Origin of the sequence: Saccharopolyspora shandongensis (assembly GCF_900106995.1) — a bacterium.
GTDB classification, from domain to species: Bacteria; Actinomycetota; Actinomycetes; order Mycobacteriales; family Pseudonocardiaceae; genus Saccharopolyspora; species Saccharopolyspora shandongensis.
In genome coordinates, this window is record NZ_FNOK01000061.1 from 1 (window position 1) to 57128 (window position 57128).

56 protein-coding genes and 1 pseudogene are annotated in these 57128 nt (G+C 69.7%); 35 read left to right on the top strand and 22 right to left on the bottom strand.

The features are described 5' to 3' along the window. On the bottom strand, nucleotides 1–783 hold a 783-nt coding region (locus tag BLW84_RS38585), incomplete at its 3' end, for a DUF222 domain-containing protein (protein WP_143061257.1). Nucleotides 784–1370: 587 nt separating this feature from the next. Between BLW84_RS38585 and BLW84_RS38590 the strand changes: the two genes are divergently transcribed. Next, nucleotides 1371–1823: a MaoC family dehydratase N-terminal domain-containing protein gene (locus BLW84_RS38590; protein WP_093276206.1), complete on the top strand. Its 453-nt coding sequence runs from the start codon at nucleotides 1371–1373 to the stop codon at nucleotides 1821–1823. On the opposite strand, the gene BLW84_RS38595 is transcribed toward BLW84_RS38590, so the two are convergent. Then, the gene (locus tag BLW84_RS38595; RefSeq protein ID WP_218157637.1) at nucleotides 1824–3161 is read right to left on the bottom strand and encodes a carboxypeptidase regulatory-like domain-containing protein; all 1338 of its coding nucleotides are present in this window, start codon (nucleotides 3159–3161) and stop codon (nucleotides 1824–1826) included. A gap of 212 nt (nucleotides 3162–3373) precedes the next feature. Here BLW84_RS38595 and BLW84_RS38600 point away from each other — a divergent pair, with 212 nt between their 5' ends. The 6 genes from BLW84_RS38600 to BLW84_RS38625 all read left to right on the top strand — a co-directional run bounded on the left by BLW84_RS38600 (nucleotide 3374) and on the right by BLW84_RS38625 (nucleotide 9529). After that, complete coding sequence (locus BLW84_RS38600; protein ID WP_093276208.1) at nucleotides 3374–4000, top strand: TetR/AcrR family transcriptional regulator; 627 nt, start codon at nucleotides 3374–3376, stop codon at nucleotides 3998–4000. A gap of 33 nt (nucleotides 4001–4033) precedes the next feature. Continuing rightward, complete coding sequence (locus BLW84_RS38605) at nucleotides 4034–4666, top strand: NUDIX hydrolase (protein WP_093276210.1); 633 nt, start codon at nucleotides 4034–4036, stop codon at nucleotides 4664–4666. Between the two features lie 58 nt (nucleotides 4667–4724). Further along, nucleotides 4725–5702, top strand: coding sequence for a DUF3048 domain-containing protein (locus tag BLW84_RS38610; protein ID WP_093276212.1), 978 nt, complete (start codon nucleotides 4725–4727; stop codon nucleotides 5700–5702). Nucleotides 5703–5707: 5 nt separating this feature from the next. Beyond that, nucleotides 5708–6808, top strand: coding sequence for a CapA family protein (locus BLW84_RS38615; RefSeq protein ID WP_093276214.1), 1101 nt, complete (start codon nucleotides 5708–5710; stop codon nucleotides 6806–6808). A gap of 91 nt (nucleotides 6809–6899) precedes the next feature. After that, nucleotides 6900–7352 (top strand): TSCPD domain-containing protein, encoded by a 453-nt coding sequence (locus tag BLW84_RS38620; RefSeq protein WP_093276216.1) that lies wholly within the window; start codon nucleotides 6900–6902, stop codon nucleotides 7350–7352. Nucleotides 7353–7459: 107 nt separating this feature from the next. Next, nucleotides 7460–9529 (top strand): M28 family peptidase, encoded by a 2070-nt coding sequence (locus BLW84_RS38625; protein WP_093276218.1) that lies wholly within the window; start codon nucleotides 7460–7462, stop codon nucleotides 9527–9529. An 80-nt stretch (nucleotides 9530–9609) separates the two neighbouring features. Here BLW84_RS38625 and mctP read toward each other — a convergent pair whose 3' ends face one another. Both mctP and BLW84_RS38635 read right to left on the bottom strand, forming a co-directional pair. Further along, nucleotides 9610–11283, bottom strand: a complete 1674-nt coding sequence (gene mctP / locus BLW84_RS38630) for a monocarboxylate uptake permease MctP (protein WP_093276220.1) — start codon at nucleotides 11281–11283, stop codon at nucleotides 9610–9612. Further along, nucleotides 11280–11567, bottom strand: coding sequence for a DUF3311 domain-containing protein (locus BLW84_RS38635; protein ID WP_218157638.1), 288 nt, complete (start codon nucleotides 11565–11567; stop codon nucleotides 11280–11282). The genes mctP and BLW84_RS38635 overlap by 4 nt, the downstream gene beginning before the upstream one ends. Before the next feature lie 253 nt (nucleotides 11568–11820). Here BLW84_RS38635 and BLW84_RS38640 point away from each other — a divergent pair, with 253 nt between their 5' ends. Genes BLW84_RS38640 through BLW84_RS38650 form a run of 3 tightly spaced genes read left to right on the top strand, consistent with a single transcriptional unit; the run spans nucleotide 11821 to nucleotide 14230 of the window. Continuing rightward, entirely contained in the window at nucleotides 11821–13326 is a 1506-nt protein-coding gene (locus BLW84_RS38640; RefSeq protein ID WP_177226930.1) for a sodium:solute symporter family protein, read from the top strand. Next, complete coding sequence (locus tag BLW84_RS38645; protein ID WP_218157639.1) at nucleotides 13323–13946, top strand: RNA polymerase sigma factor; 624 nt, start codon at nucleotides 13323–13325, stop codon at nucleotides 13944–13946. Before BLW84_RS38640 ends, BLW84_RS38645 begins: the two co-directional genes overlap by 4 nt. Then, a complete protein-coding gene (locus tag BLW84_RS38650) occupies nucleotides 13946–14230 on the top strand; it encodes a hypothetical protein (protein ID WP_177226931.1) in 285 nt (94 codons plus the stop codon). The genes BLW84_RS38645 and BLW84_RS38650 overlap by 1 nt, the downstream gene beginning before the upstream one ends. Nucleotides 14231–14290: 60 nt before the next feature. Here the strand turns inward: BLW84_RS38650 and BLW84_RS38655 are convergent, their stop codons facing one another. Then, nucleotides 14291–14815 carry a RidA family protein gene (locus BLW84_RS38655; protein ID WP_425441815.1) on the bottom strand — a complete coding sequence of 175 codons (525 nt, stop codon included), beginning with the start codon at nucleotides 14813–14815 and terminating at the stop codon, nucleotides 14291–14293. Between the two features lie 88 nt (nucleotides 14816–14903). After that, a complete protein-coding gene (locus BLW84_RS38660; RefSeq protein ID WP_143061258.1) occupies nucleotides 14904–16319 on the bottom strand; it encodes an aminotransferase class V-fold PLP-dependent enzyme in 1416 nt (471 codons plus the stop codon). 309 nt (nucleotides 16320–16628) lie between these two features. Between BLW84_RS38660 and BLW84_RS38665 the strand changes: the two genes are divergently transcribed. From BLW84_RS38665 to BLW84_RS38730, 14 genes are all read left to right on the top strand, one after another. Next, entirely contained in the window at nucleotides 16629–17114 is a 486-nt protein-coding gene (locus BLW84_RS38665) for an NUDIX domain-containing protein (protein ID WP_093276229.1), read from the top strand. Nucleotides 17115–17342: 228 nt separating this feature from the next. Then, nucleotides 17343–18164 carry a CoA transferase subunit A gene (locus BLW84_RS38670; protein WP_093276231.1) on the top strand — a complete coding sequence of 274 codons (822 nt, stop codon included), beginning with the start codon at nucleotides 17343–17345 and terminating at the stop codon, nucleotides 18162–18164. Further along, the gene (locus tag BLW84_RS38675; protein WP_093276233.1) at nucleotides 18161–18931 is read left to right on the top strand and encodes a CoA-transferase subunit beta; all 771 of its coding nucleotides are present in this window, start codon (nucleotides 18161–18163) and stop codon (nucleotides 18929–18931) included. Before BLW84_RS38670 ends, BLW84_RS38675 begins: the two co-directional genes overlap by 4 nt. Nucleotides 18932–19000: 69 nt before the next feature. Further along, nucleotides 19001–19753, top strand: a complete 753-nt coding sequence (pcaH, locus tag BLW84_RS38680; RefSeq protein WP_093276236.1) for a protocatechuate 3,4-dioxygenase subunit beta — start codon at nucleotides 19001–19003, stop codon at nucleotides 19751–19753. Beyond that, the gene (gene pcaG / locus BLW84_RS38685; RefSeq protein WP_093276240.1) at nucleotides 19753–20325 is read left to right on the top strand and encodes a protocatechuate 3,4-dioxygenase subunit alpha; all 573 of its coding nucleotides are present in this window, start codon (nucleotides 19753–19755) and stop codon (nucleotides 20323–20325) included. Before pcaH ends, pcaG begins: the two co-directional genes overlap by 1 nt. Then, on the top strand, nucleotides 20297–21655 hold the full coding sequence (gene pcaB, locus BLW84_RS38690) for a 3-carboxy-cis,cis-muconate cycloisomerase (protein WP_245761682.1): 1359 nt from the start codon (nucleotides 20297–20299) through the stop codon (nucleotides 21653–21655). Before pcaG ends, pcaB begins: the two co-directional genes overlap by 29 nt. Continuing rightward, the gene (gene pcaD / locus BLW84_RS38695; protein ID WP_093276242.1) at nucleotides 21652–22413 is read left to right on the top strand and encodes a 3-oxoadipate enol-lactonase; all 762 of its coding nucleotides are present in this window, start codon (nucleotides 21652–21654) and stop codon (nucleotides 22411–22413) included. Before pcaB ends, pcaD begins: the two co-directional genes overlap by 4 nt. Further along, a complete protein-coding gene (gene pcaC, locus BLW84_RS38700) occupies nucleotides 22413–22808 on the top strand; it encodes a 4-carboxymuconolactone decarboxylase (RefSeq protein WP_093276245.1) in 396 nt (131 codons plus the stop codon). The genes pcaD and pcaC overlap by 1 nt, the downstream gene beginning before the upstream one ends. Nucleotides 22809–22822: 14 nt before the next feature. Beyond that, a complete protein-coding gene (locus BLW84_RS38705) occupies nucleotides 22823–23623 on the top strand; it encodes an IclR family transcriptional regulator (RefSeq protein WP_093276247.1) in 801 nt (266 codons plus the stop codon). A gap of 263 nt (nucleotides 23624–23886) precedes the next feature. After that, the gene (locus BLW84_RS38710; protein ID WP_093276250.1) at nucleotides 23887–24621 is read left to right on the top strand and encodes a (Fe-S)-binding protein; all 735 of its coding nucleotides are present in this window, start codon (nucleotides 23887–23889) and stop codon (nucleotides 24619–24621) included. A gap of 17 nt (nucleotides 24622–24638) precedes the next feature. Then, complete coding sequence (locus BLW84_RS38715) at nucleotides 24639–26066, top strand: LutB/LldF family L-lactate oxidation iron-sulfur protein (RefSeq protein WP_093276321.1); 1428 nt, start codon at nucleotides 24639–24641, stop codon at nucleotides 26064–26066. Then, nucleotides 26063–26704, top strand: a complete 642-nt coding sequence (locus BLW84_RS38720) for a LutC/YkgG family protein (RefSeq protein WP_093276252.1) — start codon at nucleotides 26063–26065, stop codon at nucleotides 26702–26704. Before BLW84_RS38715 ends, BLW84_RS38720 begins: the two co-directional genes overlap by 4 nt. 76 nt (nucleotides 26705–26780) lie before the next feature. After that, the gene (locus BLW84_RS38725) at nucleotides 26781–27959 is read left to right on the top strand and encodes an acyl-CoA dehydrogenase family protein (RefSeq protein WP_093276254.1); all 1179 of its coding nucleotides are present in this window, start codon (nucleotides 26781–26783) and stop codon (nucleotides 27957–27959) included. Nucleotides 27960–28081: 122 nt separating this feature from the next. Then, on the top strand, nucleotides 28082–28294 hold the full coding sequence (locus BLW84_RS38730; protein ID WP_093276257.1) for a hypothetical protein: 213 nt from the start codon (nucleotides 28082–28084) through the stop codon (nucleotides 28292–28294). Between the two features lie 17 nt (nucleotides 28295–28311). Here BLW84_RS38730 and BLW84_RS38735 read toward each other — a convergent pair whose 3' ends face one another. From BLW84_RS38735 to BLW84_RS38745, 3 genes are read right to left on the bottom strand one after another with little or no spacing between them, the layout of a single operon-like run. Next, nucleotides 28312–28884, bottom strand: a complete 573-nt coding sequence (locus BLW84_RS38735) for a GNAT family N-acetyltransferase (protein ID WP_093276260.1) — start codon at nucleotides 28882–28884, stop codon at nucleotides 28312–28314. Next, complete coding sequence (locus BLW84_RS38740; RefSeq protein ID WP_093276262.1) at nucleotides 28874–30352, bottom strand: APC family permease; 1479 nt, start codon at nucleotides 30350–30352, stop codon at nucleotides 28874–28876. Before BLW84_RS38740 ends, BLW84_RS38735 begins: the two co-directional genes overlap by 11 nt. 19 nt (nucleotides 30353–30371) lie before the next feature. Beyond that, entirely contained in the window at nucleotides 30372–31070 is a 699-nt protein-coding gene (locus tag BLW84_RS38745) for a GPP34 family phosphoprotein (RefSeq protein ID WP_245761684.1), read from the bottom strand. Nucleotides 31071–31339: 269 nt separating this feature from the next. Here BLW84_RS38745 and BLW84_RS38750 point away from each other — a divergent pair, with 269 nt between their 5' ends. After that, a complete protein-coding gene (locus BLW84_RS38750; protein ID WP_093276265.1) occupies nucleotides 31340–33217 on the top strand; it encodes an ABC transporter ATP-binding protein in 1878 nt (625 codons plus the stop codon). A gap of 6 nt (nucleotides 33218–33223) precedes the next feature. On the opposite strand, the gene BLW84_RS38755 is transcribed toward BLW84_RS38750, so the two are convergent. Continuing rightward, nucleotides 33224–33715: a MarR family winged helix-turn-helix transcriptional regulator gene (locus BLW84_RS38755; RefSeq protein ID WP_093276269.1), complete on the bottom strand. Its 492-nt coding sequence runs from the start codon at nucleotides 33713–33715 to the stop codon at nucleotides 33224–33226. Between the two features lie 90 nt (nucleotides 33716–33805). Further along, nucleotides 33806–34795 carry a PHP domain-containing protein gene (locus BLW84_RS38760; RefSeq protein ID WP_093276277.1) on the bottom strand — a complete coding sequence of 330 codons (990 nt, stop codon included), beginning with the start codon at nucleotides 34793–34795 and terminating at the stop codon, nucleotides 33806–33808. A gap of 126 nt (nucleotides 34796–34921) precedes the next feature. Here BLW84_RS38760 and BLW84_RS38765 point away from each other — a divergent pair, with 126 nt between their 5' ends. Then, nucleotides 34922–35989 (top strand): tartrate dehydrogenase, encoded by a 1068-nt coding sequence (locus BLW84_RS38765; protein WP_093276279.1) that lies wholly within the window; start codon nucleotides 34922–34924, stop codon nucleotides 35987–35989. Between the two features lie 77 nt (nucleotides 35990–36066). Here the strand turns inward: BLW84_RS38765 and BLW84_RS38770 are convergent, their stop codons facing one another. The 8 genes from BLW84_RS38770 to BLW84_RS38805 form a co-directional block, all read right to left on the bottom strand. Further along, nucleotides 36067–37413: an amidase gene (locus BLW84_RS38770; protein ID WP_093276281.1), complete on the bottom strand. Its 1347-nt coding sequence runs from the start codon at nucleotides 37411–37413 to the stop codon at nucleotides 36067–36069. A gap of 85 nt (nucleotides 37414–37498) precedes the next feature. Further along, nucleotides 37499–39121 (bottom strand): thiol reductant ABC exporter subunit CydC, encoded by a 1623-nt coding sequence (cydC, locus tag BLW84_RS38775; RefSeq protein ID WP_093276283.1) that lies wholly within the window; start codon nucleotides 39119–39121, stop codon nucleotides 37499–37501. Further along, nucleotides 39118–40719, bottom strand: coding sequence for a thiol reductant ABC exporter subunit CydD (cydD, locus tag BLW84_RS38780; RefSeq protein WP_177226932.1), 1602 nt, complete (start codon nucleotides 40717–40719; stop codon nucleotides 39118–39120). The genes cydC and cydD overlap by 4 nt, the downstream gene beginning before the upstream one ends. After that, the gene (locus BLW84_RS38785; RefSeq protein ID WP_093276288.1) at nucleotides 40716–41492 is read right to left on the bottom strand and encodes a cytochrome d ubiquinol oxidase subunit II; all 777 of its coding nucleotides are present in this window, start codon (nucleotides 41490–41492) and stop codon (nucleotides 40716–40718) included. Before BLW84_RS38785 ends, cydD begins: the two co-directional genes overlap by 4 nt. Before the next feature lie 11 nt (nucleotides 41493–41503). Next, nucleotides 41504–42775 carry a cytochrome ubiquinol oxidase subunit I gene (locus BLW84_RS38790; protein WP_093276290.1) on the bottom strand — a complete coding sequence of 424 codons (1272 nt, stop codon included), beginning with the start codon at nucleotides 42773–42775 and terminating at the stop codon, nucleotides 41504–41506. Nucleotides 42776–42884: 109 nt separating this feature from the next. Continuing rightward, a complete protein-coding gene (locus BLW84_RS38795; protein WP_093276292.1) occupies nucleotides 42885–43550 on the bottom strand; it encodes a response regulator in 666 nt (221 codons plus the stop codon). After that, nucleotides 43547–44707 carry a sensor histidine kinase gene (locus tag BLW84_RS38800; protein WP_093276296.1) on the bottom strand — a complete coding sequence of 387 codons (1161 nt, stop codon included), beginning with the start codon at nucleotides 44705–44707 and terminating at the stop codon, nucleotides 43547–43549. The genes BLW84_RS38795 and BLW84_RS38800 overlap by 4 nt, the downstream gene beginning before the upstream one ends. Then, entirely contained in the window at nucleotides 44704–44886 is a 183-nt protein-coding gene (locus tag BLW84_RS38805) for an ABC transporter permease (RefSeq protein ID WP_245761685.1), read from the bottom strand. The genes BLW84_RS38800 and BLW84_RS38805 overlap by 4 nt, the downstream gene beginning before the upstream one ends. Before the next feature lie 370 nt (nucleotides 44887–45256). Here BLW84_RS38805 and BLW84_RS50535 point away from each other — a divergent pair, with 370 nt between their 5' ends. After that, nucleotides 45257–45538 (top strand): GntR family transcriptional regulator, encoded by a 282-nt coding sequence (locus BLW84_RS50535; RefSeq protein ID WP_177226933.1) that lies wholly within the window; start codon nucleotides 45257–45259, stop codon nucleotides 45536–45538. Nucleotides 45539–45560: 22 nt separating this feature from the next. On the opposite strand, the gene BLW84_RS38815 is transcribed toward BLW84_RS50535, so the two are convergent. Both BLW84_RS38815 and BLW84_RS38820 read right to left on the bottom strand, forming a co-directional pair. Further along, nucleotides 45561–46214, bottom strand: coding sequence for a GIY-YIG nuclease family protein (locus tag BLW84_RS38815; protein WP_093276299.1), 654 nt, complete (start codon nucleotides 46212–46214; stop codon nucleotides 45561–45563). Nucleotides 46215–46675: 461 nt separating this feature from the next. Beyond that, nucleotides 46676–46912, bottom strand: a complete 237-nt coding sequence (locus tag BLW84_RS38820) for a helix-turn-helix domain-containing protein (RefSeq protein WP_093276301.1) — start codon at nucleotides 46910–46912, stop codon at nucleotides 46676–46678. 112 nt (nucleotides 46913–47024) lie between these two features. Here BLW84_RS38820 and BLW84_RS46800 point away from each other — a divergent pair, with 112 nt between their 5' ends. The 4 genes from BLW84_RS46800 (at nucleotide 47025) to BLW84_RS38830 (ending at nucleotide 49809) form a co-directional block, all read left to right on the top strand. Beyond that, entirely contained in the window at nucleotides 47025–47477 is a 453-nt protein-coding gene (locus tag BLW84_RS46800) for a hypothetical protein (RefSeq protein WP_143061259.1), read from the top strand. Nucleotides 47478–48354: 877 nt separating this feature from the next. Continuing rightward, nucleotides 48355–48582: a hypothetical protein gene (locus BLW84_RS49570; protein WP_245761686.1), complete on the top strand. Its 228-nt coding sequence runs from the start codon at nucleotides 48355–48357 to the stop codon at nucleotides 48580–48582. Nucleotides 48583–48609: 27 nt separating this feature from the next. Continuing rightward, nucleotides 48610–49251, top strand: a complete 642-nt coding sequence (locus BLW84_RS38825) for a NucA/NucB deoxyribonuclease domain-containing protein (protein ID WP_245761687.1) — start codon at nucleotides 48610–48612, stop codon at nucleotides 49249–49251. Nucleotides 49252–49329: 78 nt separating this feature from the next. Further along, nucleotides 49330–49809 (top strand): hypothetical protein, encoded by a 480-nt coding sequence (locus BLW84_RS38830; RefSeq protein ID WP_093276303.1) that lies wholly within the window; start codon nucleotides 49330–49332, stop codon nucleotides 49807–49809. Between the two features lie 256 nt (nucleotides 49810–50065). Here BLW84_RS38830 and BLW84_RS38835 read toward each other — a convergent pair whose 3' ends face one another. Then, nucleotides 50066–51295: a hypothetical protein gene (locus tag BLW84_RS38835; protein ID WP_093276304.1), complete on the bottom strand. Its 1230-nt coding sequence runs from the start codon at nucleotides 51293–51295 to the stop codon at nucleotides 50066–50068. A gap of 185 nt (nucleotides 51296–51480) precedes the next feature. On the opposite strand from BLW84_RS38835, the pseudogene BLW84_RS38840 reads away from it, so the two are divergent. The 4 genes and pseudogenes from BLW84_RS38840 to BLW84_RS38855 form a co-directional block, all read left to right on the top strand. Next, a pseudogene (locus tag BLW84_RS38840) lies at nucleotides 51481–52044 on the top strand (IS30 family transposase); the annotation flags it as partial. A gap of 311 nt (nucleotides 52045–52355) precedes the next feature. Next, complete coding sequence (locus tag BLW84_RS38845) at nucleotides 52356–53615, top strand: metallophosphoesterase family protein (RefSeq protein WP_218157640.1); 1260 nt, start codon at nucleotides 52356–52358, stop codon at nucleotides 53613–53615. Continuing rightward, the gene (locus BLW84_RS38850; RefSeq protein ID WP_093276308.1) at nucleotides 53612–55942 is read left to right on the top strand and encodes an AAA family ATPase; all 2331 of its coding nucleotides are present in this window, start codon (nucleotides 53612–53614) and stop codon (nucleotides 55940–55942) included. Before BLW84_RS38845 ends, BLW84_RS38850 begins: the two co-directional genes overlap by 4 nt. A 29-nt stretch (nucleotides 55943–55971) precedes the next feature. Next, nucleotides 55972–57090, top strand: a complete 1119-nt coding sequence (locus tag BLW84_RS38855) for an ATP-binding protein (protein WP_093276309.1) — start codon at nucleotides 55972–55974, stop codon at nucleotides 57088–57090. The last annotated feature ends 38 nt before the right edge of the window (nucleotides 57091–57128 follow it).

Below are 57128 nucleotides of genomic sequence, written 5' to 3' on the forward strand. Positions count from 1 at the left end.
ACGCGGCATTCCGTCGTGATCCAGCGCTAGGTCCAGCAGCGCGGCGAAGCCGTCTGCGTTCCGCTGCCCCACAGTCCGGGGATCTTTCTCCCCGTCGATCTCGGGGCGAGGCGCAGCAAGGGGTTGCATGAGTGCGGCGAACTTCGCCCCGGTTTCGCGGTCCAGCTTGGCTTTGATGACAGTCATACCGTCCCGGGTGGTGCCGTAGTACAACTCCCGCGCTTCGTGCTGGGCTTCCTCATTGCGGTAGGCGCCGTCCTGATCGAGAAGGTAACGAATGCGTTCGGCGAGTTTCTCCAGCTCCCTCGGCGACATCGTCCGCGCATACCCGGCGAGAGTCGCCTCAACCTCGGCGACCTGGTGACAGCGGGCGTACTCGGGCAAACGCCGGATTCCGTTGACGATGACACGCGCATGCTCCAGCCCGATCGCACCCTCAGACAAAGCGGCGGCAGTGTCGGGCATGTCGGGCGGCATCGTCTCGCCATACAAACTCCGCCGGTCCTCAACGCTACGGGCCACTGTCACGCGGGTTTTCGCGTCACGCGGATCGATGTTGAGCAGCCCCTGCAGCCAGACCTGCAACGATCGGGCGGTGGTGTCGGTGTGGATGGCGCGGTGGTCGGCTTCGGCGATGCACTGCAACTGTTCCCACAGCAGCACCCGCATCTCCTTCTCCAACCCCCGAATACGGGCCGCGAGTTCGGCGTCGGTGCATGACACCACCGACCACGGACCAGCAAGGTCCCCGGTCGAGTCTTGGGTGTTCAGTAGCGGTGGCATGCCACAATTGTCCCGCACTCGAACTTGTGTTCGCACTGTTTTTATGGTCGCTTGATCAGGTGAAACACCCCACCCAAGACTGCAAATACCGTCCCATGCCAGGGAAAAGGGTCACGACACGCCGAAGGCGACCCCATCCACCACCAAACCCAGCACCACCATCGACCACGCGCACGGCACCCGACGACCAGAGGTCAATTCCCAACGAAATCGCGCCCTCACCACGCGACCCGACCCCGCCAACGGATCAACCCGAAACGGAACCCCCACCAGCCCCAGCCAACCCGAAAACCTCACCCGGCGACGAAAGCCGCGAACGAGCCATCCCACTCCGGGCCATCCCCGCGATACAAAGCCGAACCGGGGCTGCGCTCCGGATGTCAAGCCTGAAACCCCGAAGGGGCGGCCGCAAGGCCGGGCTTGACCTCCGGAACGCAGCCCCCACAATCCACCAATCGCGGGGATGGCCCCAAAGGCACGCCGAACCTCCAAAGGCCCCAACCCCAACCAAAACCCCAAACCCACCCCACCACCACCAAACCCCCGTACGATCCGAACCACCCCCACCCAGCAAAGGACGCCCAAAGATGGCGATCGATCCAGCGGTGATCGGCAAGCCCCTCCCGGAGATCAGGACGGAAATAGAGCCGGGCCGCCTCCAACAGTTCGCCACAGCGATAGGCGAAACGAACCCCATCTACACCAACCGGTCGGCGGCCCGAGAAGCCGGACACCCAGACCTCCCGGTACCGCCGACGTTCCTCTTCGGCCTAACCCTGCAAGGGTCGGATTCCTTCGGCTTCATCGCCGATCTCGGCATAGATCTGCGCCACGTCCTCCACGGCGAGCAGGGCTTCACCTACCACTCCACAGCCCACGCCGGCGACACCCTGGTACTGCGCCCGGTGATCACCGACGTCTACGCCAAGAAGAACGGCCAACTGGAGTTCGTGGTCCGCGAGACCGCGGTGACCCGAGACGACGGCAGCGCCGTGGCGGACCTCAAGGAGGTCCTGATCGTCCGCCACCCGCAGGACTGATCAGAGCACCCCGGCCATCCGATGCTGCCGGGCGTCCGGTTCCAGGACGAAGTCGTAACCAGCGATGCGTCCCGGCCGCACCGCGACCCGGTCCACCGCCGGTCGCATGCCCGACGCGGAGACGACCACCGTGACGTACTGCCGAGGCAGGTCGTGCACCTCGTACTCGCCCGAGTTCGAGGTCACCAGGTGCGCCAGCTGGCCGCCGGTCGGGTCGGTGACGGTCACGATGGCGCCGGGCACCGGCTCGCCGCCGGCGGCCCGCACGGTGCCGGCCAGGGTGTGGTGGTGCTTGGGCCGGGGCGCCTCGATCGCCGGGTCGACCACGACTTCGCTGTCGTCCTCGTGTTCGTAGGTGCCCGCAGTGGTCACCGCTTCCGGATCCGCGGCCTTCTTCCGCTTCATGCGCAGCTGGTTGAACACCACCAGCAGGACGCCCAGCGCGCACCAGGCGACCAGGCCGAGGACGGCGGGCAGGGCTCCCGCGCCGTTGAAGTACAGGACGCCGCGCATCGAGTCCACGGCCTGCCCGAGCGGCAGGAACCGGTGCAGCGCCTGGAAGAACACCGGCACCAGTTCCTTCGGGATGGCGCCGCTGCTGGAGGGCATGCTCAGCAGCACGAACAGCCCCATGGCCACGCCGGGGATGAACTGCTTCACGAACGGCACGAGCCCGAACGTCGTCCACGCGACCGCCTGGGTGAGCAGGAAGCCGATCAGCATCAGGACAGGCTCGTTGTAGATCACGTCCATCGACAGCGCGGCGAAGTAGCACACCACGGAGGCGAACGCGCCGACCCCGGCCAGCGCCAGCAGCTTCTGCCGGGTGGTCAGCGCGGCGCGCAGCAGCATCATCACCGTGATGTAGGGCGGGATGTTCATCGCCAGCAGGATGTAGAAGAGGCCGGTGCCCATGACGTCGCCGGGCGCGGCCGCGGCGAGGTCGACGAGCGCCAAGTGGTGGCCGCCTGCCGTGGCGATCGGGGTGAACACCTGCTGCAGCACCATCATCAGCGCCGAGCCGTTGGCCTTCGCGTAGAACAGCTGCCCGTCGGCGGGGTCGTAGGCGGCGACGGCCTGGCGCTGCAGGATCGCGTCGCGCGCGCCCTGCTCGTCGGGTACCGCGGTGACATCGATGCCGCCGGGCATCGCCTGGGCGAAGGCGGCGTCGAGGTGCTGCGCCGCCTGGTCGCCGACGATCGCCACCGGCATGTTGTGCGGCGCCGGGGCGTGGAAGGGCAGCAGGTAGCACACCATGAATCCGACGATGAAGAACATCGGGAACCACAGCGCCGATGCCAGGGTGCGCACCAGTGAGCTCGGCTGTGCCTCGGTCAAGAAGCCTCCTCACGACGGGACGGGGGTGCGGCGCTGCACTGGTTCGGATCGCCCGGCTGGGAGCGAGAACTACCCCATTGACGGTTAGCGACACTAACTTATTTCTGCAGTCTGTGCAAAAATGCACGGGTGCAACATCGGTTTGTCGGAGATGCCGGAAACCGGGCACTAGGCTGAGACGGCCGCCCCGACGAGAGAAACGGACGCCCCCGATGGCCAGGACGACGGCCGCGAGCAGCGCGGATGCCGAGCAGGCGTGCGGGCTGCGCGAACGCAAGAAGCGGGCGACCCGGCAGGCCTTGCAGCAGGCTGCCGTCCGGCTGTTCCTGGACCGCGACATGGACGCGGTCACCGTCGAGGACATCTGCGCTCGCGCCGAGGTCTCGCCGCGCACCTTCTTCAACTACTTCACCGCGAAGGAAGAAGTGCTGGTGCCCTGGGATCCGGAGAGCGTCGCGAGCACCGCGCGCCGAATCCTGGCCCAGCCCGCCGAGCGCTCGCCGCTGCGGGTGGCGCACGTCGCGCTCGGCGAGGCGATCGACGCCGCGATGGCCGCGCCCATCTGGCGCGACCAGGCGCGGCTGCTGCGCGACCACCCCGAGGCGCTGCGCCGGATCGTGCTCGCCTCGCGCGCCCTGGAGGCCGCGCTCGCCGACGGCCTCGCGCAGCGGCTCGGCCGGGACCGCGCGGACCGGTACGTTCGGCTGCTGGCGGCCACCGCGATCACGGCGATGCGCAGCTCGATCCAGTCCTGGCACGAGGCCGACCCGGACACCGACCTGCACGACTTCCTGGACGAGGCCTTCGACCTGCTGGGCCGCGGCCTGCCACCCGGCTGACCGGTCCCCCGACGCCCGATCGAAAGGACCGCGATGGCCGACGAACTCGCCTCCCTCCCGCAGCAACCGGACGACGCGCGCCGACGGATAGCGGCCCGCCTGGCCCGATTCCGCGCCAGGCGAATCCCGCTGCAGGGCCGCCGGGCCGCAGCGGTCGCCATCACGCTGGCCAGCGACGGCGGCGAGCTGGGCGTCTGGCTGACCCGCCGGGCCGCGACGCTGCGCGCGCACGCCGGCCAGTTCGCGCTGCCCGGCGGGCGGCTCGATCCCGGCGAGGACGCACAGCAGGCCGCGCTGCGCGAACTGAGCGAGGAGCTCGGCGTGGCCGCGCGGGAGCAGGACGTGCTCGGGCGGCTCGACGACTACGCGACGCGCTCCGGTTATGTCATTTCGCCGATCGTGTTGTGGATCGGCGCCGCGCCGGAGCTGTCGCCGAACCCGGACGAGGTCGCACGGGTCGACCTGGTGACGCTGTCTGAGCTGGACGTCGCGCCCCGGTTCGTGGCCATCGCTGAGTCCGACCGGCCGGTCATCCAGCTGCCGCTGCTGGACACCCTCGTGCACGCCCCCACGGCGGCGGTCCTGCACCAGTTCCGCGAGGTCGTGCTGCACGGCCGGGACACCCGCGTCGCCGACCTGGAGCAACCGGTCTTCGCCTGGCGCTGACCCGCTTCCGCGCCCTGCGGGCGTAGCCTGGATCGCGGAGGGATTGCCGGGAGAAACGATGCGACGCGGGCGCATGCGCACGCTGTTCGCAGCGGCGCTGATCCTGCTCGCGGTGTTCGGCACGGCCGCCTGCGGCCTGTTCTCGACGCCGCGCGCCGGGTCCCCTGCGCCGCCGGAACAGCAGCCCGCCACCAGCGGCACCGCCCCGCCGTCCGCCGGGATCCCGTCGCCGGGCCCGCCGGTGCTCGCGGTGAAGATCGACAACGTGGCTGATGCCCGGCCACCGGTCGGCATCGGCGCCGCCGACGTGATCTACGTCGAGCCGGTCGAGGGCGGCTACAGCCGCCTGCTGGCGATCTTCGCCTCGCACCAGCCGCCGACGATCGGGCCGGTGCGCAGCGCGCGGGAGACCGACGCCGTGCTGCTCCCCCAGTTCGGCCACCCGACGCTCGCGTACTCCGGTGCGGCTCCCGAACTGCTGCCGCTCATCGCGGCGGCCCCGGTGACCGACGCCTCCGATGGGCACCAGCCTGCCGCCTACAGCCGCGACGAGTCGCGCACCGCCCCGCACAACCTGTTCCTCGACCCGGCGAAGCTGCCGCCCGGCGCGCCCTGGCCGGGCCAGAACCGGATAGTCGCAGGGCCGACCCCCGGCGGCGGCACGCCGACGGACCACTACGAGGTCACCTTCCCCGCCGCCACCGTCGGCTTCCAGTGGTCCGCCGCGGAGCACCGGTGGCTGGCCTCGATGGACGGGGCGCCGTTCGCGTCGGTCGACGGCGGGCGGCTCGGCCCGCCGACGGTGGTGATCGAGCGGGTCAAGGTCCGCGAGTCGGCGATCCGCGACGCCGCGGGCAACCCGTCCCCGATCGCCGAAACGGTCGGCAGCGGCGCGGTCTCGGTGCTCCGCGACGGGCGGTCGTTCGAGGGCACCTGGTCCCGACCCGCCCCCGATGCCGCGGCCACCTACACCGGCCCGTCGGGTGAGCCGCTGCTGCCCGCGCCCGGCCAGGTATGGATCGTGCTGACGCCGTGAGCGGGATGGAACCGATCCGGCTCTTCCTGTGCGGCGACGTGATGCCAGGTCGCGGCGTCGACCAGATCCTGCCGCACCCCGGCGATCCGGGCCTGCACGAGGCGTACCTGCACGACGCGCGCAGCTACGTCGCGGCGGCCGAGGCGCGCAACGGCCCGATCAACAGCCCGGTCGGCTTCGCATGGCCCTGGGGCGGCGCGCTGAGCGCACTCGACGTCGCCGCGCCCGACGTGCGGGTGATCAACCTGGAATCCAGCATCACCCGCAACGACGAGTTCGCCCTGGACAAGGGCGTGCACTACCGGATGAACCCGGCGAACGTGGGCTGCCTGACCGCCGGGCATCCGGACGTCTGCAGCCTCGCCAACAACCACGTCCTGGACTTCGGCCGCCGGGGGCTCGACGACACGCTCGACGCGTTGTCCCGGGCGGGCCTGCGCTGGGTGGGCGCCGGGCACGATGCCGTGGAGGCGCACCGGCCGGCGGTGGTCGGCACGCCGCGCGGCCGGGTCGTGGTCTTCGGCTACGGCGCCGCGTCCAGCGGTATCCCGGCGAGCTGGGCGGCGACCGCGAAGCGGTCCGGCGTCAACTTCCTGCCGGACCTCTCCGACCGCCGCGCGGCCGAGATCGCCGGCGAGATCCGTGAGCGGACCCGGCCCGGCGACGTCGTGGTCGTCTCGCTGCACTGGGGCACCAACTGGCAGTACCGCGTCGGGGCCGACCAGGTCCGCTTCGCGCACCAGCTGATCGACGGCGGGGTGCACGTGGTGCACGGGCATTCCTCGCACCACCCGCGGCCGATCGAGATCTACCGCAACCGGCTCGTGCTCTACGGCTGCGGCGACTTCATCGACGACTACGAGGGCATCCCGGGCTACGAGCAGTACCGCGACGACCTGCGCCTGCTGTTCTTCGCGTCGCTGGACGCGGGCGGCGAACTCGTCGACCTGCGCATGCTCCCGATGCAGGCCAGGCAGATGCGCCTGCACCCCGCGTCGGCCGCCGACGCCGACTGGCTCCGCGCCACCCTGGCCCGGATCAGCGCCGCGTTCGGCACCGATGTGGTGCTGTCGAACGGGACGCTGCGCGCGCGGCGCCGGGCGTGAAGCGGCCGCCCGGGCGCGGCGCCGCCGCAGCGCTGCGGTACCGTCCCGCATTGTCCATATAGGACGACCCTGCGAAGGAGCAACCCCTGGCATGGCCCGCACCGACGCCCCGGCGCGCCGCAGGCGCCGGGTCATCCGGATGGAGCAGAGCGCTGCCCGGCAGCACCCGCCGCGCCGCCGCCGCGGCTACACCCTCCGGTTCGACATCGGCGGCGTCACGGGCCACCTGACCACCAACGCCTACCCGGACGGCAAGCTCGGCGAGGTGTGGGTGAGCGTTGACCAGCAGGGCAGCCCGCTCAGCGGCTTCCTGGACAGCCTGTTCGCCGCCGTCTCGCTGGGCCTGCAGCACGGCGTGCCGCTGGAGACCTACGTGGCGAAGTACGCCGGCGCGCAGTTCGATCCGCGCGGCCCGGTGTCCGATCCGGACATCGGCTTCGCCCACTCCCTCCCGGACTACGTCTTCCGCCGCCTGGCCCTGGACTACTTGGACGCCGCGACGTGCACCCGACTCGGCATCGCCGGTGGCCCGACCGAGGAGTAACCCGGGCAAACGAGTGGTGATCGTTGTGCGGTTCGGTTAGCCCTTTGTACCTTTCGTCTTGCTAACCGAATCTTGCTCGCTGCATGCCACGGCATTCAGGAGGTCGGATGTCCCCGCACGCACCGCTCCGGCGCCGCAGGTGGTTCTTCGGTTCGGCGGCGTTGGCCACGGCACTCGTAGCCGGGCTGACCGCGCAGACCTCGCCCGCGACCGCGCAGGGCGAACCCGGCGACCTTCGGTCCTGGGAGCGGGCGCTGCAGCGGGAGGTCGATGCCGACAGCGCGGCACGGATGAGCGAAGCGATGTCGACCTACCCCGGCCGGGTCGGCACCGAAGGCGCCGAGCGCCGGGCGAACTACTCGGTGGACCAGCTGACCGGGTGGGGCCTGAACGCGAGGCTGGAGAGCTACAGCGTCTACGCCTCGGTGCCTCAGCACATCGCGGTGACCATGACCGGCCCGCAGCGGCGGGAGCTGGAGGTGAAGGAACCTCCTTACCCGTGGCACGAGAACTTCGAGGACGTGGTCGTCGGCTACAACGCCTATTCGCCTGCCGGACAAGCCACTTCGGACGTCGTCTACGTCAACTACGGCCTGCCGGACGACTACGCGCGGCTCGCCGAGATGGGCGTCGACGTCCGGGGCAAGATCGTGCTGGCCCGCTACGGGCAGAGCTTCCGCGGGGTGAAGTCGAAGGTCGCCGAAGAGCACGGCGCCGCGGGCGTGATCCTGTACTCCGACCCCGCGGATGACGGCTTCACCCAGGGCGAGGTCTACCCGAACGGCCCGTGGCGCAACGCCGACGGCATCCAGCGCGGCAGCGTGCAGTACATCTTCCAGTACCCGGGCGACCCGCTCACGCCGGGACGGCCGTCCACACAGGACACGCCGCGCCTCGATCCGTCGGACGCGGAGAACATGACGAGCGTGCCGACCACGCCGATCTCCTACGGCCAGGCCCAGCACCTGCTGGCCGCGCTGCAAGGCCCGGAGGCGCCGGCGGAATGGCAGGGCGGCCTCGACCTGACCTACCGGGTGGGCCCCGGGCCGACCCGCGTCGACCTCGACCTGGACATCGACTACCGGCAGATCCCGGTCAACGACGTGATCGTCGAGATCCCCGGCTCGAAGCACCCGGAGCAGAAGGTGGTCCTGGGGGCGCACTACGACTCCTGGACCTACGGCACCAAGGACGACGTGTCGGGGTGGACGACGCTGATGGAAACGGCCCGGGCGCTGGCCGAACTGCGCGACCGCGGCTGGCAACCGGAGCGGACCATCGTGCTGGCCGGCTGGGACGGCGAGGAGTACGGGCTGCTCGGCGCGACCGAATGGGTCGAACAGCACCGCGCCGACCTGCTGGAGAACGCCCTGGTGTACCTGAACATGGACGGCGCGGGAGGCGGCAAGAACTTCTCCGCCGGCTCGGTTCCCGCGCTCGACGGCGTGCTGGCCGACATCGCCAAGGACGTCCGCGATCCCGAGCACGGCACGCTGTACCGGAACTGGCAGCAGGCATCGGGCGAGCAGAACCCGGTGCCGGAGCGACTGGGCAGCGGCTCGGACTACACGCCGTTCCTGGACCACCTCGGCATCGCCTCGGCCGAGTTCGGCACGTCGACGCCGAGCGGCGAGTACCACAGCGCCTACGACGACCTGCGCATGATGCGCGAGTTCCTCGACCCGGGTTACCGGTACCACGAGGCTTCCGCCGCGTACGCGGGCACATTCGCGTTGCGCATGGCCGGTTCGGACATCGCGCCGATGCGCTACTCCGACTACGCGACGGCGGTCGAGGGCCACCTGCGGGCTCTGGACGAGAAGCAGGCCGACGGCCGGGTCGTCGACCTCTCCCCCGCCTACGCCGCGGCGCGGGAATGGCACGCGGCGGCCAAACGACTGGAGGGTGAAGCTCGCGGCGAGCGCGCCGACGCCATCAACGACGCGCTGATCGCCCAGGAACGCGCATTGACCCAGCAGGAAGGTCTGCCGGGCCGGGACTGGTACAAGCACATGGTCTACGCGCCGGGCCTGTACACCGGTTACGCGGTCCAGCCGCTGTCGGCGATCGACGACGCGATCATCGGCGCGGACCCGGCGACGGCCGAGAAGTACCGCGACCTGCTGGTGGATTCACTGCACAAGGCCACCGAAGCGGCCCGAGGAGCCGTGGCGTAGCGGTTCGACCCGGCGGCCCACCTTCCCAAGGGGAGGCGGGCCGCCGGCGATCGATCCACGAAGGACATCCGCGCCGGGCACTAGCTGTTGCGCAACGAGGTCGACTCCCCTCCTTCCGCGGTGAGGGCTCGTAGCGCTGTCGGTGATTTCCGGGCGCGCGGGTCCCCCGCATCCGCGAAGTAGTCGGCGGGAACCGTCTCGTCCCGCCCGCCGGGCGCCTTGACCACCCTGAACACGAGGGTCAGCACGACGGCGACGACGGCGTTGATGACGAAGGCGGTGAGGGCGATGTAGCCCAGCTCGCCGAGGCCTTCGATCGACGCGACGGACCCAGCGAAATGCGGCGTGGTCGGCGTCGATACGTTGTACGCCTTGATGGTGCCGTAGGCCATGCCCACCCCCCAGCCGATGAGCAGCGCCCACCGGTGGAACCAGCGGGTGTAGAGGCTGAACACGACGGCCGGGAAGGTCTGGAGGATCCAGATCCCGCCCAGGAGCTGGAAGTTGATCGCGTTCTGCTTGTCGAGCAGCAGCACGAAGACCAACGCGAACGCCTTGACCAGCAGCGAGGCGATTTTGGACACGCGCGCCTCCTGCTCGGCGGTGACGTTGGGCCGGAACCACTCCCGGTAGATGTTGCGGGTGAACGTGTTCGCCGCCGCGATCGACATGATCGCCGCAGGCACCAGCGCTCCGATGGCCACCGCTGCGAACGCGACACCCGCGAACCAGGCCGGGAAGGCGTCCTCGAACAACTGCGGGATGACCAGTTGGGCGTTGGGCTTGCCGTCGAGCCCGACCGGTTTGGTCCCGGCGGCGATGGCCACCCAGCCGAGCAGCGCGAGCAAGCCGAGGACGAAGGAGTACGCGGGCAGGATCGCCGCGTTGCGCCGGATCGTGTTGCGGCTGTTCGCGGACAGCGTCGCCGTGATCGAATGCGGATACATGAACAGCGCCATCGCCGACCCCAGCGCGAGCGTCGCGTACGGCCAGAACTGCGCTGCGCCCGGGATGAAAACGCCAGCGGGCTTGCCGGTCGCCGCAGCTGGCGCGGCCATCTTCGCCTCCGCGGAACCGAAGATGTGCTCCCAGCCGCCGAACCTGGCCGGCAGGTAGATCACCGCGACGATGATGACGACGTAGATCAGGACGTCCTTCACGAACGCGATCACCGCCGGGGCCCGCAGACCCGACGTGTAGGTGTACAGCGCGAGGATGAGGAACGCCGCGAACAGCGGGGCGTCCTTGGCCAGCCAGTTCCCGGACCCGCCGACACCGACGACTTCGAGCACGGCCTGGATGCCCACCAGTTGCAGCGCGATGTAAGGCATCGTGGCGATGAAGCCCGTCGCGGCGATAGCGAGCGAAAGTGCCCGCGAACCGTGCCGGCCGCGGACGAAGTCCGCCGGCGTGACGTAGCCGTGCCGATGGCTCACCGACCAGAGCCGTGCCATGAAGACGAAGATGATCGGGTACAGCACGATCGTGTAAGGCACGGCGAAGAAGCCGCTCACCGCACCCGCGCCGTACATCGCCGCCGGCACCGCGATGAACGTGTACGCCGTATAGAGGTCGCCGCCCAGCAGAAACCACGTCACCCAGGTGCCGAAGGACCGCCCGCCCAGCCCCCACTCGTCGAGACTGTCCATGCTCGCCGGACGCCGCCACCGCGACGCCCAGAAACCCAGCACCGCCACCACTGCGAACAACAGGACCAGCACCGCGAGTGCGATCCCGTTCAGACCCGGGTTCAACGCTCCACCTCCCCCTCGCCGGCCCCGGCACCGTCCTCAGAGATCGGACGGTGCGGGCGCGCCTTCAGCACGAGGCGGTACGCCGCGTACGTCATCGCCGAGCAGAGGAAGACCCACAGGAACTGGTACCAGATGAAGAACGGGAACCCACCGATCACCGGTTCCTTCCGCGCGTAGCTGCCGACCCAGAGCAGCCCCACCAACGGGAGCAACAGAAGAACTCCGGCCAGCACGAGAAGTTTGCGGTTCGCCGGCGGCGCGCCGGTCCTAGTGGTCTGGTCCACATTGACCTCCAGTCCTGGGAATTCGCTTCCGGACGATCTCGTCGATTGGCGCACAAGCGGAATCGGCCCACCGGTGGCGCCGTCACACCCACCTCGGGTGGTTGCCCAGCCCCCTTCCATGCCGGTGATCGCTGTGGTGGACTGTCGCCTGCTTCGTTCCGCGCTCTTTGGTTGCTCGCCCTTCAGTTGCGCAGTGCGCCGATTCGGTTTACCGGCCAGATCGCCTGCGACCACTGTCGATCAAGGAGGCCAGATGAACGGAACCACCACGGTCGTCGCCGTCGGCGTCGTGACCGCCGCCTCGACCTTGGCCATGCTGCGCCCCCGCACCGGCCCGCCCTCTTCGACCGCCACGGGGACAGATCTGGAGCAGTGGGCGCTTGCGGGACGCTCGCACGGCCCGCTGATGCTGTGGTGCGTTCTCGGCGGGACGATCTACACGGCTTACACGTTCCTCGCCGTGCCCGGGGTGGTCTTCAGCTCGGGTGGTATAGGCCTCTATGCGTTGGTGTACACGACGATCGTGTACCCGCTCGTGCTCGTCGTGCTGCCGCGGCTGGCGGAAACCGCTCGCCGGCACGGCTACGTCAGCGCCGTGGATTTCATCCGCGGTACCTACCGCTCCCCCGGCCTGGCGCTTGCGGTGGCTCTGACCGGGATCCTCGCGACGATGCCGTACATCGCCTTGCAGCTGATCGGGATCCAGGCGGTTCTCGCGGTCGTCGGCATCGATCCGGGTGGCCTCGTCGGCGATCTCGCCCTGACCGTCGTGTTCGCGGTGCTCGCCGCCTCGACGTACCGCCACGGGCTCAGCGCGCCGAGCGCCGTGGCCGTCCTCAAAGCCGCCCTCGTCGTCGGATCCGCGATCGTGCTGGTCCTGCTCGTGTCGGGCCGCACCGACTGGGCCGACCTGTGGCCGGCCGCGGAGTCGGCGCTGCGGTCCCGTGGCCTCGAAGCGACCCTGAACCCGGAGAACGCGATGGCCTACGGGAGCCTCGCACTCGGGTCGGCGCTTGCCCTGTTCGCCTTTCCGCACGTGCTCATGGTGACCTTCTCCGGGCGGACCAAACGCGTTGTGGCACAGACCATTCCGGCCTTGCTGGGCTGGACCTTGGTGCTCGGTGTCTTCGCGGTGATGGGAGCGGCGGCCATCGCCATCGGCGTCGCTCCTCCACCGGGCCGCGCCGACCAGGCTGTCGCATTGCTCATCCAGCAGGTGGCGCCACCGTGGCTCGCGGGCGGTCTCCTCGGATCCCTCGTCGTCGCCGCACTCGTCCCCGCCGCGGTGATGTCGATCGGCGCGGCAACGCTCTTCGCCCGCAACGTCTACGTCGAGTATCTCAACCCGGCCGCCACGAGCGAGCAGGAGGCCTGCGTTGCCCGGTCGATGTCGTTGCTGGTCAAGGTGGGCGCGCTCGCGTTCGCCCTAGGATTCCACAACACCAACGCGATACAGCTGCACCTCCTCGGCGCCGTCTGGGTGCTCCAGACGTTGCCCGCGCTGCTGCTCGGCCTGCTACCGGCCGCACCCGGCCGCACGGCGCTGCTCGCCGGGTGGCTCACGGGCATGCTCGGCGGAACGGCGATGGTGACCTGGGGTCATTTCGCACCGACGGTCACCGTCCACTTCGGAGATCTGCACCTGACGTTGTTCGCCGGTTTGCTTGCTCTCGCCGCCAATCTCGCGGTCGTCGGCGCCGTTCAGGCGGCGACCCGGTTGCTCGCCAAGGTGCCCGAGCAGAGAAGGGCGCTGATGTGACCGCCCGCAAGAGCGTTTCCGCCGACCTGCCCGGCTCCGGCACCGAGCCGGCGGTCGCGCCGCCCGCGCGTGACCCCGGCGTACCCGAACCACGCAACACCGGCCTGAACGACCTCGAGCGCGAGGCCGCGATGGCCGCGCTCTTCGATTCCCACCACACCCAGCTGCTCCGGCTGGCCCTGCTGCTCGGAGCCGAGCACGACGCCGAGGACCTGGTCTCCGAGGCGTTCTGCGAACTGCACCGCCGGTGGCGGCGGCTGCACTCACCCGAGTCCGCGCCGGCGTACCTGCGCTCGACCGTCTGCAACCTAGCCCGGATGCGGATCCGGCACCTGCAGGTGCGCCGCCGGCATGCCCAGTTCGAAGCCGACGGCTTCGGCGAGCGGACGATGGAATCCGCCGAGTCGTCGGTGCTCCTCCGGGAGGACCAGCGCCAGGTCATCGCCGCGCTCCAGACCCTCTCCGGGCGGCAGCGGGAGGCTCTGGTGCTGCGGTACTGGATGGGGTTGAAGGAGTCCGACATCGCCGAGTCGATGGGGATCAGCGTCGGCGCCGTCAAGTCGCACATCTTCCGTGGCATGTCGGCGCTGGCTATGCGGATCGAGGGTGGGAGGCGGTGATGCTGGAGGACGCCGAGGCCCGCGTGCGGGACTCGCTCGAGGCACTCGCGGCCCAGGCCACCTCGTCCCCGAACGCCTACGTGAAGGCGAAGCGCGAGTGGCAGCGGCGCGACCGCCGTCGGCGCCTGATCACGCTGGCGATCGCCGCGGTCCTGGTGGCGGCCGCCGACGTCGTCGGGCTCTGGGCGCTGCACGTTCACGACAGCCCGCCCCCGGCTCCGTACGTCCCAGGGCCGCCGGGCCTTTCGACTCGGGATCTGCACGACGTCGTCATCGTGCCCTGACAGTCCGATGTGGGAGGGCGACCTCGCGGTATCCCTCCCACATCGGGTGCGGCAGCCCGGTCAGCGAACCGCGATGGCGGAGATCTCCAACTTCGCACCGCGGGACAGCTGCGCCACCTCGACGGTCGCGCGGACCGGCGACCGCTGCGCGAAGAACTCGGCGTAGGTGGCGTTGAAGGCGGCGAAGTCGTCGAGGTCGGTCAGGTAGACCGTGGTGCTGACGACGTCGCCGAGAGACATGTCCGCGGCTTCGAGAACCGCCTCCAGGTTCCGGAGGACCTGCCGGGTCTGGTCCTGAATCGTCGCTCCTTCGGGGATCTGGTTCGTCTTCGGGTCGAGGGGCAGTTGCCCGGACAGGTAGACGTGGTTGCCGACGGCGATCCCCTGCGAGTACGGGCCGATCGCCGCGGGCGCATCGGGAGAGGTGATCACCCGGTGCGCGTTCCCGCTCTCGTCGCCCGCGCTGGCGGGCATCGTCTGGGAACCGATCCCGAGGCCGATGACCCCGGCCATGGCGGCGATCACGGCCGGGCGGGTGAGCCGGCGGAGCCGGTTGCGCGCTGGGGACGATTGTTGGCGTCGCATCGGAACCTCTCTTCTCGCATCCGGTTGATTCCGGCGGAACAGCAGGGGTTTGGGCGCGGGGGATCCCCCGCACCCCTGGCGGATCGGGTCAGGCCATTGCGCCGGACAGCTTCCACATCGCGTCCACGACGCGTTCGACGTCGTCGTTCTGGTGGAAGAGGTGCGTGGAGATCCGCACCGGGTACGGGTGGCGCGTCATGCCGATCACCGGGAAGTCGGTGTTGCGGATGACGATTCCGTACTGCTCCTTTAGCCGGGCCACGAACGCTCCGGACTTGTCCTTGTCGTACACGTCCTGCGAGTTCCGGAAAGGGTTGAAGCAGGTGAGCGCGCACGCCAGGCGGGGATCGTCCTTCGGCGAGTACAGCGCCTGCGCGCCCCACCGCTCGGCGACGAGTTCCTTGAGATAACCGGAAAGCCCGAGCACGTAGTCCTGGATGCGCTGCCGGCCGACGCGGTCCCACACCTCGCACGCGTTGCGCACCCCGGCCATGATCGCCATGCTGCCGTTGCCGATCGACTGCAGGTACTCGGCGATGTCGTAGCTCTCCACCGGCCCGCTCGACCGCGGCGGCAGCCCCCCGGCCTCGGGGTAGCTGCTGGAAACCACCGGCCAGAACTCGGGCAACGGGTTCGGGTTGTACTGCGGCAGCACCTTGTTTCGGATGTACAGCACGCCGGTGCCGCCCGGCCCGCACTGCCACTTCGCCGCCGATCCGGCGAGGAAGTCCACGCCGAGTTCGTGGAAGTCGTACGCCATCATCCCCGGGATGTGCGCGCCGTCCACAACGGTCGTCAATCCGTGCAACTGCGCGAGCTTGGCGAGCATCGGGATCGGCAGCATGGTGCCGGTCTTGTAGGTCGGCGCGGAGAAGAGCAGCACTTTCGTCTTGGCGGTGATGACCTTTCCGAACAGCGCCACGTAGTCCTCGGCGCGCTGATCGTTGCCGACGGGGAGTTCGACGCGCTTGAGCACCACGCCGTGCCGGTCGCGGGCGATTGCCATCGGCACGTTCCCGCCGGGATGCTCGTGGTTGGTGGTCAGGATCTCGTCTCCCGCCCGAAGGCCCAGCCCTGCGATGATCTTGGACATCCCGTCGCTGGTGTTGTGCGAGATCACCAGCTCATCGGGATCGCAGCCGTACCCGCGCGCGGCGACGGCGCGCACGTCGGCGAAGTCGCTGTACGCCGACAACGCGCCGATCGCGACCTCCCGATGCACCCGGTCGACGGTGTCGACGACCTCGATGGGCGGCGAGCCGACGGTTCCCACGTTCATGAACAGGACCTTCTTGTCGAGCATGAACAGGCGCTCGACCTCGCGCCAGTAGTTGCCGTCCGACGGCGGTGGTAATGCCGCCGCCAGCGGAGCGGCCGGCGCGGCGCCGACCGGGGATGCCAGTGCCACCCCGGAAAGGCCGGCCAATGCGGCACCGGTTCCGGCGAAGCGGAGAAAACCTCGCCGGGAGAGATCCGGCGCGAGCTTGCTGTCTCTTCTCGACACTGCCGTGTCCCTTCTTGCCGTTCGCCCTGGTGGTTACGCCCCATCGGTTGCCGATCAGAACGTTGCGGTTTACGCCTTTCCTGCCGGAAAAGGGATTTCGCGGCTCTGATCCGGTTCAGCGGGGACCGGCCGTAAACCGGCGGCGACGTCAGGGCAACATGGCTGCGGAGGGGTCTGCGGACCGTCGCGTTCCTCGGGCGAGGAGCCCGGCGTGGCATTGCAATCGACAGCGGCGCGGCGATCGGGGGATTCGGCGTCCTCCTCGGTTAGGGTGACCCTTTTCCGGCTTCGTGGAAGGGACCCGCAGCGATGCCCAAGTTCACCTGGCACACCAGCGCCGTGCCCGAGGGCCTGCCGGTGCGGCAGGTGTACGGGTTCCTCTTCGTCCCGGACGGCCGGTTGCTCATCCGCCTCGACGGCAGCAAGCACTCGCTGCCCGGCGGCCGCCCGGAGCCCGGCGAGGTCGAGTACGTCGACATCCTGCGGCGGGAGACCATGGAAGAGGTCACCGTCGACATCGGCGAGCCGCACTACCTCGGGTACCAGTGCGTGGACGACGGCATCTCGCCGTACGCGCAGGTGCGGATGGCCGCGCTGATCACCACCGTGCACCCGCCGGAGCCGGACCCGGACAGCGGCCGGACCTACCGGCGGCTGCTGGTCCACCCGGGCAAGGCCGGCGACCTCCTCTCCTGGGGCGAGACCGGCTACCTCCAGGCGACCGCCGCCGCCGAAGCAGCGGTCGACGTCTTCGCCCTGCCCGGCGACGACCTGCCGGAGACCGGCTACCTCTGACGTGACCGCGCCCTGAGCGCGCAGCCGCCCCAGGCCGCCTTGGCGGCACTCGCAGCCTCGGAACTCCCGGTCGGCTGATCTCTTCTCGACACCAGGTCCCCGCATGCCCGCGAATGGCCCCGGAGCTGGCGAAACCGGTTGTTCTTCCCTTGACCTGGTTCTGCGCGCTGCCGTAGTGTTCGCAGAAAGCACAGACGTTCACTATGCGCACAGCAAGGAGTGGTCGGGGTGGCTCGCATCCTGCAGCTCGACGAGGCCATCGCGGAGCTCGTCCACGACGGCGACACGGTGGCCCTGGAGGGCTTCACCCACCTGATCCCGGTCGCGGCCGGGCACGAGATCATCCGGCAGCGCCGCAGGGACCTGACGCTGGTCCGGATGACGCCCGACATCGTCTACGACCAGCTGATCGGGGCGGGCTGCGCGCGGAAGCTGATCTTCTCCTGGGGCGGCAACCCCGGCGTCGGCTCGCTGCACCGCTTCCGCGACGCCATCCAGAACTCCTGGCCGGTGCCGCTGGAGATCGAGGAGCACAGCCACGCCGGCATGGCAAACCGCTACGCCGCCGGCGCCTCCGGGCTGCCCTTCGCCGTGCTGCGCGGCTACGCGGGCACCGACCTGCCGGCGCAGACCGACACCATCAAGATGATCGAGTGCCCCTTCACCGGCGAGCGGCTGGCCGCCGTCCCGGCGATCAACCCGGACGTCGGCATCATCCACGCGCAGCAGGCCGACCGGGCCGGCAACGTGCAGATGTGGGGCATCACCGGAGTGCAGAAGGAGACCGTGCTGGCCTCGAAGCGCTCCCTGGTCACCGTCGAGGAGATCGTCGACGAGCTGACCCCGCGACCCGGCGCCGTGGTGCTGCCGCAGTGGGTCGTCACCGCCGTCGCGGAGGCGCCCGGCGGCGCCGCCCCGTCCTACGCGCAGGGCTACTACGAGCGCGACAACGCCTACTACCAGCAGTGGGACCCGATCGGCCGGGACCGCGAGAAGTTCGAGAACTGGCTGGCGACCGAGGTCCTCAGCACCGAGAGGAGTGCCCGATGAGCTCCGCCGAATTCACCTCCGACGAGATGATGACCGTCGGCGCCGCCCGCTCCCTGCACGACGGCGTGGCGTGCTTCGTCGGCATCGGCCTCCCCAGCACCGCCGCGAACCTCGCGCGCCGCACGCACGCCCCGAACCTGGTGCTGATCTACGAGTCGGGCACGCTCGGCGCCAAGCCCGACCGGCTGCCGCTGTCCATCGGCGACGGCGTACTGGCCGACACCGCCGACTCGGTGATCGGCGTGCCGGAGATCTTCAACTACTGGCTGCAGCCCGGCCGCATCGACACCGGCTTCCTCGGCGGCGCGCAGGTGGACCGCTTCGGCAACATCAACACCACCGTGATCGGCGGCGACTACGCCAACCCGAAGGTCCGGCTGCCCGGCGCCGGTGGCGCGCCCGAGATCGCCGCGTCCTGCCGCGAGGTGCTCATCGTGATGCGGATGAGCCCGCGCAGCTTCGTGGAGAAGCTCGACTTCGTCACCTCCGTCGGCTACGGCACCGGCAAGGGCGACCGGGAGAAGCTCGGCCTGCGCGGCCGCGGCCCGGTCAAGGTGATCACCGACCTGGGCGTGCTGGAGCCGGATCCGGAGACCTGCGAGCTCACCCTCACCCAACTCAGCCCCGGCGCGACGGTCGAGCAGGCCCGGGAAGCGGTGGGCTGGCCGCTGAAGGTCGTCGACGAACCGACCGTGCTGCAGGCGCCGACCGAGACCGAGCTGACGGTGCTGCGGGAGCTCAAGGCGACGATCGGCGGCGCGAAATGACCGACGTGCACGGCCCGGGACTGGCAGTCGTCCTGCCCGCCTGACAGCTTGGACGCAAGAGGAGCTGCGATGACCACACACGAGACCCGGTCGCCGGCCGGGCTGATCCTGCCGGAGTACGGCAAGGACGACCAGTCCCACCCGGCGCTGAACACCCCCGAGTACCGCTCGTCCGCGCTGCGCTACCCGAAGCAGCCGCTGCAGTACCTGCCCCAGTACCTCACCGAAATCACCGGGCCGGTGCTCGGGCAGGACCGCTGCGGCGAGCGCGACCACGACCTGACCGTGCAGCACGACGACGAGCCGCTGGGCGAACGCATCATCGTCAGCGGCCGCGTGCTGGACTCCGGCGGCAAGCCCGTGCCGAACACGCTGGTCGAGATCTGGCAGGCCAACTCCGCCGGCCGCTACCGGCACCAGGGCGACCGGCACCCGGCGCCGCTGGACCCGAACTTCTCCGGCACCGGCCGGTGCATGACCGACGCCGACGGCAACTACCGGTTCATCACCATCAAGCCCGGCGCCTACCCGTGGCGCAACCACGACAACGCGTGGCGCCCGGCGCACATCCACTTCTCGCTGTTCGGGCAGGCGTTCACCCAGCGCCTGATCACCCAGATGTACTTCCCCGGCGATCCGCTGTTCTACCAGGACCCGATCTTCAACTCGGTGCGCGACGAGCAGGCCCGGGAACGGATGATCTCCCGCTTCGACCTCGACACGACCGTGCCGGAGTGGGCGCTGAGCTACAAGTTCGACATCGTGCTGCGCGGCCCGGCGAGCTCGGTGTTCGAGGACGAGGAAGAGGAGGACGACGACTGATGGCTGCCCCCAAGCCCCCTGCCACCACGCCGTCGCAGACGGTCGGCCCGTTCTACGCCCTGCCCGGCGGCATCCTCTGGGACGGCGGTCAGGAGGCCGTCGCCGCCGAGCACCCGGGCGCGTTCGTGCTGCACGGGCGGCTCACCGACGGCAACGGCGATCCCATCCCGGACGGCGTGGTCGAGATCTGGCAGGCCGACGAGCGCGGCCGGTTCGACCACCCCGACGACCCGCGCCCGGAGTCCTCCTCGTGGCAGGGCTTCGGCCGGTGCCCGACCGACGCCGACGGCGGATTCTGGTTCCGCACCGTGAAACCGGGCCCGCTGCCCACACCGGACGGCGCGACCGAGGCGCCGCACCTCGACGTCACCGTGCTGGCCCGCGGCATGCTCAACCGAGTGGTCACCCGCGTCTACTTCCCGGACGAGGAGCAGGCCAACGCCGCCGACCCGGTGTTGTCTGCAGTGGACGCGGCGCGCCGCGGCACGCTGGTCGCGGCGGCCGATGACCGCGGCTACCGCTTCGACATCCGGATCCAGGGCGATGGCGAAACAGTCTTCTTCGCGGTCTGACGACCTGTTCGGGCCGATGTTCGGCACGCCGGCGGCGGCCGAGCGGACCAGCGGTTCCGCCTGGCTGCAGGCGATGCTGCGCTTCGAGGCGGCGTTGGCTTCGGCGCAGGCCGAGGCCGGCGTCATCCCGGTTTCGGCCGCCGAGGAGATCGCCCGGCACTGCCGGGTCGAGCTGTTCGACGTCGGCTCGATCGCCGAGCGCGCGGTGTCGTCGGCGACGCCGGTGATCGCGCTAGTGCGCGACCTGACCACGCTGGTGGGCGCCGAGGCGAAGCCCCACGTGCACCGCGGGGCGACCAGCCAGGACGTGATCGACACCGCCGCCATGCTGGTGACGCGCGACGTCCTGGACCTGGTCATCGCGGATCTGCGCGCCGCGGCGGGCGAATGCGCGAGGCTCGCCGAACGGCACCGGCACACCGTGATGATCGCCCGCTCGCTGCTGCAGCAGGCGTTGCCGACGACGTTCGGCTGCCGCTGCGCCGGCTGGCTCACCGCGCTCGACGAGGCCGTCACAGCGCTCAGCCGCATCCGCGACGAGCGGCTCGCAGTCCAGCTCGGCGGCGCCGCGGGCACGCTCGCCTCGCTCGGCACCGACGGCGTCCGGGTCGTCGGGCTGCTCGCCGCCGAACTCCGGCTGGCCGAACCCGTCGTGCCGTGGCACACCGACCGGACCCGGGTCGCCGAACTGGCCGGGGCGCTGGGCGCCGCGGCCGGGGTCCTCGGCAAGCTCGCCCTGGACGTCGAGCTGCACGCGCAGACCGAGGTCGGCGAGCTCGCCGAAGGCAAGGCGGGCGGATCCTCCGCCATGCCGCACAAGCAGAATCCCGTGTCGGCGGTGCTGATCACCGCCGCGACCCGGCGGGCGCCCGGCCTGGTGGCGACCCTGCTGTCGGCGATGCCGCAGGAGTACGAGCGCGCCGCCGGCGCCTGGCAGTCCGAGTGGGAGCCGCTGACCGAACTGCTGCGCCTGGTCGCCGCGGCGGCCGCGCAGGCCCGGCGGCTGCTGGCGGAACTGCGCGTGCACCCCGAGAAGATGGCCGCCAACCTCGCCCTCACCGGCGGTCTGGTGATGGCCGAAAGCGCGGCCGGGCCGCTGATGGCCGGACTCGGTCGCACCGAGGCCCAAGACCTCGTCGCCCAGCTGTGCCGCCGCGCGGTGCAGGAGGGCACGACGCTGCGCGCGGAACTGCTGGCAGATCCGCAGGTTAAAGCGGTGCTTTCGGAGGCCGAAGTGGTCGCGGCCACCGAGCCCGCCGACTACCTCGGCTCCGCCCCCGCCTTCATCGACCGCGCCCTGGCCGCACACGCCGAATTGGAGAACCCGTGAACGTGAACTACGAGCTGACCGGACCCGACGGCGCGCCGGTCGTCGTGCTGTCCAACTCGCTGGGCACCGACCTGTCGCTGTGGGACGAGCAGGTTCCCGCGCTCGCGCGGGAGTTCCAGGTGCTGCGCTACGACCAGCGCGGGCACGGCGGCACCGCGGGCAAGCCCGGGCCGTACACGCTCAAGCAGCTCGGCGGCGACGTGCTGGCGCTGCTGGACACCCTCGGCGTCCGCCGGGCGCACTTCGCCGGGGTCTCGCTGGGCGGCATGACCGGCATGTGGCTGGCCGAGCACGCGCCGGAGCGCATCGACCGGCTCGCGCTGATCTGCACCTCCGCCGACCTGGGCCCCGCGTCGATGTGGCAGGACCGCGCCGCGGTGGTGCGGGAGAAGGGCACGCAGGCGATGGTCGAGCCGTCGCTGCCGAGGTGGTTCACCCCGGCCCTGGCCGAGCGGGCGGACGTCGTCGAGAAGTTCGGCGGCATGCTCGCCGCGGCCGACGACGAGGGCTACGCGGGCTGCTGCGAAGCGATCGCCGGCATGGACCTGCTGCCTAAGCTCGGCGAGATCACCGCGCCGACGCTGGTGATCGCGGGCGCCGAGGACGCGGCAACTCCCCCGGCGCACGCGGAGCAGATCGCCGCGGCCGTCGCGGGCGCCCGCCTGGAGGTGCTGTCCCCGGCGGCGCACCTGGCCAACGCCGAACAGCCCGAGGCCGTCAACCGGCTGCTGCTGGACCACTTCACGAGGAGCCTGTGATGCCCGACCGCCTCAACGACGAAACCCGGCGCGACCAGGGGATGCAGGTGCGCCGGCAGGTCCTCGGCGACGAGCACGTGGACCGGGCGAACACCAAGATCACCCCGTTCACCGAGGGCTTCCAGGACTTCATCACCCGCTACGCGTGGGGCGAGCTGTGGAGCGGCGACGGCGTCGACCGGCAGACCCGCAGCATGCTGACCCTGGCGATCCTGGCGGCGATGGGCTGCGAGGACGAGTTCGCGATGCACGTGAAGGCCGCCCGCCGCAACGGCGTCCCGCCGGAGCACATCCGGGAGGTGCTCATGCACGTCGCGATCTACGCCGGAGTGCCCCGCGCGAACAGCGCTTTCGCGATCGCCAATACGATCCTCGGCGACGAGCAGTCCGACTGAAGCAGGAGAACGCCATGGAACCCGTGTCCGACACGAGCGGCGGTTACGTCCAGTCGCTGGCGCGCGGGCTCCTGGTGATCCGCGCTTTCAACGAGTCCAGCCCGGAGATGACGCTGTCGGAGGTCGCCCGCGCGACCGACATGTCGCGCGCGGCGGCCCGCCGGTTCCTGCACACCCTGGTGCACCTCGGTTACGTGTGGACCGACGGCCGGGTATTCGCGCTCACCCCGCGCGTGCTGGAGCTGGGCTTCGCCTACCTGTCCAGCGTGTCGCTGCCCGAGATCGCCCAGCCGTACCTGGAGCGGCTGGTGGCCGAGGTGCACGAGTCGGCGTCGGTGTCGGTGCTGGACGGCCCGGACATCGTCTACGTCGCCCGCGTCCCCACCTCGCGGATCATGACGGTGTCGATCAACATCGGCACCCGGTTCCCCGCCTACGCGACGTCGATGGGCCGGGTGCTGCTCGCCGACCTCGCCCCCGCCGAGCTGAACGCCTACCTGTCCGAAGTGGACCTTGAGCCGCTGGGCCCGCACACGATCACGACCCCGGCGGCGTTCGAAGAGGAACTGGCCCGCATCCGCGAGCAGGGCTGGGCGCTGGTGGACCAGGAGCTCGAAGCGGGCCTGCGCTCGATCGCGGCGCCGATCCGGGACCGGGCGAACAAGGTGGTGGCGGCGGTGAACATCTCCTCGCACGCCTCCCGCACCAGCCCGGAAGAAGCGCGCGAGAACCTCCTGCCGCCGCTGCAGGCGACGGCGGCCCGGATCAGCGCCGACCTCGCGGTCGCCCCGCAGTCCCGCGCGGTTTCGCGCTGAGGTTCCGGCCTCAGCGCAGGTCCAGGGCCCAGCCGTCCCGGTAGAAGCCGCGGATTAGGCGGCCGGCCTCGGCCTACCCGCCCTTGCCTCGGCGATACACCTACTCACCACGCTTGCGCCGGCCTACCTGATGAACCAATCCGGGCCAGAACACCAGCGGCACCTTCATTGCGCGTTGTGCGTCCTCGTCTTCCTGCAGTCCAACGTCCTGTCGTGGATGCTTCCACGGTGAACTGACTCGAATCGAGTGGAGTGATGCTGGTATGAGGGTGGCGTTGTTCGCTACCTGCCTCGGGGATGCGATGTTCCCGGCGGCGCCCAAAGCGACGGTGCAGATCCTGGAGCGGCTCGGCTGCGAGGTCGAGTTCCCGGCCGCGCAGACCTGCTGCGGGCAGATGCACACCAACACCGGCTACCGCAAGCAGGCCGTCTCCTCGGTGCGGACCTTCGTCGACGCGTTCGCCGACTACGACGCCGTGGTCGCCCCGTCCGGGTCGTGCGTGGCGTCCGTGCGCCACCAGCACGCGATGGTCGCCGAGGGCGACAGGCGGCTCAGCCGCGCCGTCGCGCGCATCGCTCCGCAGGTCCACGAGCTGTCGGAGTTCCTCGTCGACGTGCTCGGCGTGACCGACGTCGGGGCGTACTTCCCGCACCGGGTGACCTACCACCCCACCTGCCACTCCGCCCGGCTGCTGCGGGTCGGCGACAGGCCGCTGCGGCTGCTGCGCGCGGTGCGGTCGCTGGAGCTCGCCGAGCTCCCGGCCGCCGAGCAGTGCTGCGGGTTCGGCGGCACCTTCGCGCTGAAGAACCCGGACGTGTCGGTGGCGATGGGCGCGGACAAGGCGCGCCACGTCCGCGAGACCGATGCGGAGGTGCTCTGCGCCGGAGACTCCTCGTGCCTGATGCACATCGGCGGGCTGCTGTCCCGGCAGCGTTCCGGGATCCGGGTGATGCACCTGGCCGAGATTCTGGCCTCGACGGAAGGGATTGACCGGTGACCGGCACCTACCTGGGCATGCCAGCGTTCCCGCAGGCGGCGAAGCGGGAGCTGGCCAACTCGCAGCTGCGGCACAACCTGGCGAACGCGACCTCGACGATCCGGCAGAAGCGCGCGAGCGTCGTCGGCGAGCTCGACGACTGGGCTCAGCTGCGCGAGGCCGGCGCGGCCATCAAGACGCACACACTGTCCAACCTGGACAACTACCTGGAGCAGTTCGAGGCGGCGGTGACCGCGGTGGGCGGCACCGTGCACTGGGCGCGCGACGCCACCGAGGCCAACCGGATCGTCGTGGACCTGGTACGGGCCACCGGCGAGCGGGAGGTGGTCAAGGTCAAGTCGATGGCCACCCAGGAGATCGAGCTCAACGAAGCCCTGGCCGACGCCGGGATCGATGCCTGGGAAACCGACCTGGCGGAGCTGATCGTCCAGCTCGGGCACGACACCCCGAGCCACATCCTGGTGCCCGCCATCCACCGCAACCGCGCCGAGATCCGCGAGATCTTCCAGCGCGAGATGGGCAAGGTCGGCGCGCCCGCGCCCGCGGACCTCACCGACGAGCCCGCCCGGCTGGCCGAGGCCGCCCGGCGGCACCTGCGGGAGAAGTTCCTGCGCGCCAAGGTCGCCGTCTCCGGCGCGAACTTCGCGGTGGCCGAGACGGGCACGCTGGTGGTCGTGGAGTCCGAGGGCAACGGCCGGATGTGCCTGACCCTGCCGGAGACGCTGATCAGCGTGGTCGGCATCGAGAAGCTGGTGCCGCGCTGGCAGGACCTGGAGGTGTTCCTGCAGCTTCTGCCGCGCTCCAGCACCGGCGAGCGGATGAACCCCTACACCTCGACCTGGACCGGCGTCACCGCCGGGGACGGGCCGCAGTCGTTCCACGTGGTGCTGCTGGACAACGGCCGCACCAACGCGCTCGCCGACGAGGTCGGCCGCCAGGCGCTGCGCTGCATCCGCTGCTCGGCCTGCCTGAACGTGTGCCCGGTGTACGAGCGCACCGGCGGCCACGCCTACGGCTCGGTGTACCCGGGCCCGATCGGCGCGGTGCTGACGCCGCAGCTGCGCGGGACGGTGTCCGAAGTGGACAAATCGCTGCCGTACGCGTCGTCGTTGTGCGGCGCCTGCTACGACGTCTGCCCGGTCGCGATCGACATCCCCGACCTGCTGGTGCACCTGCGCACCCGGGTCGTCGAGGAGCACAACTGGCGGTCCAAGCCGATGGACGCCCTGATGGGCCTGGCGTCCTGGGTGTTCGGCGACTCGAAGCGGCTGGCCGCGGCCGAGAAGGTGGCGGCGCTGAGCCGCCGGGTCATCGGGCGCAAGGGCACCATCGGCCGGTTGCCCCCGCCGCTGTCGCGCTGGACCGATGCGCGGGACGCGCCGGCCCCGGCCGAGGAATCCTTCCGCTCCTGGTGGGAGCGCAACCGAGGAGGGGAATCGCGATGAGTGCGGGGAATTCGGCGCGCGAGGCGATCCTGGGCCGGGTGCGCTCGGCGCTGGCACAGACCGAGCGGGTTCCGGTGTCGAGCATTCCGCGCGACTACCGGACCGAACGCCCGACGGCGGATCTGGTGGGCCTGTTCTGCGAGCGGGTCGCGGACTACCGGGCGACGGTGGAGCGGGTCGAGCCGGGCGAGCTGCCCGCCGCGATCGTGGCCGCCGCGCGCGCCGCAGGTGCCCGCCGAGTACTCGCCCCAGCCGGGGTACCACAGCAGTGGTACGAGGCGCTGAGCTCGGAATTCGGCCAGGTGGACGACGGAACGGACATCGACACGGCGGGACTGGAGCGCGTCGACGCGGTGATCACCACGGCCGTGGTGGGCATCGCCGAGACCGGCACCATCGTGCTCGATCACGGCCCCGGTCAGGGCCGCCGGGCGGTGACGCTGGTGCCGGACGTGCACATCTGCGTCGTCCGGGAATCCCAGGTCGCCGACGACGTCCCGGCCGCGCTGCGCCGGCTGGACCCGGCGCGGCCGATGACGTTCATCAGCGGCCCGTCGGCGACCAGCGACATCGAGCTCAACCGGGTCGAGGGCGTGCACGGCCCCCGGACGCTCCACGTCCTGGTCGCCCCGGGCTGAGATCGTCCCCCGGACCGGGCCGCACGACCGGGTGACACACTGATCATCGAGGTCAGTGTGATTCTGGAGGTCGACCATGGGGACCGGCGCGCGGGCGGATCTCGTCGAGCGGGCGGCGACACTGCGGCCGCTGCTGGAACAGCATCGGGCCGAAGGCGAGCAGGAGCGGCGGCTCTCCGACGAGTCGATCGCCGCGCTCGACGAGGCGGGCCTGTTCCGCGCCTGGGTGCCACGCCGGTTCGGCGGCCTGGAAACCGACCTGCGCACCATCATGGACGCCACCGCCGAGGTCACCCGGGGCGACGCGGCCGCGGGCTGGCTGGTACTGATCCTCGGCTGCGGCGACTGGCTGACCGGCCTCTTCCCCGACCGGGCGCAGGAAGAGGTCTTCGGCGCCGACCCGGACACCAAGGTGTGCCAGGTGCTCACGCCGAAGGCGTCCGCCGAGCGCGTCGACGGGGGCTGGCAGGTCAGCGGCAGCTGGGCGCCGGCCTCCGGCTGCCTGCACGCCGGCTGGGCCATGCTCGGCATGTCGTTGCCCGCGCACGGCGACGAGCCGGCGGACGCCGCGTTCGGGCTGGTCCCGATGAGCGAGCTGCACATCAAGGACACCTGGTTCACCCTCGGCATGCGCGGAACCGGCAGCAACCTGCTGATCGGCGAGAACGTGTTCGTCCCCGACCACCGGCTGCTGCGCCGGGGCCCGGCGATGCGAGGCGTGTTCCCGCGCCGCAGCAACGATTCCGCGCGCTACCGAACCGCCGTGGTCCCGACGCTGGCGACGTTCCTGATCGCCCCGCTGCTCGCCATGGCCGAAGAAGCGCTGGAGCACGTGCTTTCGCAGGCCGGCCGCAAGGGCATCGCGTTCACCAGCTACCAGCGGCAGCGCGATTCGACCGCGTTCCAGCTGGCCGTGGCGGAGGCGTCGACGAAGATCGACGTCGCCCGGCTGATCGCGGACCGGTCGGCGGCGGTGGTCGACGGTCACGCGCGGTCCGGTACTCACCCGGGCTACCTGGAGCGGGCCCGGCTGCGGCAGCATTCCAGCCATGCGGTCCAGCAGTGCCGCGAAGCCGTCGACGTGCTCGTCTCCGCCTACGGCGCGTCGGCACTGTCCGAATCGGACCCGCTGCACGCGATCCTGCGCGACGTCCAGACGGCCGCCCGGCACGCGCTCGCACACCCGGCCAGCAACGCGGAGGTGTTCGGCCGCGCACTCCTCGACGTCGAGCCCAACATCACCGAGATGATCTGACGGCTGGCCCGCCGGCCACACGATCCAGTGATAGCAGGAACCTGGATCCGGGCATCCTGGTCGAAGCGGTGTCGTCGCCGATGCGGCGCCGGCAGTGCTGGTCGGGAAGAAGGGAGCTTCGCGTGGCAGAGATCAGGGTCCGGCTGCGCGGTGGGCCGGAGGACGGTCACGAGGTCGCCGTCTCCGCGGACGTGTCGGGCAAACCGGTACCGCGCATCACGTTCCCCGCGCGGACTCGCAATTCCCAGGCCGTGCCGCCGCTGCTGATCTACGAGCGCGCCAGGAAGCGACCGGACGGCACCTGGGAATTCGACTTCGTCGGCGCGGAGACCTGAGGAGCGGCGGTTTCCGTTCAGGAGCGTCGGCTCGCGGGGCGCCACATCGGGTAGAGGCTGGGGCCATCGGGGAGGACGATCGGGTCGCCGTGGTCCTGGAAGCCCAGGCGCAGGTAGAGGTTCCGGCTCCGGGCGCTGCTGGCCTCCAGGTACGACGGCGTCCCCTCCGCGTCCCACCGGCCGAGGGCGCCGCGGAGCTCCCGGCCTCCGACGCCGGTGCCCTGCACCGCCGGGTCGACGCCGATCAGGGCCAGGTACTCGTGGGGATCGCGCGGGTGTCGTTCCGCGCTCAGGGCGCCGAACTCGCGGAACCGGTGCGCGCGGTCCCCGGCCAGGTCGAGCAGGCGCTGGGAGCCCGCGTCGTCGAGCATGCTCGGCGGCCCGGTGCGCGCCGCGAGCCAGACCTGCACCGCGAGGCCGTCCGCGCCGCTGATCACCCGCCCGGCCGCGCCGGCCTGCGCGAGGACCATGACGAACCACTCGCGATACACGTGGTGCCGGTGCTCCGGGTCCGGCAGCAGCCACCGGGCGAACGCGTCGTCGGCGAAGGCCCGCAGCAGCGTGCGCACCCGTATGTCCTCAGTGGACATCCGCGGGCTCCGCGCCGGCCTGGACGGTGGTGGCGCGGGCGCCCATCCCGATCCGCGCGTAGGTCTCCGGCCGGAACCGCTTCAGCACTGCGCCCCAGCCCGCGCCGAGCGCCAGCACGACCACGAAGCCCAGCGGCAGCGCCCACGCGGCCGGGTCGCCGTCGGGTACGCCGAGCACAGTGCCGAACGACGTCACCGTCAGGACCAGCACGACCGCGAGCACCGCGGCGGCCAGCGCAGGCGCGACGGCGGTCCGCCACCGGCCGTGCCCGTGGTCGCGTTCGCGGATGAAGTAACCGACGACGGCGATCGAGGTCAGCAGCACCAGCGTCAGGACGCCGAGCGCGCCCACCGAGGCGCCCCAGAAGAACAGGTAGGTGATCGGGTCCAACCCGGTGACCGCCACCAGCGCCACCACGACGGCCACGATCGCGGTGGTGGTCAGCGAGCCCGCCGCCGGGGCCGAGGTGCGGGAGCTGGTCGTCCCCCACCAGCGCAGGCCGATGCCTTCCCGGCCCAGCGCGAAGAAGTAGCGGGCGCAGACGTGGTGGAACGACAGCGTCGCGGCGAACAAGCTCGTCACGTACAGCGCCGAGCCGATGGTCACCAGCGCGCCCGGCAGTCGCTGCCCGGCGAGCACGAAGAGCAGTTCCGTGGAATGGGTCTCGGCCTGCGAGACGATGGCGTCCGGCCCGGTGGCCACCGTCATCGCCCAGGTCGACAGCGAGTAGAGACCACCGATGACGACCAGCGAGATGTAGGTCGCGTAGATCACCGTGCGCGGGTTCTTCGCCTCCTCGGCGAGCACCGTGGAGTTCTCGAACCCGATGAATCCGGTGAAGGCGATCACCAGGATCACTCCGGCCGCGCTGGTCATCAGCTGAGCCGGGTTGAGGGTGTCCAGCACTACGCCGGCGTCCGACGGCGCGGACACGAACGCCGCATCGTAGACCAGGATGATCGCCACCTCGGCGAGCAGCAGCACGCCCAGCACCCGCCCGTTGACGTCGATGCGCAGCACGCCGAGCACCGCGATCAGCGCCAGGCCGGCGGCCGAGAGCACCCACCACGACACCTCGACACCGCTGATCTGCTGCACGAATGCGGCCGCGCCGACGCCGAAACCGCCGAGCAGGCTGGCCAGGATCATCAGGTAGGAGACGAGCGCGAGGCCGCCGGCCGCGGTGCCGGCCACCCGGCTGAGCCCCTTGGCCACGTAGGCGTAGAACGCGCCGGCGTTCTCCACGTGCTGCGACATCGTGACGTAGCCGATCGCGAACAGCCCGAGGATCAGCGCGATCGCCAGGTAGCCCAGCGGGATCCCGGTCACCCCGGACACCGCGAACCCGCTGACCGCACCGCCGCCGACCACCGTTTCCGGGGCCGCTGCGGCGACGGTGAAGAACACGATCGACGTCACGCCCAGCCGGGCGCGGGCCAGGGCTGCGGAGACTTTGGACGGTGGCAACGCTCGCTCCTCTGCGCTCTCAGTGCTTCGGGGTTATCGCGGACTGGCCGCGGGCGGCGCCCACCTCGCTCACGAGGGTCCGCAGCGGGCCCGGGATGCGCGGCTCCCAGGACTCCATCCGGTACTCGCCCTGCCGGGTGACGTGCTTGGGGAGCCGGATCTGGCGCAGCACGCCGGTTTCCCGCAGCAGCAGCGCCAGGGTGATCTCGGCGAGCCGGGCCGGGATGGTGATCATGCCGCTGCCACTGGCCGTTTCGGCACCGGTGAACAGCGTCTCCAGGTCCACCTCCGGGTTGCGCACGCCGTCGTCGGCGAGCCGCCAGGCCGCGGCCGACCCACCGCGCCAGCCGCCGGACACCGGCACCTCCCGGAGCACGTCGGTGATGGTCAGCCGGGCGCGCACCTTCTCGGTGGCGGCTTGGCTCAAGTACTCCAGCCACGTCCGCACGTCGTGGCCGGTCTCCTCGCGGATCTCCCGCAGGATCGCCCAGGACAGGAAGTCCGGGCAGCGGCCCTTGCCGCTGGGCCGGACGCTGGGGGTCACCGTGACCTCCTCTTCCAGGATCAGCTCGGCCAGCAGCCCGGCGGCGCAGCCGAGCGCCACCAGCGAGCCGTCGATCCTGGGCGAAAGGCGCTGCTCCCCGGTGTGCGCGGCGAGGAAGAACCGGTCCGCCACGCGCAGCGGGATGCGCGCGGGTTCCTGCCCGGAAACCGTCAACGCCCACCCCCGGCCGAAGTGCTGATCAACACGCGGTCGCTCCCGTCCGACGCAGCGGCCTACCGGTCAATCCCCCGAGTTCGGACCGTGTCCGAGCCAGCGCACAGAGTAACGTACGTGAAGCATTGTTCAAGATAGCCGTCCAGCACGACGCCGACCGACGCGCCCGCGCGGGAATCGACGCTCGTCCCGCGGCGTTGACTTCGACTTAACTCGAAGTTTCAGGATGGTGCTCGACCGCGTCGGACCGCTTGAATAGGACTGCGAACATGACGGTGACATGGGAGACGATGCGCTCCTTCGCCAGTGACGAATCCGTGACCCGGCAACGCCTCTCGCCCGGGCTGGCCCGGCGCATCTTCCGCTACGCCCGGCCCTACTCCCGCGACATCATCCCCTTCCTGGGGCTGGTGGCGTTCGCCGCGGTGCTCGGCATCGTCAACCCGCTGCTGTTCAAGGCGATCATCGACGACGGGATCGTGCCGCAGGACATGGGGGTTGTCGTCTGGCTGGCGGTGGCCGTCGCCGGCGTCGCGCTCCTGGAGGCCGCGACGTCGCTGATGCAGCGCTGGTACTCCGCGCGGCTCGGCGAGGGACTGATCTACGACCTGCGCTCGGAGGTCTTCGACCACGTGCAGCGGATGCCGGTGGCGTTCTTCGTGCGGGCGCAGACCGGGGCGCTGGTCAGCCGGCTCAACAACGACGTCATCGGCGCGCAGCGGGCGCTGACCAGCACGCTGTCGTCGGTGGTGTCCAACGTGCTGAGCCTGGTGCTGGTGCTGGCCACCATGTTCACCCTGTCCTGGCAGATCACCCTGATCGCGCTGGCGATGCTGCCGCTGTTCCTGCTGCCGGTGCGGTGGATCGGGCGACGGCTGCAGCGGGTCACCCGGGAGCAGATGAAGGTGGACGCCGAGATGAGCTCGCTGATGACCGAGCGCTTCGGCGTCGCCGGGGCGATGCTGGCCAAGCTCTACGGCCGCGCCGACGAGGAGTCCGAGCGGTTCTCGCGGCGGGCGGCGCGGGTGCGCGACATGGGCGTGGTGTCGGCGATGTACAGCCGGGTGTTCTTCGTCGCGCTGACGCTGCTGGCGTCGCTGGCCACCGCGGTGGTCTACGGGCTCGGCGGCGGGCTGGTGCTCACCGGGGCCTTCGAGCTGGGCACCCTGGTGGCGCTGGCGACGCTGCTCAGCCGCCTGTACGGGCCGCTGACCGCGCTGTCCAACGTGCACGTCGACGTGATGACCGCGCTGGTCAGCTTCGACCGCGTCTTCGAGGTGCTGGACCTGCGGCCGATGATCCAGGAGAAGCCGGACGCGAAGCCGCTGCCCGCCGGGGCGGCCGACGTCGAGTTCGACGCGGTGTCGTTCCGCTACCCGGCGTCCAGCGAGGTTTCGCTGGCGTCGCTGGAATCGGTGGCGCGGCAGGACAACGCGCCCGCGCACGACGTGCTGCACGACATCTCGTTCCGCGCCGCGCCGGGCCAGACGATCGCGCTGGTCGGCCACTCCGGCGCGGGCAAGACGACCATCACCAACCTGGCCGGGCGGCTCTACGACGCGGATTCCGGGGCGGTGCGCATCGGCGGCGTGGACGTCCGCGACGCGACGCTGGCCTCGCTGTACTCGACGGTCGGCGTGGTCACCCAGGACTCGCACCTGTTCCACGACTCGATCCGCGCCAACCTCACCTTCGCCCGGCCCGACGCGACCGACGAGGAGCTGACCGAGGCCCTGCGGACGGCGCAGCTCGGACACCTCGTCGCGTCGCTGCCGGACGGGCTGGACACGGTGGTCGGCGACCGCGGGTACCGGCTCTCCGGCGGGGAGAAGCAGCGGCTGGCGATCGCCCGGCTACTGCTGAAGGCGCCGCCGATCGTCGTGCTGGACGAGGCGACCGCGCACCTGGACTCGGAATCCGAGGCGGCGGTGCAGCAGGCGCTGAAGACCGCGTTGTCCGGGCGAACGGCGCTGGTCATCGCGCACCGGCTGGCCACGATCCGGGAAGCGGACCGGATCCTGGTGGTCTCCGGCGGGCGCATCGCGGAGGAGGGCACGCACGCCGAGCTGCTTGCCCGCGGCGGCCTGTACACCGAGCTCTACCGCACCCAGTTCGCGCAGCAGGACGATGCCGACGAGGCGGCGTGAGGGTTTTCAGTCCCGCTTCGGCGGGGCGGTGGTGAGGTTCCCCTCGGGGTCCAGGTGCGCGAGCATGGCGGCGCAGAGCTCGTCGAGCTGGCGCACCTGGGCCTCGGAGAGGCCGTCGAAGATCAGGTCGCGGACCTTCTCCACGTGGCCGGGGGCCGAGGCGACGAGCTTCTCGTAGCCTGCTTCGGTGAGCTCCGCGACGTTGCCGCGACCGTCGGAGCACGCGCGCTGCCTGCGCACCCAGCCCTGCTGCTCCAGGCGGGCGACCACGTGCGACACCCGGGACGGCGAGGCGTTGGACCGGGCCGCGAGTTCGCTCATCCGCAGCGCGCGTTCCGGGTGCTCGCTGAGCATCGCCAGCACCCAGTAGCCGAAGTGGGTCAGGCCCGCGTCCCGTTGCAGCTGGTTGTCCAGCGCGGCCGGGACGACGGTCATCAGGGCGGCGAACTTCCGCCAGGCGCACTGCTGGGTGTCGGTCAGCCATCGGGTTTCGGTCACCCGATCAGCATACCCGGGCAGTATTTGAACATTCAAATACTATGTGTGATCAGCGGCGGAGCGATCGGTGAAGATCACAATCGGCTCGGCTCACCGCCGGGCCAGCAGGTCATCGGCCGGGAGCGCGTTGATCACGCGGTCGGCGGGCACCTCGCACTCCTCGGCCCGCGCGCATCCGTAGGCCAACCAGTCGAGCTGACCTGGGGCGTGCGCGTCGGAGTCGATGCTGAACTCGCAGCCGATGTCGCGGGCGAGCCGGATCAGCTCGCGCGGCGGGTCCAGCCGGTCCGGCCGGGAGTTGATCTCGACCGCGACGCCGTTGTCCCGGCACGCCTCGAACACCGCCACCGCGTCGAAGGTGGACTGCGGCCGCTTCCGGTCGCCGATCAGCCGCCCGGTGCAGTGTCCCAGCACGTCCACGTGCGGGTTGGCCACCGCCGCGCACATCCGCCGCGTCATGGCCGGCGCGGCCATCCGCAGGTCGGAGTGCACGCTGGCCACCACGACGTCCAGCTCGGCGAGCAGGTCCTCGTCCTGGTCCAGCGCGCCGGCCGACAGGATGTCGACCTCGATGCCGGTGAGGATGCGGAACGGCGCGAGGCGCTCGTTCAGCCCGGCGACCACCTCCAACTGCTCGCGCAGCCGCTCGGCGGACAGGCCGCGGGCCACGGTCAGCCGGGGCGAGTGGTCGGTGAGCACCATCCACTCGTGCCCGAGCTCCCGGGCGGTGACGGCCATCTCGGCGATCGGGCTGCCGCCGTCGGACCAGTCGGAATGGGTGTGGCAGTCGCCGCGCAGCGCCGCCCGCAGTCGCCGCCCGTGCTCCGGAACGTCCACTTCGGACCGCAGGCGCGCCAGGTAGTCCGGGATCTCGCCGCGGTGCGCGGCCTCGATGACGGCGGCGGTGGTCCTGCCGATGCCCTCCAGCGCGGTCAGCCGCCCGGACGCCACCCGCTTGTCCAGGTCCGGGAGGTCGTCGACGACCGCGGCGGCGCGCCGGAACGCCCGCACCCGGTAGGTCGGCGCGCCCTCGCGCTCCAGCCAGAACGCGATTTCGCGCAACGCCCGTGTCGCATCCACGCCGTCCTTGGTAGCCGCTGCCGGGCCGGCGCGCCACCGGCGATTCGTCCCGGGGTCTTGGCCGCGGGCGGGGCCGCGGCGTTAGATGGCGACCGGAACGGTTCTCCGAGAGGCGCGAGGTGCAGATTGCAGCAGTACGAAGTGGCCGTGCTGCCCGGTGACGGGATCGGCAACGAGGTCATGCCGGAAGCGTTGCGGGTGCTCGAGGTGATCGGGGCGAAGTACGGGGTGCGGTTCGGCTTCCGGCACTTCGACTGGAGCTGCGAGACCTACCGCAGCACCGGCCGAATGATGCCCGCAGACGGGCTGGACCGGCTGCGCGACCACGACTCGATCCTGCTCGGCGCGGTCGGCTGGCCCGGCGTGCCCGACCACATCTCGCTGTGGGGGCTGCTGCTGCCGATCCGCCGGGAGTTCGACCAGTACGTCAACCTGCGCCCGGTGCGGCTGCTGCCGGGCGTGACGCCGCCGGTACGCGACAAGGAGCCCGGCGACATCGACTTCTGGGTGGTCCGGGAGAACACCGAGGGCGAGTACTCCCAGCTCGGCGGGCGGCAGGGCGAGGGCACCCCGAACGAGATGGTGCTGCAGACCGCCGCGTTCACCAGGCGCGGCACCGACCGCATCATGCGCTACGCCTTCGAACTGGCCCGCAAGCTCGGCAAGCCGCACGTCACCTCGGCGACGAAGTCCAACGGCATCTACTACTCGATGCCGTACTGGGACGAGCGGTTCGCGGCCATCTCCGCCGAATACCCGGACATCACCGTGGACCAGGACCACATCGACATCCTGTGCGCGCGGTTCGTGATGACGCCGGAACGCTTCGACGTGGTGGTCGCCAGCAACCTCTTCGGCGACATCCTCTCCGACCTCGGGCCCGGCGTGACCGGCACGATCGGGGTCGCGCCGTCGGGCAACATCAACCCGGAACGCGACTACCCGTCGACGTTCGAGCCGGTGCACGGCTCGGCGCCGGACATCGCGGGCCGGGGCATCGCCAACCCGATCGGCCAGATCTGGTCCGCGGCGATGATGCTGGACCACCTCGGCCTGCCGGAGGCCGGGGCCGACGTGGTCCGCGCGATCGAGCAGGTCCTGACCGACGCGTCGGCGCCGCGCACCCCGGACCTCGGCGGCAAGGCGACCACCGAGGACCTCGGCAAGGCCGTCGCGGCCGCTGTGCAGGGCTGACCGGCCGGTGCCGGTTTCGCGAGAGATCGACGTTCACCCCGGTGACCGCCGGTTGCTCGCGAAACCGCGCCCGGCGGTCATGGCGCGGCGTCGGCGATCCGGGCCGCGACGGCCAGCAGCAGGTCTTCGCGTCCGGGCCGGCAGGCCAGCTGGACGCCGACCGGGAGGTCGCCGATGGTGCCGGCCGGGACCGAGACCGCCGGGATGCCCGCCACGTTCCACGTCTTGGTCAGCGATACCAGGGCACCGCGGACCGTCGCGGCGGCGCCGTCGATCTCGATCTCGCGCCGGCCGATGGCGGGCGCGACCATGCAGGTCGTCGCCAGTGCCAGCAGGTCGACCCGGGTGAGCAGGCCGTCGATCTCGGCGCGCCACCGGTCGCGGGCCACGAGTGCCCGCACGTGCTGCCAGCCCGCCGTTTTCGCGGCTTCTTCCAGCCGTCCCAGGACGTCCGGCGTGAACAGCTGCGGGTTCTGCGCCACGCGCTCGGCGTGGATCGCGTACGCCTCGCTGTTCTGGATGCCTGCGAAGGCCTCGTGCAGGACGGCGGGGTCGCGCAGTTCGACGTCCCGCACCGCGAGGCCTTCGAGGTCCAGGGCAGTGCGGGCGATCCGCGCGACGTCCGGGTCGGTGGGGTGCAGCGTGCCCGGGTCGATCCAGCCGATGCTCGCGGTCTCCCCCGCTTCGCGGCTGACGGTGTCGCGCAGCCCGGCCAGCACCCGGTAGCCGGTCCGGCAGTCCTGCGGGCTCCTGGCCAGCACGCCGACGTGGTCCAGCGACTGCGACAGCGGGAACACGCCGCCGGCCGGGATCGCGTTGAACGCCGGTTTGAAGCCCACCACCCCGCACATCGCCGCCGGGATGCGCACCGAGCCGCCGGTGTCGGTGCCCAGCGCCAGCGGCACCATCCCGGCCGCGACCGCGGCCCCGCTGCCGCCGCTGGACCCGCCCGTGACCCGGCTCGGGTCGTGCGGGTTGCGGGACGGCCCCTGGTGCGAGCTGTCGCCGGTCGGGCCGAACGCGAACTCGTGCGTCGTGGTCTTGCCGACCAGCACCGCGCCGCCGTCGCGCAGCCGCGTCACGCACTCGGCATCCGATGTGGACACGTTGGTCGCGAAGTGCGCGGATCCCATGGTCGTGGGCAGGTCGGCGACGTCGATGATGTCCTTCACCGCGACCGGAATCCCGTGCAGCGGTCCCCGGTCGCGGCCTTCGGCCAGCTCGGCGTCGGCCTTCTCGGCGGCCTTCAGCGCGCCGTCGCGGTCGACGGTCACGAAGGCGTTGAGCTCGCCGTCGAGTTCTTCGATGGAAGCCAGGGCGGCCCGGGCCAGTTCGACCGCGGTCACCTCGGCGGCGCGCAGTTGTGCGGCGAGCCCGCCGATCGTGCGGTCGGCGAAGAAGCCCGCTGGGCGTTGCTGGGTCAACGCGGCTGCACCTCACTTCCCGGCGTTCCGGTGAACGATCATCCTGCGTCGCGGCGGCGATTCAGTCAACGCTTCAACCAAACGATCACCGGGCGCCGACGAGCAGCTCCGCCTCCCAGAGATCGAGGTAGGGGCCGGGGGCCGCCACCAGTTCGTCGTGCGGGCCGCGTTGCACGATCCGGCCGCGATCCAGGACCAGCACCTCGTCGAACTCCGGCAGGCAGGCCAGCCGGTGCGTGACGACGACCGTCGTTCGGCCGGATCGCGCGCCCAGCACACCGGTGAGCAGTTCGTCGGCCAGCCTGGTCTCCAGGGATTCGCCCGGTTCGTCCAGGAGCAGCACCGGCGGGTCGGCCAGCAGTGCCCGGGCCAGCAGCAGGCGCTGCCGTTGGCCGCCCGAGATGTCCTGGCCGCTCTCGCCGACGAGCGTGTCGAAGCCCGCAGGCAGGCCGCGGATCCAGTCGAGCAGCCCGGCCTGCTCCGAGGCGCGCGCCAGCTGCTCATCGGTGGCATCCGGTGCGGCCAGCCGCAGGTTCTCCCGGATGGTGGTGTCGAAGACGTGCGCGTCCTGGGTCACCGCACGGGTTTCCGGGCGCTCGACCTGCCCGGTCGACGGCTCGACCAACCCGGCCATGACGCCGAGCGCGGTGCTCTTGCCTGCCCCGCTGGCGCCGACGATCGCGACCGTCCGGCCCGGCTCGATGACCAGGTCGATGCCGCGCAGCGCCGGAGCCGCGTAGTGCACCGACACGTCATGGAGGGCGAGCCGTCCCGCGTTCGCCTGCGGATCCGGCTTCGGCGCGACGGTCAGCAGCTCGGCGACCCGACGCAACGCCGGACGGTGTTCGGCGTACTTGCGCGCGGCTTCGACGAGCGGCATTACCGGCTCGAATGCCGCCAGCGCCAGGAATCCCACCACCGCGGCCGTGACCTGCTGGCGACCGTCGAGCACCGCGAGCCACGTCGCGCCTACCGCCGTCAGGCCCTGGACCGCGATCCCGGCCGCCGTCAGGAAACCGGCCGCCCGGGCGGAAGCCCGCTCGCGGCGGACGATCCGCGCGGTGTGCTCCCCGGCTCGGGCCGTTGCCCCGGCGGTGGCGTTGAACGCGGCCAGTTCCCTTGCGCCGTCGACGAGATCCGCACTGGCCACCGCGAGCAGCGCACGATCCTCCGCTGCCGCAGCCAGATTCCGGCCCGACATCGGCGCCGCGACCAGCGGCAGCACCACACCGGCCAGCAGCAGGCCCGCGACCAGCACCGCCCCGGCCGCCGGGACGACCGCGAGGCACACCAGCGCCGACGAGACGCCCACGACGAGCGCTATCGCCGCCGGTGACAGGCAGCGCAGCAGCAACTCTTGCACGCTGTCCACGTCGGCGATCAGGCGAGTCAGCGCGTCGCCGTCGCGCAACGGCGGTCGCCCGAGCCTCGACCGGAACACCTTCGGCCGGAGCTCGGCGACCACGCGCAGCGCGGCGTCGTGCCCGGCGAGCCGCTCCAGGTAGCGGAACGTGCCGCGTGCCAGGGCGCAGGCTCGGACGCCGACGATCGCCAGGCTCAGCGCGGACAGCGCGGGCTGCTCCGCGGCGCGGGTGATCAGCCAGGCCGCCAACGCCATCAGGGCCACGGCGCTGAGTTCGGCCACCATTCCGCACGCCACCGCGGCGAGCAGCCGCGGGGCGCGGAAGAGCCGCAGCATCGCGATCATGCCGCCACCTCCGCCGGGGATTCGACGACGCCGCCGCGAATCCGGATGACCCGGTCGGCCGTCGCGAGCAGGGCGGGGCGGTGCGCGACGACGATGGCCGTGCGGCAGCTGAGCACCGTCGCCGCCGATGCCGCCAAGGCCGACTCGCTGTGCAGGTCCAGCCGCGCCGTGGGCTCGTCCAGCAGGACGAGCGGCGCGTCCTTCAGGTAGGCGCGGGCGACGGCGATCCGTTGCCGCTGCCCCGCCGACAGGTCCGCCCCTCGCTCGCCGAGCCGGGACCGGTAGCCCTCCGGTTGCCGTTCGACGAACTCCGCGGCGTGCGCGGCACGAGCCGCCTCGCGTACTTGCTCCATCGATGCCTCCGGTGCGCCGAGGCGGATGTTGTCGGCCACGGTCGCGGCGAACAGGTGCGGGTGCTGCGGCACCCATGCCACCCGGCGTCGCCACCGGTCGATGTCGAGATCCCGCAGGTCGACGCCGTCGACGAGGATCCGCCCGCGCTCCGGCGCCACGAAGCCCAGCAGCAGGTGGAGCACCGTGGACTTGCCCGCTCCGCTGGGCCCGACCAGCGCTACCTTCTCCCCCGGGCGGACCACGAACGAAACCCGGTCCAGCACCGGGGTTTCCTGGCCTGGGAAGCGGACCGTCACCTCGTCGAACCTGATCTCGCCCGCCGTCGCGCGGCGCCGGCCGCCCGGCTCATCTGTCGAGCGGTCGAGGATCTCGAACGACTCCTCGACCACGGCCATCCCCTCGGCCCCGGCGTGGAACCGGGTGCCCAGCGCGCGCAGCGGGATCAGCGCTTCCGGCGTCAGCAGCAGCACCAGCAGGGCGGTGTCGAGGTGGAGGCCGCCGGCGAGCAGGCGCAGCCCGATCGGCACCGCCACCAGCGCGATCGCCAGCGAGCACACGGTTTCCAGCACGAACCCGGACAGGAACGCCGTGCGCAGCGCGCCCATCGTCGCCCGGCGGTGTTCGTCGGCCATCCGCCCGATCACCGCCGCCTGGTGCTCGGCCCGCAGGAAGACCCGCAGGGTGGTCAGCCCGGCCAGGACGTCCCGGAAGTGCCCGCCCAGCCGCCGGAGGTGCGCCCACTGGTGCCGGGTGACATCACGGGTGCGCAACCCGATCACCGCGCCGAACAACGGGATCAGCGGCATGCTCGCGGCGACGATCAGCGCCGAGGACCAGTCCGCGAAGCCCAGCCGCACCAGCACCAGCGGCGGCACCGCCACCGCCACCAACAACTGCGGGACCACGCCGGTGAGCAGGGGCTCCAGTGCGTCGAGGCCCCTGGTGACGAGCGTGGTGAACGACCCGCTCGACCGCTGCGAGCCCGCGCGGGCCAACAAGTCGCGGCGCACCGCAGCCTTCGCGTCCGCCGCGGCGCGCTGGATCAGCGCACCGCCGGCCCACGCGGCGCTGGCGCGCAGCGCGACCGCGCCCGCCAGCCACGGCAGGTAGCCGGGGTCGAGCCGGGCGATGGCGAGGGCCAGCAGATCGGCTTGCGCGATGATCAGCGCGCCTTGCGCCAGCGCCAGGCACGCCACGGCGATCAGGACGGGTCGGGGCAACAGGCCCAGCAGTCGCTTGTTCACAGGTACGACGGCCTTTCCACCCTGCCCCGGCACACCCACCACGCGTAGGCCTGCGCGGCGATCAGCAGCGGCGTGATCACCATCATCGCCGGGAGCAGCAGGCCCAGCGTGCCCGGATCGGCGGTGTTGTCCAGCAGCGGTAGGCGGATTCCCACCACCAGGCACAGCAGCGCCATCGCCGCCGACGTCAGCGCGAACACCCGCCGCTCGTCACCGCGCCCGAACAACGCCCTCGCCCGCTGGTGCAGCGGCCCGGACAGCCGAAGCGCGGCGAAGGCCAGCCCGTGCACCGCGAACACCGCCGCGATCGCGACCGCCGCCAGCACCGCGCCGGGCCCGGTGGCCACGGCGTGGAACTGGCCCGCCAGCAGGCCCGCGAACATCCAGCCCCAGCTGAGCGCGACCGCCCAGCTGCCGCCGGTGATCGTCGCGTCGCAGATCGCCCACCAGGCCCGGACATCCGCCCGGCCGCGCAGCCACAGCCCCATGTCACGCAGGATCCAGCCGCACAGCAGCAGCACCACCGCCGGGAACAGGCCGCTGAGCAGTTCTCCTTCCAGCTCGGGGAAATTGCCGACGAGGACGCCGGCGGTGGCCACCAGCCAGACCTCGTTGCCGAGGAAGAACGGGGCGATGGCGGCGATCACCAGGCGGCGTTGCGCCGCGTCCCGGCCCAGCACCGGCAGCAGCATGCCCACCCCGATGTCCGCACCGCCCAACAAGAAGTAGCCGAGGGCGAAAACGCCCAACGCCACGACGGCCAGCAGCTCCACGAGCGGTCTCCTTACAGCGATGCGGTGATCGGGGTCGGGCGGGTTTCGGCCTCCGGGCGGCCCAGGGCGACCTGGTCGGGCGCGCGACCGGCCTGGCGCAGCAGCAGCGCCCAGTTCACCACCAGCAGGAGTCCGAAGAGGACGGTGAAGGCCACCAGCGATGCCCGCATCGCCGCCGGTGACACGTCGGAAACCGCGTCCCGGGTGAGCAGGACGCCGTTGATCACCCACGGCTGGCGGCCCATCTCGCGGAACACCCAGCCGGAGAGCATCGAGATGTAGGGCAGCGGGATCGCCGCCATCAGCAGCAGGTGCCACAGCCGGAACCGCTGGACCACCGGCCTGAACAGGGCCAGCAGCGCGCTCGGCAGCACCAGGAGGAACATGAACCCGAACGCCGCCATCATCACCGAACCGCCGGCGCTCACCCACTCCTCCGGCGGCACGTAGTCACCGGGACCGAAGCGGGCGACCTGCTCCGCCTGCAGCCGGGCGACCTCCGCCCCCCGGCCGCCCCACACCCCGAGCTTCATCGGCTGGTAGTCACCGATCACGTCGAACTGGATCCCGCCCGCGGTCGCGGTCGCGAACAGTGCCGGAAGCGCGGTGAACACCCCGATCCGCAGTGACTTGGTGAAAAGGTCCACCTCCGGATCGCGGCGGAACAGGCGGTAGGCACTGATCCCGGCGACGAAGAAGCCGGCCGTGACGAGCGCTCCGCCCAGGATGTGCCAGAACGCCGCGATCGACGCCGGGTTGGTCAGCACCGCCCAGGTGTCGGTCAGCCGCAGCACGTCGCCGTCCCGCTCGTAGCCCACCGGGTTCTGCAGGAATCCGTTGGAGACCATGATCCAGTAGGCCGAGGCGTAGGCGGTGATCGTGACGCCCCAGATCAGGCCGAGGTGCACCCAGCGGTTCAGCCGGTCCCAGCCGAAGATCCACAGGCCGAGGAACGTGGACTCGACGAAGAACGCGACCAGCGTCTCCATCGCCAGCGACGCGCCGAAGACGTTGCCGGCCTGGTGCGTCAGCCCGCTCCAGGCCAGGCCGAACTGGAACTCCATCACCAGCCCGGTGACGATGCCGACGGCGTAGTTGATCACGTACAGCTGGCCCCAGAACCGGGTCATCCGCTGGTGCACCGGGTTCCGGGTCAGCGTCGCCCTGGTCTGGATGCACGCCACCAGCGTCGCCAGTCCGATGGTCAGGGCGACGAACAGGAAGTGGCCGCCTGCGGTCAGGGCGAACTGCAGGCGCGCCAGGTCGAGGGTCTCGGAATTCACACCGACAACACTGGCGGCAAGGTGCGCCCCGGGTCGTCAGCCCGGAGCGGGCACTTCGAGTACCGCAGCGGTTGCGCCCTAGGGGGGATCCCGTACGCCTGGAGTTGTGCTACTCCAGCCAGCCCGGGGTGATCAACGCGGATTCGTAGGCGACGACCACCAGCTGCGCCCGGTCGCGCGCGGCGAGCTTGCTCATGATCCGGCTCACGTGCGTCTTCGCCGTTGCCGGGCTGAGCACCAGGCGTTCGGCGATCTCGTCGTTGGACAGGCCGCGCGCCACCAGGGTCAGCACCTCGCGCTCCCGGTCGGTGAGCGAGTTCAGCCGGGGGTGCGGCGCCGGCCGGTCGGCCCGGTCGGCGAACTCCGCGATCAGCCGCCGGGTGATGCCCGGGGCGAGCAGCGCGTCGCCGCGGGCCACCACCCGCACCGCGTGGATCAGCTCGGTCGGCTCGGTGTCCTTGACCAGGAAACCGCTGGCCCCGGCGCGCAGCGCGGCGTAGACGTAGTCATCCAGGTCGAAGGTGGTCAGGATGATCACCTTCACCGCCGCCAGCTTCGGGTCGGCGGCGATCCGGCGGGTCGCCTCCAGCCCGTCCAGGTCCGGCATCCGGATGTCCATCAGCACCACGTCGGGCCGCAGCTCCGCGGCGCGGCGCACCGCCTCTGCGCCGTCGGGCGCCTCCGCCACGATCTCGATGTCGTCCTCGCTGCCCAGGATCGACCGGAAACCGGCGCGCACCAGCGTCTGGTCGTCGGCCAGCAGCACCCGAATCACGTGTCATTCCTCCAAGGCAGGCGAGCGTGCACCCGGAAACCGCCGGACGGGCGCTGCCCGGCCGAGAATTCCCCGCCGAGCGCCTGCGCGCGTTCTTCCATCCCCCGGATCCCGTTGCCCCGGTTGGTGTTCCGGCCCGCCGCGCCGACTCCGTCGTCGTCGATCTCCACCCGCACATCATGATCGGAATAGCGGATCGCCACGCAAGCCGTGCGCGCGTCGGCGTGTCGGGTCACGTTCGTCAGCGCCTCCTGCACGATCCGGTAGCCGGCGAGGTCGACCTCCGGCGGCAGCGGCCGGACCGGCCCGGCGAGTTCGGTGCGCACCGCCAGCCCGGCGCCCCCGGCCTGCTCGACCAGCGCGTCGATCCGGGCCAGGCTCGGGGCGGGCGTGGTCGGTGCCGCCTCGTCGACCTGGCGCAGCACGCCGAGCGTGGCCCGCAGGTCGCGCAGCGCGTCCTTGCTGGCCTGCTTGATGGACACCAGCGCCGGTTCCGCCTGGCCCGGATCGGCGTCCAGGCGGTGCAGCGCCGCCCCGGCCTGCACGTTGATCAGCGAGATGTGGTGGCCGAGCACGTCGTGCAGCTCCCGCGCGATCCGCAACCGCTCGTCACTGGCGCGCCGGCGCGCTTCCTCGTCCTTCTCCCGCTCCGCGGCCAGCATCCGCTGCTCGGCCTCGCGCAGGTAGGCGCGGCGGTTGCGGGCCAGGCCGCCGATCGCGACCGCCGCGACCAACCACCCGGCCAGCAGGTACGTCGAGGTGTTGTCGAGGTGCCGCTGGGCGCTGCCCATCTCGCCGTAGCCGACCAGGAGCATCGCCGCGACGGCGAGGACCGCCGCCACCGCGGTGTGCCCCTCGGCCGCCACCGTGAACAGCGCGACCGCGAACGCCAGCACCAGCGGCCCGTCAAAGGTGCTCAGCGGGTAGTAGAAGCCACACACCACCAGCGTGAACAGCGCGACCGGCACCGGGAACCGGCGGCGGAGGAGCAGGGCGGCGCAGGCGGCGGCGATCAGCAGCCCGTCCAGCAGGTGGAAGTCGGCGAACGTGGTGGGGAACCGCACCAGCCCGGATCCCACGACCATCGCCGCGACCGCCAGCGCGAGCGCCGCATCGGCGGCCCGGCCGCGCAGGGGCCATCGCCGGGAGTCCGTCATGCCCGGAAGGATAGGCGTGCTCCGGTTCGGGTCAGCAGGCCGCGCGCGATGATCTCCAGCACGATCAGGATCGCGACCGACTCCACCGCCAGCAGTGCCACCAGAACGTACAGCTGGACGATCCCGGCCTGGATCGGGCTCGCGCCGCCGAGCAGCATCCCGACGAACGCGCCCGGCATTGTTGATTTGGGAGATGGGTAAGGTCACTGGGCCACCCGCGGGCGCGTTTTCGCAGGCCAGGAGCTGATCAGTCGACGTGCCTTGGCAGACTCTCGTTGAAACTGAAGTAGGCAAGGCCGCCATAGCGGACGCAGGCTCGCGTACTCGCACCTGCCGATCATCGTCCGCGTGAAGTCCGCGCTCTTACTGCCGCACTCTCGAATCAGCTAGGTGCCGACGCCACCACCGCCAAGTTGCAGCTCGCACTGCGCCAGCCGTAGCTGCGTCAGCCCAGCTCGTCGAACAGGCCCTGGGCTGCTCGCGGTGAGCTAAGCCCTCGCCGCTCGAACCGCCACACCCCGAGCGGCGAGGGTTCAGCCGTCACGTATCGTGCTCCAGCGACTACGCAAGTCGATACATGAGCTGGGAGAGCCGCGCAAACAGGATCAACCGGGACCTGCCGGTGTACGTCTGGTCGCAGATCGCGGACGACCTCCGGGCCGACATCGAATCGGAGAGCCTTCCCCTGGCCAGCGCCTCCCGTCCGGCCCCGAGGTTGCCGCGATCTACGGCGTCACCAAGGTCACCGCGACCACGGCCATCCGCCATCTCCAAGAGGCCGGCCTACTCACCGTCGTCAACGGCATGGGCACCTACGTCACGACAGACTGACGCCAGCTTGGCGAATCGCTGATCACCCGGCCTCCCGCCAGCGTGAAACCGCGTCCTGCACCAGTGGAAGCGCTTTGCGGCGACCGAAATCGAACCACTCGTTGTGGGTCCGGTACTTCGCGAATCGCTGGTGAAGCCACTGCTCAAGTCGCTTACTCCCGTTGTCGTGAGTCCAGAGCACTTGGAGTTTCAGGGAGGAACCGATCTGAAGCTGATCTCTGCGTCGTTCCGGGTCAATCGAAACACCGATCTTTATGACACCCGAGTCCTGCTGACCGCCGATCACGTAAAGCTTGGACCTGGGAAGGTTGCGCATCCGCTCGCGCTCCTGCTCAGCGGATCGATCACGTCGCTGTTGCTCACGCTCTTCCTGCCGCGTGATCTCCTCGCTCAACCGCTCTGGGGTGACACAGGCGATGTACCCGGCATCCGCCAGCTCGCCGAGCGCCTCCAAGGTTGCCGACCGCGAGGTCGAGGTCATTGAAAGAAGATCGCTCACCGTGAGCGCGTCGGCAAGTGTCGAGGATTTATCCCAATGCCAGCTGATCAAGAGGTAGAGGCCGAGAGCGTTCAACGTAAGGCCCCGATCCGTGGCCAAACCGTAAGGAGCCTTGGCGACGGTTAGGCGGTCGCCCTTCGTAAACACCCGAAGGACTCTCAAGTCGTCATTTGCCATGCCCTGATCATGCCGGTTGGACGCCACGGCGCGACGTGCTGAGCCCTCCTACGTGCAATGAGCGTGCAAGGCGCTCGCAGATAAGCAACCTCTACCTACTTGATCAGGCAAAACGGCTGAACAGGACGCTGTCCTCCGGAGGCAGGGGTCGCAGGTTCGGGTCCTACCGAGGGCGCACAGCGAGACCGGTCACGGAAGGCTGGTTACATTGCCACCAGGAAGTGCAATCCCGTGAAAGCGTTAACAGCCAAGCAAGCCCTCGAACTGGTCCTCTGCTGACCCGCCCAAACGAAAATCGCGCTCCCAGCGACTAAGACCACTGATCATTCGGGCCGGGGGCGTCGACGGCGAGAGTGCGTGTATCGGATGATCTGTGAAGCAGATGCTGGCGAGGATCAACCACTCTGCCGCTCTCCGAGCAGAGGACTACGCACGCGAGCTCTCGCGACAAGCCCCGGCCCTCAGCGCAGCCGCGTCGGGTCCGCTGACGGGTCCAGCAGCGTCAGAGCAACCACGCCCAGCTGGTCGGCCAGCGCATCAACGGAGTCCAGCGTGAGGTTCCGCTCGCCGCGCTCGATCCCAGCCAGGTAGCGCGGAGTGACCGCCAACTGCTCGGCGGGCCCCTCCTGTGTCAGCCCCCGGGAACGGCGAAGGTCGCGCACCCGCGCGCCCAGGACCGCCTTGAGGGGTTTCGCCACACATCAAGCGTCTTGCCAGGTACCCATCACTTCCTGGTAGTCATGACTTCCAGGAAGCGATCACTTCCAGTTACGATCGACCTCGGATCGGCTCAGAGACGAGGCGAACACGATGGGCGAGGGGACCTGGGATTCGCAGGCTGGATCGCCATCTGCCGCATCCGCGCCCGAGATCATCCCGGTTCACCTGGATCTGCCGACCCGGTTCGCGCTCGCGGCGCTCACCTCCGATGGGACGACGGTCTCCGACGCCGTGCGTGCGGCGATCATCGAGGCCGGCGCGCGTCGCGCCGAGCAGCGTCTCAGTGACAAGGCCAGGGCCTCTACCTCAGAAACGCTCGAAGAATGGGCCCGCCGACAAGCGGCCGTCGCTCCCCCACTGTCCGAGTGCCAGGTCTACGTCCTCAGAGCAGCGTTCCATGAGAACCGCCTGGTAGGCACGTGCCCAGTACGGCATCGACGAGCCGAAACGATGAGCCGCTTTGAGCAGCGGATGGCTCCGTGCCACGCGCCGTCGTGCTTCGCTGAGCCGCTCGAACCGTCCGACATTCCACCGCCTGCCTAGAGGCGACGCACGGCCTACGACCGCGCGCAAGGGGCCTGACGGCTTCGCTAGCGGCGAGGGCTACAGGACGTGCCCTGCGTACGCAGGCGACTGCAACGCGCACCCAACCGAGGCCGACGGGCTGGGCCTGCACATCGCGACCTTGACCAGGATGGCCGAGGAAACGTGACGAGCTGATTGGCCGAGAAGCAGTTTTGGATATCAGAATCCATAATGTTGGCGCGGGGCCGACGCATGAGCCGCGCCTCATCTCGGGAACCATCCCCGCGGGCGCGGGGTCAACTTTGGCGGTGCCGGCCATTCACTGATGTAGAAGGAAGCATCCCCGCATGCGCGGGGCCGACTTGCCACGCACGGCATGCCAGTCGTGCACGACAGAACCATCCCGGCGTGCTCGGGGCCGACAAAGACCACCGCGGCCTGCACCCCATGCCCGTGGAACCATCCCCGCAGGCACGGGGCCGACTCGCCCAAGATCGGGGCCTGCAGCGTCGTCCAGGAGCTATCCCCGCATGCGCGGGGCCGACGCCATCGACGTAGCCAAGATGTACCAGCTGCTCGAAGCATCCCCGAAGGCACGGGGCCGACCAGTCGAACGAGGTAGACGACCGGCTGGCCGCGGAAGCATCCCCGCGTGCGCGGGGCCAACTACCGTAACGCCAACAGGAACCTGCTCGCACAAGAAGCATCCCCGCATCGCAGGGCCGACGGTTGATCCACGCTGGCCACGGTTCGCCGCCCGGAAACGTCCCCGCATGCGCGGGGCCGACTCCTTGCGGAGCTGTACCAGAATCGGCGTGAGCGAAACATCCCGCATGCGCGGAGTGTCGACGTGGGGCTTCATTGGTGCACGGTCAGAACAGGGAAACATCCCCGTATGTGCGGGGCCGACTGCCTCGGCTTCTTCGATTTCGAGTTGTGGGTGCTGGCCTTCGCCTATGACGGCAGCAGGCGGGTCGACTACGTCACCACAGTCGAGAACGTGCACCAGAGCACGACATTGCGTGACGAACTCACCTTCCTCACCATCCGGTTCGACTGCCGCGGCACCGAGGTCACCTGCACCGGGCCGCTCGAACGCGCCGACACCATCAAGGGCTGGTAATCCCGGCCGGCGATGGAGGTCATCACCGTGACCTCACCCAACGAGGTCGGCGTCGGCCCGTTCAAGACCGTGGACTTCCTTGAGACCATCGGGTTCACCGGCGAGTACCGGGACTGCAACACCCTGCCCTTCTACAAGGACATCGAGGCGACCAACCGCGTCCGCTTCGACAGCGCCGATGCCGCCCTGGGCAACGGGAAGTTCAAAGGCACGGTCCTCACCGACCACGTCCCGGAATTCACCCTGCGCCTGACCGGGGAAGGCAACGATCAGGAAAACAGACACGTCGACGACACCCTCAACCACCCCGAACGCACCTTCCCGTCCCTGCTGGGCAAAAACGCGCCCGGCCGCAGCGTGGACGATCCGCTCGAACGGCTCATGGACCCGGAACGGCGCCGGAAAAACCACGACGCCGCGGTCAAAATCTGCGTCGACGTGTGGGGCAAGGACTACGCCCAAGGCGACATGGAATGCGACGAGTACCCGTTCCAGTCCACCTACCAGGGAGCAGCCGAATCCACCGGTGACCAGCCCTTCAGCTGGCACGGATCGGCCCGTCCCATCCCGCGAGCCGACAACGGGACAGGCGGTACGCTGCTGGCCAACTTCTACGGCCGTAACCGCGTCCTGGACAAGGACCGCTTCTACGTCACCGTAGTGCCCTGACCTGCCACCAAAGGGTGGAGTGCGCCGCCACGACGGCGCACTCCACTCCCACACACCACATCGCCCTGGGACCCGCTCATGCCCCACCTGCTCGCCGAAACCCAGCTCACCACCGTGCCGGCATACCGCCTGATCACGCTGCGGGACCAGGACACCGAACCCGCCGCCAACACTCGCGGGATCATCGAGCAAGCCCAGCAGACCATCGCCGCCAGCACCGACGACGAGCTCTACATCAGCTGCGCCCAGGACCTCAGCCCCGTCACGGTCACCGTGCACGTCTGGGACAGCCAGCCCGACACCAGCCAGAGCCTCAGCTCACGACTGTCCCTGCACTGCCCCAGCGGGCAACTCGTTCTGGGCTCGCCCACCGGCGACGCCATCGGCATCGAACTCCCCCACGGGCCCGGAACCTACAGCGCCGTCGAGTACCACCGACAGCTCCTGGCCCAGCTCGAGGCAACTCCCAGCGAGCCACTCCCCGCACCAGCCGACCGCCGTCCAGACACCGAGCACTACCTCATCCACCTATGGCTCGACACACCACTGCCGAGCTGAACCGGCGCCGACACCACAGCATCCCTCGATGCCGCACGTACCACGACGCAGCGCGCTCGAAATCCGTTACGCGGCCTGGTCATCGATGACATGCCGACTCGCAGGCATACCGAGGCCGCTGAGCTCGCCCAGCACGGGTCCCCCTGTCACGACAGCGTCCGGCATCCACAACCCCATGCCCCGCTCGATCCCCCTGGCCCGACCTCATCGCCGAAACACGCCAGCCCCGAGAACACGTCGCCGTAGTGAACCTCGATCAGTCAGCGAGCGCTTCCCGCACCGAGGAGATCCCGTCAGGGTCGACGACTACCAGGATCCGGGAGTACACGGCGACCGTCACCCGCATCTCGTCCCACACATTCTTGTCATGCATGTCCACTCGCCTACTCCAGCCCACCGCCTCCGCTGTCACCGCCGCCAGCCGTGCCCGCAACCGTGACGCGACTTCGACCGCCTCGTCCACAGTTATGGCTTCGTCCAACACACCGAAAAACAACTGTCCCGCACCTTCGGCGAACAGGTCGGTGCGTACCCACTGTCCTTGGCACCTGCGACCCGCTACCCGGATCGATAACTTCGGTGCGGAACGCCAGAGCTCGCGCTCAAGCTGTTCAAGGTGGCGACGACCGGTCTCACGGATTCCCGACGGTGGAGTCGGATCCGGCCTCGACGGCGGTGTCACTGCCGCTTCCGACGATGGGAGGTCGTTGGCCTCAGGCAGTACATTCTCCAGCACACGATCCGACAGCGACCGAACCCGAAACTCCCTGATCCGAGGACTCTCGGATTCATCCTCGAACAGGAAGGGCTCGGCAGGTGTTCCGAACGGGCCATCCATCCCATGGTCGCCGTCGACCGGCCGGAACAGGTCGACCGTCGTTCCCGCCGCGGTGAACGACGCCCAGGTCATCACGACAGGGCAATGCCGCCGTGCCCACGGCAGCAGGCTGCTGATCCGTCGCTCTTGGTCCTTGCGCACTGACCTCGGCGGGGGCCCGGAGCGGCCTCGGGCTTCCCCGGCCAGGAAGGTTCCTGGGGTGATCTCGAACAACAGGTCCGGTCTGACACGGGTACCGGAAAACTTCGCCAGTGCAGTCGGCAACGCATCGACGTGATGCACCTGGCTACCGCCTGCAGCCCATCGTCGGCAGCTCGTGACGACCGCAGTCAGCATCCCCATCCCCGCCGACTCGCTGACGAACCGCCGGATGTGCAGTGCGCTCGACCTGAACTCGGCTTCCCGTAACAGGATTTCGTCGCCGGTGTCATGCAGATACGAAGCCAGCAACCGCAACTCGTGCAACCGGGTGGAGAACTTCACAGCATGATCGGCAACCGGCACCGCCAACGCGTTGATCCCTACCACCTCTGCCAGCGCCACCGGCAGGCGCCGCAGCCCGTACTGCGGTTCGACATCGATCAGCTCAGGTTGATCGCCCACGATTTTCGAGGTCCACGCGAAATGCCGCAGCGTCACCATCCCCACGACGCCACCCTAACGGCTCAGGCGTGCGGGCAAGGAGAAGATCAATGAGCCTGCGCGGAAGGTTCTGCAGCTCGACTCCTTCACGCGGTGGCACGTCTCGTCAGTCTGTGTCCGCGTCGGCGCCTTCAGCCGGCGGTGGCACGTGATCCTGGTTCGGTGGGTGAGGATGTCCTGCCGTGTGGAAGTTGTTGACGTTGGCCGATCGTGAGGAGATCTCCCGAGGGTTGGCGAAGTCGTTGTTGTACAAGGAGATCGTGATCCTCATCGGCCGGTCGGCGTCGGTGGTCTCCTGCGAAGTGGCCCGCCACGGCGGCCGGGTGGGCTACCGGGCCACGGTCGCCGGCCAAGCGGCGTGGGCCTTGCGGACGCGGCCGAAAGCGTTCGCGGTGGAGCGCGATGCGGGGCTGCGGGCCGAGGTCGTGCGGCTGCTGAAACGGGGCTGGTCACCCGGGGCGGTCGCGGGCCGGTTGCGCCGTGATCACCCGGGCGGACAGGGTTGGTGGGTGTCTCATGAGGCGATCTACCCGTGGGTCTACGCCCAGCCGGTCTCGACGCTGCAGCGTGAGTTGATCGCGCTGCGCACCGGCCGCACCCGGCGGCGCGGTGGTGCGAAACCCGACCCTGCACCGAGGATCCGCGAGCCTACCCACCTCGACGAACGCCGCGACGAAGTCGAAGGCCGTGCGGTGCCTGGTCACTGGGAAGGGGATCTGGTGATCGGTAAGAACGGCAGGACCGCCGTGGCGTCAGCCTTGGCTGGCGCCACCACCTGAACTTACGTAGCGGGCGGTGGAGCTCGCGATCTTGGTGGAACGAACCTGAAATCACTCTGCCGTGTGAAGTTTGGCGCGGGCATTGAGGCTGGCGGGAGCCAAGAGCCACGGCGGGTGAGACGTCAGGCGAGTAATTGGCACGTCTGGTCGCGCAGAGAGAGCAGCGCGGGACACAGTGCGTGATTCACACGCTAGTTCGGTCGTATTCGATGTCGGTCTCCGCTGGTACCTCTCGGTTCTGCGTGATCGCCAATCTCACTCGTCGGCCCCTTTGGAGAAACGAACGCATGTCGATGAAGTTGTTACACGCCGCTGACCTTCACTTGGACAGCCCGTTGTTGCGGTTGTCACAGCTCGAAGGGGCGCAGGATGCCGAGATCGCACTGGCAACCAGGCACGCCCTGGACGGCTTGGTCGACCTCGCCCTGCGGGAAGAAGTGTCGGCGGTCCTGCTGGCAGGGGACATCTACGACGGCGACTGGCGGGATCACCAAACCGGGATGTTCTTCGTCCAACGCATGCAGCGGCTGCGTGAGGCCAATATCGAGGTCTTTGTCGTGCACGGTAACCACGATGTGGCAAGCCAGATCACGCGCAGCCTCGCTCTTCCTGACAACGTCCACACTCGTCCGACGGACGCGCCCGCGACGAAGCGTCGTGAAGATCTGGGGCTGTCCGTGCATGGACAAGGTTTTGCCGAGCGCAAGGTCGTCGACAACCTGGCAGCGGCGTACCCGAAGGCCGATAGCGGAATGCTCAACGTCGGGCTCCTGCACACCGCGCTCGAAGGAGGACGGGAACCCCACGGTCGGTATGCACCGTGCACGGTGGACGACCTCATCGACAAGGGCTACCAGTACTGGGCACTGGGGCATGTCCACAACTACGAAGCCGTGTCGCGTGATCCGTGGGTGGTGTTCCCGGGCAATCTCCAAGGCCGGAACCCGCGTGAGATCGGCCCCAAGGGCTGCGTTGTGGTCGACACCGATGACGGCGTGATCACCTCGGTGCGCCGCCACCATCTCGATGTCGTGCGATGGGAGCACGTTCGACCGGACGTCTCCGGTTGCCGCGATGTCTCCGAGATCCGCGATCGCGTCAACGATGCCCTGCGCGAGCAACTTCAAGCAGCGGACGGACGACCGCTTGCGGTGCGGGTCGAATTGGCCGCCGATACCGCGACCCAGCCTCTTCTGTGGCGCGATCCCGCCCGGTTGGAAGCCGAGGTTCGGCTCGTGGCCTTCGAACTCGGACACATCTGGGTAGAGAAGGTACGAGCGGCACCCGCCGTCGAGGAGACCATCCGGGCGACCTTGGACACCGCCACCGTGTCCAACTTACGGGCTGCTGCCGAGGAGTTGGTCTCTGACCCAGTTCGGCTCCGCGATGTTCTCGCAGACTCGGGCCTGACGGGGCCGGTGTGGAATGCCTGCAAGGACGGTGGCCTTGAAGTCGATGATCACTCGATCGCGCAAGCGATCGTGCGGGACGCGGTCAGCCACCTGGCCGCGCACCTGCCCGCAGGCGCGGGAGAGGTGCAGCGATGAGGCTGGAGAGCTTCGGGGTGACCGGTTACGGAATCTTCGGTGACCTCGACCTGGACCTGTCCGCGCCCGGCTTGCACGTTCTCCTCGGCCCCAACGGCGTCGGCAAGAGCACCTTGGCGCAAGCGATGGCCGATCTCCTCTACGGCGTACCGGAGCGCACGCCATACGCTTTCAGAACGGCGCCGAGCAAGTTGCGCCTGCGCGCCACCGTGACCGACGCCGACGGCAAACGCACGGATATTGTCCGCCGCAAGGGGCGCAAGAAGACCCTTCTGCGCCCTGACGGGACACCGATCGCGGATGACGAGTTCCTGCCTTTCCTCGCCGGCGTGTCACGAGAGAACTATGAGAGTTCGTTCGTACTCACTCAGCACCAGCTGCGCGAGGCTGGCCATGCCCTTGCACGGGGTGAGGGACGTCTCGGCGAGTTGTTGTTCCATGCCCAGGGCGTGCAGGCACCGGTGACCGTGCTGCAGGAGATCGAGGAGCGTAAAGACGCTATCTTCCGGCCCCGTGGCCAAGTTCTTGATCTGAATAAGGCGATCCGTGACTACCGCGACTGCCGCACGAAGGTCCATGAGTTCACGACTCCGCCACGTGTCTACACGGAGTTGACCAACGACTTCGCGAGGACCTCTGCCGAGGTCGACGCTCTCTCCCAACAGCTTGATGATGCGACCGAGCAGCAGCGCCGCTGGGAGACGGTTCAATCCAGGCGATCCGACGTTCAGCGTCGCCGTACGGTGCTACGCCAATTGGAGATTCTTTCTCGTCAAGGGGTCTTCGTACCCCTCGGCGCAGCGGCTGAACTCGACAAGATCCGGGTCCAGCGAGCGAACGCTCGAAACGAGGTGGACCGGATCAACACCGAGCTCTCACAGTTGAACGGCCGGCTTGACGAACTGGTCATCGACCACACGATGTTGAACCATGCCGCAGAGATCACAGCACTGAGTGCCGACCGAACTAGCCAGAGTGAGAAGCGCCAACGCCTGGATGAGCTGGTTGAGCCCGTGGCTGAGGCACAACGGCTGGCGGACACAACGCGGTCCGCGGTCAGTTCGGCCTGGTCACACGATGACGCCCTCGCAGACGTGATCCCGGCCGGTGCCAGCGAGACCATCGCCGCTCTATGCAAGCAATACGTCGAGCACACAACCGAGCAAGCCGAGGTCACCCAGCAGATACAGCGCTATCAGAACGAACTCACCCACGCCACCGAGAAGCTCCACGCCCTCCCGGACGTCCTCGACCCGATGGATCTTGAAGTCGCGATCGAACGCGTCCGAGAAGCCGACGCCCCTGAACGGCGACTCTCCGACGCCCGCCGGGCCGCGTCCCGCGCCGAAAACAAGGCGAGACAGGAGCTGCAGGACCTCGGAATCAACGAGCGGGAACTGGAACATCTCGGCACAGTAGTGCTGCCTACACGCGCCCGGATCAACACACTGTGCCGCCAGGCCGACGAACTCGACGACCGTGACCGCGACCTTCACAAGGACATCATGCAAAGCCACGCGCGCCGCCGCAAAGCTCAACGCGACCTTGACGGGCTCTTGCTAGGTGACCCACCACCCACAGAGGAAGAGCTCGACGCGGCACGCACCCGCCGCGATAACGACCTGGAACAACTGCGGTCCGATTGCGCAGTCTCTCCTCCACACGACGCGAAGCGGCTCACCGAGCGCCTGGCCGGAATACACGAAGCGGTCACGGTCACCGACGGTATGGCGGACCGCATGCGTCGCGAAGCCAGCGCACTGGCCCGCCGCCACCAGCTCGTTGCCACCATCGAGACGGAAAACGCGGACATCGACGAGCTGGCGAGCGACGCCAACACACATGCTGCTGACCGTACAGAGTGGGAGAAGTCCTGGCGCACGCTCTGGGCTGCAACCGGTACATCCCCCACGCCTGCAGAGGCAATTGACGTCCACTCCCGTCTGACGAAAGCCCGTGATCACGCTCGATCAGCCGAAGAACACAACCAACGCGTTGATCAGCTCACCGATGAGATCGACAGCTTGACCACGGTGCAGCGTCGCGAACTCGATGCCATTGAGCAGCCTGCACCCCAACAACAAACTCTGAACGAGCTTCTCCACCGCGCTGAACGACACCTCAAGAGCATCAGAAACCATGCTCACGAGAGGGATTCCGCGCTCGCCGAGGTCAACCGTGCCAGCGATGAGCTGACGTCGCTGGAGCAACGGGAAAGAACCTGCACCGACAGAATCCAGGCCTGGCAGCACCGGTGGGACCAGGCGGTCGACGAAGCTCGACCGACCGCACCGGGACGCATCCGGACAACGCCGAGGCCCTGCTGACCGCGCGGATCGACGCTCACCGGGCCGCAGTGGCGTTCTCCGAGCTTGACGCGGAGTACAAGCGGCTGACGCGAGCGGTCGACGACTACCAGGAGCACGCCCGTCAGCTCGCGTCCACCGTGGCGCCCGAGTTGGCGCCCTCGGCTCCCTCCGTCATTATCGATCAGCTCGATCGGCGGCTTGCTACGGCGCGAGAAAATCAGCAGACGGCCAGACTGCTACACCAGCAACGCGATGATGTGATGCAGCAGCGTGGTCTCGCCGACGCAGCCAGCCACACCGCCAGCGAACAGCTCGCAGAGTTGCTCCAACGCCACGCCATGGCCGACGAGGCGTCCCTGGATGCCTCGATCGACCGCTCTCGCCGGCGCGACGAGTTGCAACAACAGCGGAGTGACCTCGAAGACACGCTCGCCGACAGTGGAATTGAGTTGACCACCCTCGAACAGCTCGCCGACGAGCACGACGCCGCGACCTTGACGACGCTGCTAGTGCAGCTGGAGGACAAGGTCGACGCCCTGCGGCGCGACAAAGACACCGCTCTCGAGAGGCTCGGTGAGATTCGGGCCGGACTTCAGCGCCACAACGGGTCGGCCGCGGCAGCACATGCGCAGCAAGCCGCGCAACAACAGCTAGCCACGATTGGTGATCTCACGGAGGAATACCTCCGGCTCCACATCGCGGAATACCTCCTGCGCAACGAGATTGAAAACTATCGAGCACGGCGGCAAGATTCAGTACTGGCTCACGCGGAGACCCTCTTTTCTCGGTTGACTAACGGCGAGTACCCGCAACTGGAGGCCGCGCTCGACGACACTGACACACCGATCCTGCTCGCCCACTCAACTGAAGATCAGACTCGCCGCGTCGACCAGCTCAACGAGGGTGCACGCGACCAGCTCTATCTGGCACTTCGGCTGGCGACCTTGCAGGAGAACTCCCGGGCCGGGCAAGCTCTTCCGCTCATCCTCGACGACATCTTCACCAGCTTTGACGATCAGCGCACGCCGGTTGGACTGGCAACGCTGGCCGAACTTGCAGAGCCGATTCAAATCATCGTCTTGACTCACCATGCCGCAGTTGCCAACGCAGCTCGGGAGTTGCCTGGCGCCACGGTCTCCGTCCACAACCTTGCCCGAGCCGTTTGAATCGCAGAAGTCCTGCAAGGCCAACGGCCTTTGTCAAG

Bases quoted from the DNA above. Each gene is read 5' to 3' on its own strand.
- BLW84_RS38715 (WP_093276321.1), top strand. From the start codon at position 24,639: ATGCCAGCGTTCCCGCAGGCGGCGAAGCGGGAGCTGGCCAACTCGCAG.
- BLW84_RS38600 (WP_093276208.1), top strand. From the start codon at position 3,374: ATGGCCAGGACGACGGCCGCGAGCAGCGCGGATGCCGAGCAGGCGTGC.
- BLW84_RS38590 (WP_093276206.1), top strand. From the start codon at position 1,371: ATGGCGATCGATCCAGCGGTGATCGGCAAGCCCCTCCCGGAGATCAGG.
- pcaG (WP_093276240.1), top strand. From the start codon at position 19,753: ATGGCTGCCCCCAAGCCCCCTGCCACCACGCCGTCGCAGACGGTCGGC.
- BLW84_RS38815 (WP_093276299.1), bottom strand. From the start codon at position 46,214: ATGGCAAATGACGACTTGAGAGTCCTTCGGGTGTTTACGAAGGGCGAC.
- pcaB (WP_245761682.1), top strand. From the start codon at position 20,297: ATGGCGAAACAGTCTTCTTCGCGGTCTGACGACCTGTTCGGGCCGATG.
- BLW84_RS38830 (WP_093276303.1), top strand. From the start codon at position 49,330: ATGCCCCACCTGCTCGCCGAAACCCAGCTCACCACCGTGCCGGCATAC.
- BLW84_RS38720 (WP_093276252.1), top strand. From the start codon at position 26,063: ATGAGTGCGGGGAATTCGGCGCGCGAGGCGATCCTGGGCCGGGTGCGC.
- BLW84_RS38650 (WP_177226931.1), top strand. From the start codon at position 13,946: ATGCTGGAGGACGCCGAGGCCCGCGTGCGGGACTCGCTCGAGGCACTC.
- BLW84_RS38725 (WP_093276254.1), top strand. From the start codon at position 26,781: ATGGGGACCGGCGCGCGGGCGGATCTCGTCGAGCGGGCGGCGACACTG.
- BLW84_RS38625 (WP_093276218.1), top strand. From the start codon at position 7,460: ATGTCCCCGCACGCACCGCTCCGGCGCCGCAGGTGGTTCTTCGGTTCG.
- BLW84_RS38655 (WP_425441815.1), bottom strand. From the start codon at position 14,815: ATGCGACGCCAACAATCGTCCCCAGCGCGCAACCGGCTCCGCCGGCTC.
- BLW84_RS38705 (WP_093276247.1), top strand. From the start codon at position 22,823: ATGGAACCCGTGTCCGACACGAGCGGCGGTTACGTCCAGTCGCTGGCG.
- BLW84_RS38845 (WP_218157640.1), top strand. From the start codon at position 52,356: ATGTCGATGAAGTTGTTACACGCCGCTGACCTTCACTTGGACAGCCCG.
- BLW84_RS38735 (WP_093276260.1), bottom strand. From the start codon at position 28,884: ATGTCCACTGAGGACATACGGGTGCGCACGCTGCTGCGGGCCTTCGCC.
- BLW84_RS38605 (WP_093276210.1), top strand. From the start codon at position 4,034: ATGGCCGACGAACTCGCCTCCCTCCCGCAGCAACCGGACGACGCGCGC.
- BLW84_RS38610 (WP_093276212.1), top strand. From the start codon at position 4,725: ATGCGACGCGGGCGCATGCGCACGCTGTTCGCAGCGGCGCTGATCCTG.
- BLW84_RS38850 (WP_093276308.1), top strand. From the start codon at position 53,612: ATGAGGCTGGAGAGCTTCGGGGTGACCGGTTACGGAATCTTCGGTGAC.
- BLW84_RS46800 (WP_143061259.1), top strand. From the start codon at position 47,025: ATGGGCGAGGGGACCTGGGATTCGCAGGCTGGATCGCCATCTGCCGCA.
- pcaH (WP_093276236.1), top strand. From the start codon at position 19,001: ATGACCACACACGAGACCCGGTCGCCGGCCGGGCTGATCCTGCCGGAG.
- BLW84_RS38615 (WP_093276214.1), top strand. From the start codon at position 5,708: ATGGAACCGATCCGGCTCTTCCTGTGCGGCGACGTGATGCCAGGTCGC.
- BLW84_RS38675 (WP_093276233.1), top strand. From the start codon at position 18,161: ATGAGCTCCGCCGAATTCACCTCCGACGAGATGATGACCGTCGGCGCC.
- BLW84_RS38710 (WP_093276250.1), top strand. From the start codon at position 23,887: ATGAGGGTGGCGTTGTTCGCTACCTGCCTCGGGGATGCGATGTTCCCG.
- BLW84_RS38750 (WP_093276265.1), top strand. From the start codon at position 31,340: ATGACGGTGACATGGGAGACGATGCGCTCCTTCGCCAGTGACGAATCC.
- BLW84_RS38800 (WP_093276296.1), bottom strand. From the start codon at position 44,707: ATGACGGACTCCCGGCGATGGCCCCTGCGCGGCCGGGCCGCCGATGCG.
- BLW84_RS38620 (WP_093276216.1), top strand. From the start codon at position 6,900: ATGGCCCGCACCGACGCCCCGGCGCGCCGCAGGCGCCGGGTCATCCGG.
- BLW84_RS38640 (WP_177226930.1), top strand. From the start codon at position 11,821: ATGAACGGAACCACCACGGTCGTCGCCGTCGGCGTCGTGACCGCCGCC.
- BLW84_RS38805 (WP_245761685.1), bottom strand. From the start codon at position 44,886: ATGCCGGGCGCGTTCGTCGGGATGCTGCTCGGCGGCGCGAGCCCGATC.
- cydC (WP_093276283.1), bottom strand. From the start codon at position 39,121: ATGATCGCGATGCTGCGGCTCTTCCGCGCCCCGCGGCTGCTCGCCGCG.
- BLW84_RS38665 (WP_093276229.1), top strand. From the start codon at position 16,629: ATGCCCAAGTTCACCTGGCACACCAGCGCCGTGCCCGAGGGCCTGCCG.
- BLW84_RS49570 (WP_245761686.1), top strand. From the start codon at position 48,355: ATGTGCGGGGCCGACTGCCTCGGCTTCTTCGATTTCGAGTTGTGGGTG.
- pcaC (WP_093276245.1), top strand. From the start codon at position 22,413: ATGCCCGACCGCCTCAACGACGAAACCCGGCGCGACCAGGGGATGCAG.